Annotated in this window: 59 protein-coding genes, 1 tRNA gene and 4 pseudogenes; 9 read left to right on the forward strand and 55 right to left on the reverse strand. The window is 36.7% G+C overall.

Features of this window, described 5'->3' with window-relative positions; translation table 11 throughout:
- Nucleotides 1–98: 98 nt before the first annotated feature.
- Nucleotides 99–1,408: pseudogene (locus LQ203_RS06045) on the forward strand (IS1182 family transposase).
- 134 nt (nucleotides 1,409–1,542) lie between these two features.
- Here LQ203_RS06045 and LQ203_RS06050 read toward each other — a convergent pair.
- From LQ203_RS06050 to LQ203_RS06075, 6 genes are all read right to left on the reverse strand, one after another.
- Nucleotides 1,543–2,934, reverse strand: coding sequence for a HAMP domain-containing sensor histidine kinase (locus tag LQ203_RS06050; RefSeq protein WP_230156558.1), 1,392 nt, complete (start codon nucleotides 2,932–2,934; stop codon nucleotides 1,543–1,545).
- On the reverse strand, nucleotides 2,918–3,565 hold the full coding sequence (locus tag LQ203_RS06055; RefSeq protein WP_230156562.1) for a response regulator transcription factor: 648 nt from the start codon (nucleotides 3,563–3,565) through the stop codon (nucleotides 2,918–2,920). Before LQ203_RS06055 ends, LQ203_RS06050 begins: the two co-directional genes overlap by 17 nt.
- Nucleotides 3,566–3,655: 90 nt before the next feature.
- The gene (locus LQ203_RS06060) at nucleotides 3,656–4,939 is read right to left on the reverse strand and encodes a cellulase family glycosylhydrolase (RefSeq protein ID WP_230156564.1); all 1,284 of its coding nucleotides are present in this window, start codon (nucleotides 4,937–4,939) and stop codon (nucleotides 3,656–3,658) included.
- Between the two features lie 265 nt (nucleotides 4,940–5,204).
- The gene (locus LQ203_RS06065; protein ID WP_230156566.1) at nucleotides 5,205–5,507 is read right to left on the reverse strand and encodes a hypothetical protein; all 303 of its coding nucleotides are present in this window, start codon (nucleotides 5,505–5,507) and stop codon (nucleotides 5,205–5,207) included.
- 199 nt (nucleotides 5,508–5,706) lie between these two features.
- Entirely contained in the window at nucleotides 5,707–6,957 is a 1,251-nt protein-coding gene (locus LQ203_RS06070) for an ABC transporter permease (RefSeq protein WP_230156567.1), read from the reverse strand.
- The gene (locus LQ203_RS06075; protein WP_230156568.1) at nucleotides 6,950–7,849 is read right to left on the reverse strand and encodes an ABC transporter ATP-binding protein; all 900 of its coding nucleotides are present in this window, start codon (nucleotides 7,847–7,849) and stop codon (nucleotides 6,950–6,952) included. The genes LQ203_RS06070 and LQ203_RS06075 overlap by 8 nt, the downstream gene beginning before the upstream one ends.
- Nucleotides 7,850–8,330: 481 nt before the next feature.
- Between LQ203_RS06075 and LQ203_RS06080 the strand changes: the two genes are divergently transcribed.
- Both LQ203_RS06080 and LQ203_RS06085 read left to right on the forward strand, forming a co-directional pair.
- Nucleotides 8,331–9,089, forward strand: a complete 759-nt coding sequence (locus tag LQ203_RS06080) for a GTP cyclohydrolase II (RefSeq protein WP_230156569.1) — start codon at nucleotides 8,331–8,333, stop codon at nucleotides 9,087–9,089.
- An 859-nt stretch (nucleotides 9,090–9,948) separates the two neighbouring features.
- Nucleotides 9,949–10,431, forward strand: a complete 483-nt coding sequence (locus tag LQ203_RS06085) for a DUF456 family protein (protein ID WP_230156570.1) — start codon at nucleotides 9,949–9,951, stop codon at nucleotides 10,429–10,431.
- A 995-nt stretch (nucleotides 10,432–11,426) separates the two neighbouring features.
- Here LQ203_RS06085 and LQ203_RS06090 read toward each other — a convergent pair.
- The 6 genes and pseudogenes from LQ203_RS06090 to LQ203_RS06115 form a co-directional block, all read right to left on the reverse strand.
- On the reverse strand, nucleotides 11,427–11,843 hold the full coding sequence (locus LQ203_RS06090) for a hypothetical protein (protein WP_230156571.1): 417 nt from the start codon (nucleotides 11,841–11,843) through the stop codon (nucleotides 11,427–11,429).
- Between the two features lie 232 nt (nucleotides 11,844–12,075).
- Nucleotides 12,076–12,315: a hypothetical protein gene (locus LQ203_RS06095; protein WP_230156573.1), complete on the reverse strand. Its 240-nt coding sequence runs from the start codon at nucleotides 12,313–12,315 to the stop codon at nucleotides 12,076–12,078.
- Nucleotides 12,316–13,220: 905 nt separating this feature from the next.
- Nucleotides 13,221–13,658: an HNH endonuclease gene (locus LQ203_RS27655; protein ID WP_356714003.1), complete on the reverse strand. Its 438-nt coding sequence runs from the start codon at nucleotides 13,656–13,658 to the stop codon at nucleotides 13,221–13,223.
- Nucleotides 13,655–13,879 (reverse strand): annotated as a pseudogene (locus LQ203_RS06105) (helix-turn-helix transcriptional regulator). Before LQ203_RS06105 ends, LQ203_RS27655 begins: the two are co-directional and overlap by 4 nt.
- A gap of 10 nt (nucleotides 13,880–13,889) precedes the next feature.
- Nucleotides 13,890–14,370, reverse strand: a pseudogene (locus LQ203_RS06110) (DUF2975 domain-containing protein).
- A gap of 35 nt (nucleotides 14,371–14,405) precedes the next feature.
- Nucleotides 14,406–14,891, reverse strand: coding sequence for a DUF2975 domain-containing protein (locus tag LQ203_RS06115; protein ID WP_230156574.1), 486 nt, complete (start codon nucleotides 14,889–14,891; stop codon nucleotides 14,406–14,408).
- A gap of 387 nt (nucleotides 14,892–15,278) precedes the next feature.
- Between LQ203_RS06115 and LQ203_RS06120 the strand changes: the two genes are divergently transcribed.
- The gene (locus LQ203_RS06120; RefSeq protein ID WP_230156575.1) at nucleotides 15,279–15,929 is read left to right on the forward strand and encodes a site-specific integrase; all 651 of its coding nucleotides are present in this window, start codon (nucleotides 15,279–15,281) and stop codon (nucleotides 15,927–15,929) included.
- A 344-nt stretch (nucleotides 15,930–16,273) separates the two neighbouring features.
- Here the strand turns inward: LQ203_RS06120 and LQ203_RS06125 are convergent, their stop codons facing one another.
- Nucleotides 16,274–17,101, reverse strand: coding sequence for a hypothetical protein (locus tag LQ203_RS06125; RefSeq protein WP_230156576.1), 828 nt, complete (start codon nucleotides 17,099–17,101; stop codon nucleotides 16,274–16,276).
- 47 nt (nucleotides 17,102–17,148) lie between these two features.
- Here LQ203_RS06125 and LQ203_RS06130 point away from each other — a divergent pair, with 47 nt between their 5' ends.
- On the forward strand, nucleotides 17,149–17,304 hold the full coding sequence (locus tag LQ203_RS06130) for a hypothetical protein (protein ID WP_230156577.1): 156 nt from the start codon (nucleotides 17,149–17,151) through the stop codon (nucleotides 17,302–17,304).
- Between the two features lie 138 nt (nucleotides 17,305–17,442).
- Here the strand turns inward: LQ203_RS06130 and LQ203_RS06135 are convergent, their stop codons facing one another.
- The 10 genes from LQ203_RS06135 to LQ203_RS06180 form a co-directional block, all read right to left on the reverse strand.
- Nucleotides 17,443–17,985, reverse strand: a complete 543-nt coding sequence (locus tag LQ203_RS06135) for an SMI1/KNR4 family protein (RefSeq protein WP_230156578.1) — start codon at nucleotides 17,983–17,985, stop codon at nucleotides 17,443–17,445.
- A 449-nt stretch (nucleotides 17,986–18,434) separates the two neighbouring features.
- Nucleotides 18,435–18,516 (reverse strand) — tRNA-Val (locus LQ203_RS06140).
- Nucleotides 18,483–19,262 carry a sulfite exporter TauE/SafE family protein gene (locus LQ203_RS06145; RefSeq protein WP_230156579.1) on the reverse strand — a complete coding sequence of 260 codons (780 nt, stop codon included), beginning with the start codon at nucleotides 19,260–19,262 and terminating at the stop codon, nucleotides 18,483–18,485. The genes LQ203_RS06140 and LQ203_RS06145 overlap by 34 nt, the downstream gene beginning before the upstream one ends.
- A 51-nt stretch (nucleotides 19,263–19,313) precedes the next feature.
- Nucleotides 19,314–19,541, reverse strand: coding sequence for a sulfurtransferase TusA family protein (locus LQ203_RS06150; RefSeq protein ID WP_230156581.1), 228 nt, complete (start codon nucleotides 19,539–19,541; stop codon nucleotides 19,314–19,316).
- Nucleotides 19,542–19,584: 43 nt separating this feature from the next.
- On the reverse strand, nucleotides 19,585–20,712 hold the full coding sequence (locus LQ203_RS06155) for an MBL fold metallo-hydrolase (RefSeq protein ID WP_230156583.1): 1,128 nt from the start codon (nucleotides 20,710–20,712) through the stop codon (nucleotides 19,585–19,587).
- Nucleotides 20,713–20,753: 41 nt separating this feature from the next.
- A complete protein-coding gene (locus LQ203_RS06160; protein ID WP_230156585.1) occupies nucleotides 20,754–21,326 on the reverse strand; it encodes a sulfurtransferase TusA family protein in 573 nt (190 codons plus the stop codon).
- 53 nt (nucleotides 21,327–21,379) lie between these two features.
- Nucleotides 21,380–21,676 (reverse strand): rhodanese-like domain-containing protein, encoded by a 297-nt coding sequence (locus LQ203_RS06165; RefSeq protein WP_230156587.1) that lies wholly within the window; start codon nucleotides 21,674–21,676, stop codon nucleotides 21,380–21,382.
- 19 nt (nucleotides 21,677–21,695) lie between these two features.
- Nucleotides 21,696–22,064 (reverse strand): rhodanese-like domain-containing protein, encoded by a 369-nt coding sequence (locus tag LQ203_RS06170; RefSeq protein ID WP_230156590.1) that lies wholly within the window; start codon nucleotides 22,062–22,064, stop codon nucleotides 21,696–21,698.
- A gap of 27 nt (nucleotides 22,065–22,091) precedes the next feature.
- The gene (locus tag LQ203_RS06175; protein WP_230156592.1) at nucleotides 22,092–22,571 is read right to left on the reverse strand and encodes a DsrE/DsrF/DrsH-like family protein; all 480 of its coding nucleotides are present in this window, start codon (nucleotides 22,569–22,571) and stop codon (nucleotides 22,092–22,094) included.
- 160 nt (nucleotides 22,572–22,731) lie between these two features.
- A complete protein-coding gene (locus tag LQ203_RS06180; RefSeq protein ID WP_230156594.1) occupies nucleotides 22,732–22,992 on the reverse strand; it encodes a metal-sensitive transcriptional regulator in 261 nt (86 codons plus the stop codon).
- Nucleotides 22,993–23,268: 276 nt separating this feature from the next.
- Between LQ203_RS06180 and LQ203_RS06185 the strand changes: the two genes are divergently transcribed.
- Both LQ203_RS06185 and LQ203_RS06190 read left to right on the forward strand, forming a co-directional pair.
- Nucleotides 23,269–23,613, forward strand: a complete 345-nt coding sequence (locus LQ203_RS06185; RefSeq protein ID WP_230156595.1) for a hypothetical protein — start codon at nucleotides 23,269–23,271, stop codon at nucleotides 23,611–23,613.
- The gene (locus LQ203_RS06190; RefSeq protein ID WP_230156597.1) at nucleotides 23,591–23,836 is read left to right on the forward strand and encodes a hypothetical protein; all 246 of its coding nucleotides are present in this window, start codon (nucleotides 23,591–23,593) and stop codon (nucleotides 23,834–23,836) included. Before LQ203_RS06185 ends, LQ203_RS06190 begins: the two co-directional genes overlap by 23 nt.
- A gap of 345 nt (nucleotides 23,837–24,181) precedes the next feature.
- On the opposite strand, the gene LQ203_RS06195 is transcribed toward LQ203_RS06190, so the two are convergent.
- The 11 genes from LQ203_RS06195 to LQ203_RS06240 all read right to left on the reverse strand — a co-directional run bounded on the left by LQ203_RS06195 (nucleotide 24,182) and on the right by LQ203_RS06240 (nucleotide 37,629).
- Nucleotides 24,182–24,796, reverse strand: a complete 615-nt coding sequence (locus LQ203_RS06195) for a HutD family protein (RefSeq protein ID WP_230156599.1) — start codon at nucleotides 24,794–24,796, stop codon at nucleotides 24,182–24,184.
- Nucleotides 24,797–24,953: 157 nt separating this feature from the next.
- Entirely contained in the window at nucleotides 24,954–25,049 is a 96-nt protein-coding gene (locus LQ203_RS27660; RefSeq protein ID WP_356713975.1) for an IS3 family transposase, read from the reverse strand.
- Between the two features lie 336 nt (nucleotides 25,050–25,385).
- The gene (gltS, locus tag LQ203_RS06200; RefSeq protein ID WP_230156601.1) at nucleotides 25,386–26,579 is read right to left on the reverse strand and encodes a sodium/glutamate symporter; all 1,194 of its coding nucleotides are present in this window, start codon (nucleotides 26,577–26,579) and stop codon (nucleotides 25,386–25,388) included.
- Nucleotides 26,580–26,583: 4 nt separating this feature from the next.
- Entirely contained in the window at nucleotides 26,584–27,528 is a 945-nt protein-coding gene (gene hutG / locus LQ203_RS06205) for a formimidoylglutamase (RefSeq protein ID WP_230156603.1), read from the reverse strand.
- A gap of 365 nt (nucleotides 27,529–27,893) precedes the next feature.
- Nucleotides 27,894–29,249: a sigma-54 dependent transcriptional regulator gene (locus LQ203_RS06210; protein WP_230156606.1), complete on the reverse strand. Its 1,356-nt coding sequence runs from the start codon at nucleotides 29,247–29,249 to the stop codon at nucleotides 27,894–27,896.
- A gap of 19 nt (nucleotides 29,250–29,268) precedes the next feature.
- Nucleotides 29,269–31,242 carry a transporter substrate-binding domain-containing protein gene (locus LQ203_RS06215; RefSeq protein ID WP_230156607.1) on the reverse strand — a complete coding sequence of 658 codons (1,974 nt, stop codon included), beginning with the start codon at nucleotides 31,240–31,242 and terminating at the stop codon, nucleotides 29,269–29,271.
- Nucleotides 31,243–31,875: 633 nt separating this feature from the next.
- Nucleotides 31,876–32,991: an o-succinylbenzoate synthase gene (menC, locus tag LQ203_RS06220; protein ID WP_230156608.1), complete on the reverse strand. Its 1,116-nt coding sequence runs from the start codon at nucleotides 32,989–32,991 to the stop codon at nucleotides 31,876–31,878.
- 105 nt (nucleotides 32,992–33,096) lie between these two features.
- Entirely contained in the window at nucleotides 33,097–33,927 is an 831-nt protein-coding gene (locus LQ203_RS06225; RefSeq protein WP_230156609.1) for a GNAT family N-acetyltransferase, read from the reverse strand.
- A gap of 151 nt (nucleotides 33,928–34,078) precedes the next feature.
- Complete coding sequence (locus LQ203_RS06230) at nucleotides 34,079–35,563, reverse strand: amino acid permease (RefSeq protein ID WP_290370535.1); 1,485 nt, start codon at nucleotides 35,561–35,563, stop codon at nucleotides 34,079–34,081.
- Between the two features lie 22 nt (nucleotides 35,564–35,585).
- Nucleotides 35,586–36,731, reverse strand: a complete 1,146-nt coding sequence (locus LQ203_RS06235) for an amidohydrolase (protein WP_230156610.1) — start codon at nucleotides 36,729–36,731, stop codon at nucleotides 35,586–35,588.
- 43 nt (nucleotides 36,732–36,774) lie between these two features.
- Nucleotides 36,775–37,629: a MurR/RpiR family transcriptional regulator gene (locus LQ203_RS06240; protein WP_230156611.1), complete on the reverse strand. Its 855-nt coding sequence runs from the start codon at nucleotides 37,627–37,629 to the stop codon at nucleotides 36,775–36,777.
- A gap of 687 nt (nucleotides 37,630–38,316) precedes the next feature.
- Here LQ203_RS06240 and LQ203_RS06245 point away from each other — a divergent pair.
- The gene (locus LQ203_RS06245; protein WP_230156612.1) at nucleotides 38,317–38,733 is read left to right on the forward strand and encodes a PaaI family thioesterase; all 417 of its coding nucleotides are present in this window, start codon (nucleotides 38,317–38,319) and stop codon (nucleotides 38,731–38,733) included.
- 233 nt (nucleotides 38,734–38,966) lie between these two features.
- Here LQ203_RS06245 and LQ203_RS06250 read toward each other — a convergent pair whose 3' ends face one another.
- Together LQ203_RS06250 and LQ203_RS06255 are read right to left on the reverse strand one after the other, a co-directional pair.
- Nucleotides 38,967–39,368, reverse strand: coding sequence for an SgcJ/EcaC family oxidoreductase (locus LQ203_RS06250; protein ID WP_230156614.1), 402 nt, complete (start codon nucleotides 39,366–39,368; stop codon nucleotides 38,967–38,969).
- 357 nt (nucleotides 39,369–39,725) lie between these two features.
- Nucleotides 39,726–39,830, reverse strand: a pseudogene (locus LQ203_RS06255) (IS1595 family transposase); the annotation flags it as partial.
- A 180-nt stretch (nucleotides 39,831–40,010) separates the two neighbouring features.
- Here LQ203_RS06255 and LQ203_RS06260 point away from each other — a divergent pair.
- On the forward strand, nucleotides 40,011–40,181 hold the full coding sequence (locus tag LQ203_RS06260; protein WP_230156616.1) for a hypothetical protein: 171 nt from the start codon (nucleotides 40,011–40,013) through the stop codon (nucleotides 40,179–40,181).
- Between the two features lie 194 nt (nucleotides 40,182–40,375).
- Here the strand turns inward: LQ203_RS06260 and LQ203_RS06265 are convergent, their stop codons facing one another.
- From LQ203_RS06265 to LQ203_RS06355, 19 genes are all read right to left on the reverse strand, one after another.
- A complete protein-coding gene (locus tag LQ203_RS06265; RefSeq protein ID WP_230156618.1) occupies nucleotides 40,376–41,182 on the reverse strand; it encodes a sugar phosphate isomerase/epimerase family protein in 807 nt (268 codons plus the stop codon).
- A gap of 29 nt (nucleotides 41,183–41,211) precedes the next feature.
- Nucleotides 41,212–42,552 carry an MFS transporter gene (locus LQ203_RS06270; RefSeq protein ID WP_230156620.1) on the reverse strand — a complete coding sequence of 447 codons (1,341 nt, stop codon included), beginning with the start codon at nucleotides 42,550–42,552 and terminating at the stop codon, nucleotides 41,212–41,214.
- Nucleotides 42,553–42,703: 151 nt separating this feature from the next.
- Nucleotides 42,704–42,844 carry a hypothetical protein gene (locus LQ203_RS06275; protein WP_230156622.1) on the reverse strand — a complete coding sequence of 47 codons (141 nt, stop codon included), beginning with the start codon at nucleotides 42,842–42,844 and terminating at the stop codon, nucleotides 42,704–42,706.
- Nucleotides 42,845–42,919: 75 nt separating this feature from the next.
- Complete coding sequence (locus LQ203_RS06280) at nucleotides 42,920–43,078, reverse strand: hypothetical protein (protein ID WP_230156624.1); 159 nt, start codon at nucleotides 43,076–43,078, stop codon at nucleotides 42,920–42,922.
- A 225-nt stretch (nucleotides 43,079–43,303) separates the two neighbouring features.
- A complete protein-coding gene (locus tag LQ203_RS06285) occupies nucleotides 43,304–44,116 on the reverse strand; it encodes a dioxygenase (protein WP_230156626.1) in 813 nt (270 codons plus the stop codon).
- 44 nt (nucleotides 44,117–44,160) lie between these two features.
- Entirely contained in the window at nucleotides 44,161–45,354 is a 1,194-nt protein-coding gene (locus tag LQ203_RS06290) for a thiolase family protein (RefSeq protein ID WP_230156628.1), read from the reverse strand.
- The gene (locus LQ203_RS06295) at nucleotides 45,351–45,698 is read right to left on the reverse strand and encodes a DUF3870 domain-containing protein (protein WP_230156630.1); all 348 of its coding nucleotides are present in this window, start codon (nucleotides 45,696–45,698) and stop codon (nucleotides 45,351–45,353) included. Before LQ203_RS06295 ends, LQ203_RS06290 begins: the two co-directional genes overlap by 4 nt.
- Before the next feature lie 65 nt (nucleotides 45,699–45,763).
- Nucleotides 45,764–46,888, reverse strand: coding sequence for a muconate cycloisomerase family protein (locus LQ203_RS06300; RefSeq protein ID WP_230156631.1), 1,125 nt, complete (start codon nucleotides 46,886–46,888; stop codon nucleotides 45,764–45,766).
- Nucleotides 46,889–46,907: 19 nt separating this feature from the next.
- Nucleotides 46,908–47,540: a 3-oxoacid CoA-transferase subunit B gene (locus tag LQ203_RS06305; RefSeq protein WP_230156632.1), complete on the reverse strand. Its 633-nt coding sequence runs from the start codon at nucleotides 47,538–47,540 to the stop codon at nucleotides 46,908–46,910.
- Nucleotides 47,533–48,222, reverse strand: a complete 690-nt coding sequence (locus LQ203_RS06310; RefSeq protein WP_230156633.1) for a CoA transferase subunit A — start codon at nucleotides 48,220–48,222, stop codon at nucleotides 47,533–47,535. Before LQ203_RS06310 ends, LQ203_RS06305 begins: the two co-directional genes overlap by 8 nt.
- Before the next feature lie 20 nt (nucleotides 48,223–48,242).
- The gene (locus tag LQ203_RS06315) at nucleotides 48,243–48,962 is read right to left on the reverse strand and encodes a carboxymuconolactone decarboxylase family protein (protein ID WP_230156634.1); all 720 of its coding nucleotides are present in this window, start codon (nucleotides 48,960–48,962) and stop codon (nucleotides 48,243–48,245) included.
- 14 nt (nucleotides 48,963–48,976) lie between these two features.
- A complete protein-coding gene (locus tag LQ203_RS06320; protein WP_230156635.1) occupies nucleotides 48,977–49,660 on the reverse strand; it encodes a cyclase family protein in 684 nt (227 codons plus the stop codon).
- 240 nt (nucleotides 49,661–49,900) lie between these two features.
- The gene (locus LQ203_RS06325) at nucleotides 49,901–50,734 is read right to left on the reverse strand and encodes an alpha/beta hydrolase (protein WP_230156636.1); all 834 of its coding nucleotides are present in this window, start codon (nucleotides 50,732–50,734) and stop codon (nucleotides 49,901–49,903) included.
- 542 nt (nucleotides 50,735–51,276) lie between these two features.
- Complete coding sequence (locus tag LQ203_RS06330) at nucleotides 51,277–51,534, reverse strand: ferredoxin (RefSeq protein ID WP_230156638.1); 258 nt, start codon at nucleotides 51,532–51,534, stop codon at nucleotides 51,277–51,279.
- A 384-nt stretch (nucleotides 51,535–51,918) separates the two neighbouring features.
- Nucleotides 51,919–52,380, reverse strand: a complete 462-nt coding sequence (locus LQ203_RS06335) for a pyridoxamine 5'-phosphate oxidase family protein (RefSeq protein ID WP_230156640.1) — start codon at nucleotides 52,378–52,380, stop codon at nucleotides 51,919–51,921.
- A gap of 52 nt (nucleotides 52,381–52,432) precedes the next feature.
- Nucleotides 52,433–53,008 carry a UbiX family flavin prenyltransferase gene (locus LQ203_RS06340; protein WP_230156642.1) on the reverse strand — a complete coding sequence of 192 codons (576 nt, stop codon included), beginning with the start codon at nucleotides 53,006–53,008 and terminating at the stop codon, nucleotides 52,433–52,435.
- Nucleotides 53,009–53,063: 55 nt separating this feature from the next.
- Nucleotides 53,064–54,551: a UbiD family decarboxylase gene (locus tag LQ203_RS06345; protein ID WP_230156644.1), complete on the reverse strand. Its 1,488-nt coding sequence runs from the start codon at nucleotides 54,549–54,551 to the stop codon at nucleotides 53,064–53,066.
- 131 nt (nucleotides 54,552–54,682) lie between these two features.
- The gene (locus tag LQ203_RS06350) at nucleotides 54,683–55,510 is read right to left on the reverse strand and encodes a MerR family transcriptional regulator (RefSeq protein ID WP_230156646.1); all 828 of its coding nucleotides are present in this window, start codon (nucleotides 55,508–55,510) and stop codon (nucleotides 54,683–54,685) included.
- Between the two features lie 1,180 nt (nucleotides 55,511–56,690).
- Nucleotides 56,691–57,299: an ATP-dependent Clp protease proteolytic subunit gene (locus tag LQ203_RS06355; RefSeq protein WP_230156648.1), complete on the reverse strand. Its 609-nt coding sequence runs from the start codon at nucleotides 57,297–57,299 to the stop codon at nucleotides 56,691–56,693.
- Nucleotides 57,300–57,671: the final 372 nt, after the last annotated feature.

The following is a 57,671-nucleotide window of genomic DNA, read 5'->3' on the forward strand; positions in this document are numbered from 1 at the left end:
CCGTTCCAATCAACTTTGTTTTAACTTTTAGATAGAACCCTTTTGCCTAGATTCTTTTTTGTTTTAAAATAGAAGTATTAAAACTTGAGGTGATGAGGATGCTTTCTAAACATGATTCTATTCAGCGAGATCAACTGGAAATGATTACTTTAGATCAACTGGTGCCACCGAACCATTTGGTTCGGAAAATGGAGGCTGCCATTGATTTCACTTTCATTTATGACTTGGTGAAAGATATGTATTCAGAGGTAGGACGCCCAAGTATTGATCCAGTTATTTTAGTGAAACTGACATTCATCCAATATACCTTCGGTATTCGTTCCATGCGTAAAACGATTGAAGAAGTTGAAACAAATATGGCGTACCGTTGGTTCTTAGGCTACGGTTTCCATGATAAAGCACCTCATTTCTCTACGTTCAGGAAAAATTATGAGCGACGCTTTAAAGATACAGACCTGTTTGAACAGATTTTCTATGGCATTTTAATGACAGCTGCTGATAGTAAGTTGATAAGTGCAGAGCACATATTCGTCGATTCCACACATGTGAAAGCCAGTGCGAACAAGAGGAAATTTGAAAAGAAAATCGTTCGCAAAGAAACACGAGCGTATCAAGGACGCCTTCAAGATGAAATAAATCAAGATCGTGAAAATCATGGAAAGAAGCCTTTTCCACCAGATAAATTTGTTAAGGAAGAAACCAAAGGAATAAAAGAAAGTACAACTGATTCTGAGAGTGGCTACTATGTGAAAGATGAACGAACAAAACAGTTTGCCTATTCATTCCACGCGGCCGCAGACCTCAACGGTTTTGTATTAGGAACGATTGTAACACCTGGAAATACACATGATAGTCATATCTTAGAGCCACTTGTTGAACAAGTGATTGAGAAAGTTGTAAAACCGGAAGCCGTTGCCGCAGATGCAGCTTATAAAACACCGGCGATTACAAACTACCTATTTAACAAAAAAATCATACCGGCTTTACCCTATACACGTCCTCGAACAATTGTTACCTTTGCCCTTCGGGCGAGTTATAAACGTACTCAACAACAAATAAAGAGGGCTATCGCGAGTACAAATCGCCCAAACACATCTGTACAATATGCTCATCTTTATCACAGTGTACAGAAAGCAAAGTTTATCAAAAAGTGGTGACACGGCATATCTGGCAAACGCATGTGGAAGAAGCAGATCATCTGCGTCATCATCAAGATGTAAGACCTATATATGCGAAACGTAAAGAAACGATTGAGCTTGTATTCGTAGATGCAAAAGAAAAGCATGGTATGCGTTGGACTACTTTAAGGGGACTTAAAAAATTATCGATGCAGACGATGCTTACTTTCGCTGCCATTAATTTAAAGAAGATGGCCAATTGGACATGGCAAGATCCAAAAATGGCCTAACATAGTGGGCTCGTAGAGCCCCAATCTCTTAACTTTAGGCGAAAATTCAAAAGGGGTTTCAAAAGGGGTTCGGAATTTTTTAATTCCGAACCCCTTTTGTCTACAAACTGAAGCATCACCAATGTGGTGATGCCCTACTGTGTTTCAAACCATATCGTAAAATGAATATTCATCCCGTTTAAAGTAACTTCATATCTTAAATCATTTTTAGCCAATATATTGGCTACTATTGCCAAGCCCAATCCCGTTCCAGAAATTTCTTTATTTCTCGATTCTTCTATCACATAAAAAGAATCCCATATATTTTGCAAATGTTCTTCTTTTACTATTGTTGTTTTATTTTTTATTTCGAATTTCAAACTGCCGTCAAGATCATTCTCCAATGTTATGACAAAAAAGTCTTCTTCCCCATACTTAATGGCGTTGCTAATAAGGTTGTTAAATACAATATCCATTTGTCTTTTATCTGCTTTTACCATGCATTTCTCAGCTGAATCTAAGTGATCGCGAACTTCTATGCCATCGTTATTCAATAGAGCTTTATAATGTAAAATTAACTTTTGGAGAAACACTCTTAAATCAAACATTTCTTTGCTAACATCCAAGGCTTGAACTTTAGCAAGCATAATTAAATGATCTACCATATCGGATGTATTTCTCACTTGTTCCAAGATAACATTCGTATATGTGCCATCATCAAAGCCATCCTTTATGCCTATTGTATAGGCTTGTATTAATGATAATGGTGTTTTTACTTCATGGGATATGTTTGATACCAATGTATTTAAATTTTGATTTTTCATTTCTAATTGGAAATGGGCATTTTTTAAGCGAGTGCTCATATCATTGATACTGTGAGATAATTCCTCTATTTCATCTCCCGACTTTATATTTACTTGTTTAAAGTTCAAATTGGCAATATCCTTTGCCACACTTTGTAGCTTTTCTAATGGAGTAATGATTTTTTTAGAATAATAAGCGACTAACAATAAGATAATGATGATTCCGAAAACAATGGAGTAAAAATTTAATTGATTGATAATTTTCATTGCATCGGTATTATGAACGACAACTGTACCGATTAAAACAAGATGACCCTCCTGTTCATACAATAAAGTCAGAAAGCTTGACTTTATTTTCCCTTGATTATATAACTGTTTAACTGTCTTACCCTCGTTAACCTTTTTTATTGTATCTTCCGTTATCCAAAACTTATTCAATGGAATTTTTTCTTTGTATAGGCTAAATTGCATTAGCTCATTCAGTTCATCGATATTACCAGTGCTTTCAATGATAACGATTGTTACATTATTAACACTTTCGGCGGAATTTTCGATTTCCATTAACTTATTAATACTCAAATCATTTATTTCATCATATGTTGAAGTGAGTTTTTGCTTCATTTTATACAAATAATAATCAGACAAGAAATAGTTGTTCAATAAATAAGATACACCGAAAACGATTACCATTATTATACTGACCATGGATAATAATTTATTGCTTATTTTATTGCTCTTTATCATGGAAGCTATACCCCAATCCCCTATGAGTGAGAATGTTGTGCGCACCAATCTTATCCCGCAATCTATTAATATGTGTGTCGACTGTTCTTTCTTCACCGATATAACTCATACCCCATACCATTGATAACAAGGTATCTCTGGACAATATTTGTCCTTTATTTTTATACAAAAACGCCAACAACTCAAATTCTTTTTTGTAAAGGCTAATTTCATTACCATTTCTATATACTTTCATTCTAAGTAAATCGATTTTCAAGTCCCTGATTCCAACTATTTTTTCCATACCAAGCATCTTTTTCACCCTAAGAATCAAGATTCGTGGGTCAAATGGTTTTCGGATATACTCATCGGCTCCAATATCAAGTGCACTGAATTCATCATCATTAGAAGACCTTGCTGTCAACATCACTATTTTCACCATGCTCATTTTCTTTATTTGGGAACAAACTTCCAAACCGTTTAATTTCGGCATCATCCAATCCAACACAACCAAATCGATTTTATTAGAAAAGAAGAGATCCAAAGCCTCTTCACCATCAAAGGCAACATACACATTAAATCCTTCTTTCTCGAAATAAGTCTTCAATATGGCTGTCAATCGTTTTTCATCATCAGCTATCAAAATATTCATTGGAAAATACTCTCCTTATACATCCTAAAAAAGTGAAACCTTATTATAAGACTTCACTTTCTTTTTATGTTTTATTACAAATCAAATTTATTACCTCATAAGTTCCTTTTTCAACACATTCCAAATCGGATTATTTACTTCTATTTCTTCTCTGTTTGGCTTTTCACCATTCTCTACCGCCTCCCAGTATTCCCATTTAGGTGCCTGATTCCCGAGTTGATAATCCATCCCTTCCCAAGTATCTTCACGGAATGCATAAAAGGACCAATGCCATCCATATTCATTGAAAACTGATATTAGGTCGGCTATATACCTGTCGGAGCCTTCGACGCTACGATTAATACCAAATTCTTCGGCTATGATCCGATTAGCTGGTATATTATTTTCTTTTGCCCACTTCCTAACAGGTTCTAAAAATTCCTTTAACGCACTTCTATCAAATGTTTTCTCTGTTTTTCCTTCTCCAACTCTCACTGGGCCAGGGTATTTGTATTTAAATCCTTTTCTTTTATTTTGACTTGTCATCTCATATGGCTCATACATATGGAACGCATATAGAACTTTATCATCCTTAATTGGTTTTAAATATTTAAATGCCCATGGTGTGGCATAAAGACCAGAATTCAGGATAATAGGTGTATCTTTATCCACAGTTCGAACGGAATGTACAATGGTTTTATACAATTCATTTAAATCTGCTGCTGAATTTTCTACTTTGTTATACCACCTACTATAATCCTCTGACCAAAAATCATTGAATCCTGATGCCGTTTCGGGATGTGGTTCATTAATCAAGTTATATCCTATCACAGCAGGATGATCCTTCAATCTCAGCGCTAGATCCCTCCAGAATAAAGCGGATTGTTGATGATACCTAAAATCTTTCCATATGCGATCATCATTTTCATAATTATTAAACTGGCGCCATCGATTTCCTGGAAGACTTAGTACTGTCAATACAACCTTAGATCCATGTTCATACGCAGAATCCAGATCTGACTTCAATTCTGCAAAATCTTCCTCATCGATACCTTTGTATTCATCTGCATTTCCCATTAAAAAATCTTTTTTAGGCTGATCATCAGGCTGGTCATTAAACAAGAAATCATGGTCTTTTGCCCATTTATCTGGAGCCAAACGAATATATTCAATATTAACCTCATTAGCAGCTTTATAGTTTTCAGGTAAGGATTTCGAATTCATAAAATTCGTCCCCTTTTTCTGTTCAGCCCAAAACCCAACCTTACCATTAGAAGTGTCGTCAGCTATTAGTTCTAGCTCTTTTTCCTCCTTCGGATTAATCGTACTGCATCCAGATACGAATAGTACCATCATTGTCAATATAAAGGAAATCAAAATTTTAATAATTTTCATGTAGTTCTCCTAACCTATATTTTTTTCAAGTTCACCACTCATATGTATTGTAGAAAATGTTTGTTACAGAAATGTCACAATGATTTCTCTGGCCTACAAACCATCCTTTACGTAAGGTTCCTATATAGTAAGAAACAATCTTGCTTGACTCACGGAAACAACCAGAACAATGAGTTAAATCTGTAATACGAAAACAAAAAAACGCTGAAACATGTATCCTCAGCGTTTTTTTGTCTATTTGATTTAAGATCCCTAAATTTGATGATCACTGTCCGTTTGAAATATTATGATTCCTTTTCTTTTTCACTAAAAGAATGATGGCAATGATAAAAGCTACTACGCTATAGATCCAGGTAAACATAAAGGCCAGGCCCAATCCGATATTCGCATCCATATAATCGCTTTTCACATGATCTATGGCTAAATATAGAAGCGGTGCACCTCCAATGATGAGTAGGATGACCAAGAGAACATTCAATTTCGGATTCCTTGTTGATAAAATAATAATGATAAAGGATAGCAAGAGAAACGCTTCCGATACTATCGTCAAAGTTACCAGATTGCTCATCATAATTCACTCCTAATCGTGGTTGCATTAATGGAATATTTTAGTTGTGTTCACTTATATCTATGTTCCTTTTCAATCCTTTTTCATAAATCCCATAATATTTATTTATCATTAACTGTGTGTACTGCTGACTATAGGGCACAACTTATTAAAAAAACCTGAATACCTCCAAAAGGCAATGAAGGATCCAGGTTTCATGTTAATGTTTCTTTGATAATTGCAATGCATTCATGATGCTTTTCAATGATTTTGAGCTTCCATACATCAAGACTCCACCACGATAGATTTTTGCTCCGATTATTCCAAGTAAAACAATGGTTAAGATCAATACTGCAATGCTGATGGCGATTTCCCAAAATGGGACATCGAGCATGCCTACGCGAAGGAACATGATCATTGGCGTGAAAAATGGAATGAAAGAGGTAATCGTAATATAACTGGCTGAAGGATTACCCAATCCAAACATTGCAATCATAAAGGCAATGACCACCAACATGGTCATCGGTGAAATCATTTGCTGGACATCTTCAATTTTGCTGACAACGGACCCAAGACATGCCGCAAGAGTCGCGTACAGAAGATAGCCAAGTAAAGCGAAAATGATCGCATAAATGATCGTTGAGATATTGATGTTGCCGAAACCAAAAAATGAAAAGAATCCTTCATTCATACCTGTCAGGTTTTGTTTAATCGAGAAATAGCCCACTCCAAAAAATAAAATCATTTGAGTAAGACTAAGCAAAGCTACCCCTATTATTTTGGCAAACATCTGCGTGACTGGCGGGACACTTGAAATCAGGATTTCCATGACTCGTGATGTTTTTTCAGTGGCTACTTCCATTGCAATCATCGTTGCATACATCAATACACCGAAGTAAATGACGAATAAGAGCACATACACGAGACCGCGTGCTTGATTCAGGTCTTCTTCCGTTTTGGCATTTTTCTGAAGCGCAATCGTTTCAAAGGCTGGCGGCGTATTCAATTGAGCGATTTGCTGCTCCGTCAATTTCAGTTCCTTCGTCGTTATTTGACTTTTCAATTGGGTAAGTGCGAGAAGCAAATCATTGCTTACCATGGAATCTGAAATTTGATTCGCTTTATACGTTCCTTTGAAGCCGACGCTGTCATCGTTTTCGATTAACAGATACCCAACGATTTCTTCAGCGCTAACCATTTCCTCCGCTTCCTTTTCATCCTTGGCGGATAGTACTGAGAGATCTTCGTTCACACCTGCTACCGCACTTTTGTAAGGAGCAAATAAACGATTTTCAGTTTGATCGATAACGGCAACCTTTTCCTGATCATCACTATCGAATGTATCAATAAGCTTCGAAATATTCGTAAGAACAAGAATCAAGGCCATCATAATGATTGTAGAAATGATAAAGGATTTCGTTTTTAATTTTGATAGATATGTATGGGAAAGAACAATCCAAAATTTATTCATAGACTGCACCTACTTTTTCAATGAAAATATCAGTCAGCGAAGGTTCTTCCAATTCGAATTTTCGAACGAACCCTTTTGGAACAAGATCACGAATCATGGTCTCGGCTACATCTTCACCAGTGACTTGAAGGATTTTCCCTTCCATCGTATTCTTAACTTTTGTTACACCAGGATACGTATCCAAGAAAGATAAATCAAAATCAGCTTTAATTGACACATTCTTTTTACCAAAAGAACGCTTAATTTCTTTTAATTTCCCAGCCACAACCGGGGAACCTTTATGCATGATGCATAGATGCTCACACATCTCCTCAACATGTTCCATGCGATGGCTCGAGAAAACGATCGTCGTCCCGCCGTCCCTTAAATCGATGACCGCTTTCTTCAGTATTTCCACATTAACTGGATCCAGCCCGCTAAAAGGTTCGTCGAGAATAAGTAATTCAGGTTTATGAATCATGGAAGCGATCAGCTGGATTTTTTGCTGATTTCCCTTTGAAAGCTCTTCAACTCGCTTGTCGATGTACTCGGGTACCATAAAGCGGTCTAACCAATACTCCAGCTCTTTTAAAGCATCCCTTTTATTCATCCCTCTTAATCTAGCCAAATACACTATTTGATCGCGCACCTTCAGTTTAGGATATAGTCCCCTTTCCTCCGGAAGATAACCAATCAATGAGCTGTTCGTATAATCGATTTTCTTACCCTCCCAACTTATTTCTCCTTCAGTTGGGTCAAGCAGGCCGAGTACCATCCTAAATGTGGTCGTTTTCCCCGCTCCGTTCCCACCTAAAAACCCAAACATTTCTTTCTCTGGGATCGTTAAATCAAGCTGATTGACAGCTGTGAAATCCCCAAATTTTTTCGTGACTTCCTTGATTTGTAAAGCCAATGGACAACCTCCTATTATATGATTCTTTTACTATATTATCGGAAATGTTTTCCAATTTCAACTATCACCAAGAAAGAAATGACTCCTTTTCTCCTACGATTATATGCAAATTTCAAGAAAAAATTTCTACTTCCTAGCCTCTTGAAAAGAATTGCAATAAGACCGCTTTTAAGGTTTTCCGTTTGCTCAGTACTCAAATAGTTTTTTCTGCCAACCTTAGGAAAACTTCCCCTCCTCTTATCGCTTACAATTGACCTATTCATATACCTTAGCGTCTCCAACATACCCTGTCACGAAAAAAACTGAATGGCCTTATGTACCATTTCCCTATAGTAATTTGGAGCTTTTGCTTTTTTTAAAACAAAAGATTCACAAAAGAGTGATTGGGTACAATATGAACAGAACTATAAAGAATAAATGGTCCAAAATAATATTTTGCCAAACAGTAAACTAAATATTTTGTAGCATCAGGAGGAAGTATATGATTAATGAAAAAGTGGCGATGATATTAGAAGATAAAATTAACGTGATTAAAAATGGTGAAAAATCCATTTATTTAGTCGGCCCCATAAAATTACCCGTTAACTTAGATGGCGAAACAACTGTATTCCAATGGTATTGCTGGTTACCATGTGAGAATATGGCAGGTCATTTTTGTAATGATGGCTCTTATAATATGGAAAAGATCATTGAAACTTTAGCCTCTTCCAATTTAGCGGAAATGCAGCAATCAAGTGTGTTACTGTATGGAGATTTTCAACATTCCGCCGATGCACTTATCCGTATGCATAGTATTTGTCATACTGGCGATATATTTGGCAGCAAACGCTGTGATTGTGGCTTTCAATTAAAGCAGGCTATGAAAATGATTGCGAATCAAGGAACCGGTGCTTTATTTTATTTAGCCAATCACGAAGGAAGAGGGATCGGATTATTTAGTAAAGCCATGGCTTATGTACTGCAAGAAAAAGGATTGGATACGGTGGAAGCGAATTTGGAGCTTGGATTTGTGGATGATGCACGTAACTATGATGACGCCATTCGAGTGTTAAAAAACCTGCGCTCTAATCCAGTGACTCTTATCACCAACAATCCGAGAAAATTAGAAGCCCTTCAAAAGTCAGGTGCCAATGTTGCAGGCAGAGTTCCGTTATGGGGAGATATTTCCGAGTTTAATGAAAAATATTTAAAAACTAAAGTGGTACGTTCAGGTCATTTAAAAGATAATAAAAATGAATGACTGATTTGTTTTATATGAAATTGGCTATACGAATGTTTCCGAATTTGGAATAACCGAGGGGTTTTTCTAAAGAACGAAGTTTAAAATAAAATGCCCAATCATCACAATGATCATTGACCCATCATTTTGTTTGGCAACCTGGTTAATCTCATTATTTCTAAATTAGGGATCTAATTTAGAAATAATGGTAAGTACGCATCCCCCTTCCCTAAGAGTTTGCCGAATATGAATAAGATGTACAAGCTTGCACCCAACGAAAGAAATAAAAATCCAGTATAAAATTGCAATGTTCACATAAGGACTGATCTCGCTTCAAAATACGCGACAAAAAAAGCTGAAACCTTTGTATTAACAAGATTCCAACCTTTAAAAATATGAATACTTGAAAAAACTCTAGCCCAAGAGCCCTTCCCCTGTCCATTTTGTTTTATGAAATCAGTCTAGTTTAACTTCGTTAAATATTTCTGAAATAGATTGATTTAATAATGTTTCTATAGACCTTACAATCATTTCAGTAAAATAAGGTAAGCGCGAAAAATTAATTATGTGAGCAAATGTGCATAATCATCATCAGGTTCGGCTCTCCAATTAATAGCAATCAAAGAGAAACAGAATACCAAATTACCCAACAAATGGATTTTATAAGAGAAATGGTCATCTGAAAAGTATACTAGTCGTTTTGAGCATTTAATGAAATTGAAATTATACCATTTATCATTTAGTGCTTTTGTTTAAAAAAAGGTGAAGTCTTAAGTCTCCTTCTTTTTATATATAAAAAAAGAATAAATGGTTTTTGTCCCTAAATAGAAATATAATTTAGTAGATTAATGATACGTAAGTATGAAAAGGTGGAGTTTTATTGGATATTTTATGGTGGGGATTAACGATCGTCTTATTTGCTTTAAGTTTTATAGGAATTGTCTATCCTATTATTCCCTCGGTTGTTGCCCTTTGGGGAGGATTTGCAGTTTATCAATTCCTCATTAATTCTGATGAGTTATCCTTATGGTTCTGGATCAGTATGGTTGTGTTGAGCGGTGTTTTAATCGCGGCCGACATTATCGCAAATAGTTATTTTGTTAAAAAGTATGGTGGATCGAAAACATCCGAGACAATAGCAGCTATTGCCACGATTGTTGGTTCATTTGTCTTACCTCCTTTTGGAATTATTCTTGTACCGTTTGTATCAGTCCTCGTTACGGAATTAATCATTCAAAAAGATATAATGAAGGCTACTAAAGTTGGGTTTGCAACTATCATCGGTTTTTTAGGCGGCAGTTTAGCCAAAGTATTAATTCAATTATTGATGATTGTTTGGTTTATTTTAGCGGTAATTTTTTAATTATTTGTCAACGGCCACAATAAGAAAAAGCTGACTTTCAACAGTCAGCTTTTTCTATTCAATTTAAGTTTAAGCCATTAGCTCTTGTTCCAAGTTTATCTTTTTGTATTTGCCTTCTTCTCTAAGAACTTCATTTTGGGTTAGTGTCCTTGGTAAAGTCTGAAGTATCGTATATTTGATTGTATGTATTCGTTGCTCATTTTTTTTTATTATTTCCGTGACCATTAATTGAGTATTCTTTCCACCTTCCGAGCAAACCCTCTTTTCCGAAGTCGGACAGTTTAGTTCACGGGATCAAATCCCACGCACCCGTACGTCAGCAACTCTCTTATTGAAGTAAAGCACCTGTTAATTGAAGAAAGATCAAGTATTATCTAAAACTTAAACACTAAATATCACTGTTCCTAAAATCATATATAAAAGGAAATATTAATAAAACCGAATTTACAATGATAGCACTAAGCGTCCAAATCTATGCACATTACATTGACGGTTTCTGTTAATGCATCATATATAGCAAGAAATTGTTCTCGATTAAACTGCTTCAAGTTTGGTTGGATAAAAACATCGTAATTATGGTTTGCTGTATCGAAATTACTGCTATGAACAAATTGTTGGATGAGCAGGTCATAATACTTAGCTACGCAATCGTTCTCTTTAGCCTACTTCAACAATAATTCTCTTTCCTCTTTATCTAGTATATGTTGTTCATTAAAACCTTTCTTCAGAAGTATGTTCAGTCCAGTGTATTTCTTTAGACAAGTAATCGATATGCTATTCCATGTTTTCTCTTAAAAATTGAGCACGAACTTTGAACTTCATTTTCTAATTGTTTATTTATCAAGCTTTCTAAGACAACTCCTCTTTTTCTGGGTCTTGTCTTATTGGATATCAGTTTAATTTCTCACTCAAAAGTCAGCTCCAGAGAGATTCTCCAAGAAGGCTTCTTTTTCTTGTTTTAGTTTAAAGTCGGGTCTCCATTTTCTTAGAGTACATTAATTTATTAGCATTTTATCTAATTCACGAACTTTATCATATGACTCCAATAGTTGTTCAGGTATTAATGTTCTCCCATAATCCCAAGCATTCGTTTCTATTTCAGATTTTAGCTTTTCTTTTTCTTCTTCGTGACCATACATTAAAATCCTTAAATCATGTTTGTTTTTCTTAAAATCTAAATAATAACCAAGCATACGATAAAGAATAATTTTAACAAAGTCTTCCTCTGTCTCTTTAATTCTAATTTTCCCTTTATAACCGCTAACTTGAAGGTAATTGAATTTTATAGTATTGGTCGATACGTTATAACTCATAGGTGCACTTAGATTATTGTCAAATTCATAAATAATATCCAATTTGTGCTCATTTAATGTGTTATTAATTATCTTTTCGATATCGCTTATATAAAGCATTTAACTATCACTTCCCTTTTAAAGACTTACTTCATTATAGTGTTAGATTAAGTTATTCTTCCTTTATCAATATAATAAACTGTTGAGATATTAAAATCACACAGTTAAAAATAAAGGAAATATTTACTATATAATACTGAAGTGGAGTGTAAGTCCTACGAAAAGTGTGATTAATCCCCTAAAAGGAAAGAAATTTGCTTTTAATTACTCTTCCATACTTTCCTCCTACTATTTATTTCACTTTAAAACTTTCTATCATTGGTTGTAATTCTTCATGATATTGTTCTACCATCATATCAAGTGAAGGCATTGTATTATACTTTTCAAGCCAAGAAACGTAATGAAGTGCTACATTATACGCAAAATCAAAGTAGGGGACAGGTTCGTTGTAACCACTCTCTCTGTGAGCTGAAAATTTATCTCTGAAGTCTTTCATCGTTTGCCAATATTTTGCATAGTCTTTATGCGTCATGTTCAGAGCTTCCAAGAAGTATTCCCGTGCATAGTATTTGGTAGTAAAGGTAACCCAACACATTATAGTAAAGTGTATTTTACCGAAGAATATGATTATGTACCTTTTAAAGAAAAGCCAAAAAGATGGTATTCTTTTTAACCTCCATCTATAGCTGAATAAGCAAGAGGCTTAACCCACAGTTCTTTGAAATATTAATTATTTCAAATTATTGTCCTGTAATACGTTTTACTCCTTTTCTCTATCCGCCAGTAAATAAAACAAAACGAACTATAACTTTAAAAGCAAAAAAAGACCCAAACCCCTGTTATATCAAGGATTTGAGTCTTTGGTAGTTGATGACCTGTGAGGGATTCGAACCCACGACCCCTTCCTTGTCAAGGAGGAAGAGCGAATCGGATTATAACAGATCTAGTTGGAAAACGTTGATTTAATAGGCTAATATTTTTTCTATGTAGGATTTAAACAGATGTAATTGGTGGCAAAATGATTGGTTTTGCCACCAGGCTGCCACCAACTTGCCACCATTATTATATTTATCAAACCCTTGATTTTTAAGTGTTTAACAGTCCTTTCATAAATCAAATATCTTTCAATGAATTAGACTTTAGGTAGATATGTATTAACACTTTCAGCAACTCTTTTCCACACTAAACATTTTTATTTAGTGATTCTTGAACATTTATTTCATATTCACTTTTAAATCGAAATGATGGGGGCAGTGATGTGAACGTTTTTTTAGAAATCTTCTTCCTTCAATCTGAACCTAGCTGAAACCTAAACGAAAGTTGAAACTTAGGTTTTATTTACACTATAATAAGACAGCTTCTTACTTTAGATTAGTATATAAATTTACTTATTATATAGGAAAAGCCATGGACCCTATGAAATCCATGGCCTTTTGTTTACCGTTGCATATGTAGTAGTTGCTTTAGTTCACTTGTTGATAACCACGGTCGTTTACGGTGTAGCATACGGTGGCAGTTAGCACATACTAGGGCGATATCCTCTACCTTTGTTTCTTGGTTATCGTCCATTTCCGATACAGGTTTCGTATGATGACCTTCTATATAACCATGTCCTAGTTCACCGTAATATTGTTGGAAATCAAACTCGCATACTTCGCAAAATAACTTACCGTGCTGTTGTAAGAATCGTTCCTTTGCAAGTTTAATAACAAGGGGGTTTCTTTCACGTACTAGATGCTGCTTTAATTTAACCTTTCCTTCTGGAAAACCTTCGTCATCTTCCGTAAACCCTATACGATCAATTTCGTTAAGTTTACGTAGTACATTACCTATGGAACTAAAACCGTACTCTAAAATTGCGTTTATTGATGTTATTTACTCAGAGAATTCCATTGAGAATTTAACTCCAAAATATCACCCGGCTGACAATCCAAAGTCTTACATATCGCTTCTAATGTTGAAAAACGAACCGCTTTTGCTTTCCCATTTTTCAGAATGGAAAGATTCGCCATAGTAATACCAACCCTCTCAGAAAGCTACGTTACGCTCATTTTTCGTTTTGCTAACATCACATCAATATTAATAATAATTGCCATATCCTCCACCTCAGACCGTCAAATCATTTTCTGATTTTATGTTAATCGCTTCTTGTAGAAGCCGTTGGAGGATAGCTGCAAAAACGGCGATAACCAACGAAGCAAAAATGATGATGAGTCCCATTAATACAATAGGACGGGTCAACTTTCTTCGCTATAAAATGAAAGAGTGGCAAACCTAATACATACAAACCACTGATTGTAATCGCACAGCACTTTATGTTCTTTAACGCCTTTACAGATAATTCCGAGAACGCTGTGTGCTCGTCAATGTACCGTAAAAGATTGAAAGCCTGATAGAGAGCAAAGTAAAAAGGCACAGCCGCTCCATACATCACGATGAAAACGAGATATTTCATTGGGGCAATATTTGTATACAATTTTGCTGCGAAATTCGCCATATGGGGCACTAAAAATATGCACAATGCAAGAACTGGGATTCCCATAAAAATAACAGCTAGCTTTAAAAAGAGTGTCGTAACTTGTTTCATAAAAAGTACCTCGTTAATTAAATTTTCTCAAACCATTAATCATTTTTTGACTTAATATCTGGGACATTTTTTAATGGCTTTTGAAGTGCATCCACAATGGCTGCGATGATACTTGTTGCTAAAACACCCATTAGACTTAGTGATATAGGACCTGCTGGGTCGTCTCCTGTGATTTTAGCAAGCACCTTTAAGCTTACTATTCCTAACAGAATGAGGAAAATGACTGTAAAAGCACATTTTTTTATAACCTTCAAAGATTTAAGGGATAATTCAGAGAAAGCATTGTTTTTTTCGATATAGGTTAGTAGTTTAAATGCTTGATACAACGCAACAGAAAACGTAATACAGAATCCATATGCACATACTAAAAAGGGGATTAGGAAATAAGCCGTATCTGGATGTACCTTTGCATCTTTAATGGCTATCTCAGGCAACCAATAGATACATAAAGCAAGCATCGCAATTCCAATCAGAAAAATAATTACCTTTAAGAAAGTGGTTGAACCTTGTTTAACATTCATTTAAAGCACCTCACTGATTTAATAATAAAATGACTCTAACACATAATTTATTGTTTTACAATAAACTCATATCGTTTTTAATTATATTATTATTGTTATTATTATATCCTTTTAATTTTCACAAAAATAAAAAGCATTTCTCATTACAAAGAAATGCTCTTATTTTAAAATGTTAAATTTACAACTTGTTAAACAAAACTTCCCAATAGTTTAATAAAGTAAATCAACAACGAAAGATAACAGAACCTACTTAAAATAAATAATATCCTTCATCGTAAATTGTTTATCGGCAATTCCCAATCTTTGAGCTGGTATAGCCTTCACTTTATCCCATGAATTGTATGGCAAACAGAAGTTGTAGAAAGTACGAAGGATGGTTAAAGCATATTGGGCAACCCTGCTAGTAAGATTAAAAAACCACCTGAAATTCTTAAAACTACCATTGAATGGACAGAAGATGATATCAGGAGATTTTTAGATGTCGCAAAAGGTACAGTATACTACCCCGCATATCTTTTAGGAATTTTTTGTGGTCTTAGGCGTGGTGAGATTTTTGGTATAACTTGGAATGAAATTGACTTTACCAAAAAGAAACTAGTCGTTCTGAAAGTTTTAAGTACGGATGGAAAAACAATCATTATGAAACCTAAGACAAAAGGCTCTCGAAGGAATGTTGATATTCCTACTGAAATCTTAATGGAACTTAATAGAATAAAAAATGAGCAAGAGAAAAAAGACCATATATCCAGAGAACATAACTTGGTTGTACCTAACGAAATTGGTATAACGGTAAATCCTAGAAACCTTCTACGTAATATGAAAATATTAATAAAAAAAGCAGAAGTACCTAATATAACATTTCATGACTTGCGTCATATTCATGCTTCTCTTCTTCTTCAACAAAACATTCACATGAAAGTTGTTTCTGAAAGATTAGGACATACAAAAATATCAACTACTATGGATAGATATTCTCACTTAATTCCTTCACTACAATCGGAAGCAGCGGAATCATTAAATTATTTATGGGGTAAATAGACAGCAGATTGCTGTCTATTTTATTGTAATTATTGGTATGAAACTTCATATCTTTTTTGATAAGCTTTCCACATACCCTATTGTCTTTAAGTCATTTTCAAATTGTTCTTAAAATATAGAAAGGAAGTTTTCAATGTGGTAAGGTTCCCAGACACCTAGAGTTTCCGGCAGTATACCTGTGTTGATATATGGGAAATTTTTGGTTTATGCAGAAACTTAGAGTTTTTCCCCACTACATTCTTGCCAAGGAGCTTATTCGCTCCGTTTAGAGCCCCTTGATGTAAATAAATGCATTTGGATAATACCCAAATACTATGGTGTTAATTAGGCAAGAAAAAGAGGATCTAAAACACGTATAATCTACCTACTTCATCATTTAAACCTAATTTAATCATTTCATGAATGACCAATTCTTTTAACTCTATCTCATCTGAAATTAAGTAAGTAAATTGAGCATCTCTGATGAAAGCCATTTTACTTTCTGTTGTTGCAGAATTAAAAAAGGCTTTCACTTCTTCCAAATTAATCGTCATATCTTTTTCAAGTTTGTATGGGATAAAATTGCTAGTAATGTTCTCTACAGGTATTATGCCTAACCCATCAAGAGTTGGTAAAATGGTTTGTTGCTCTCTTTCTGTCCTTACTTTTCTTTCCACATAATGATAGACATCTTCTATTCGTTCGCTTTCGAATGTGGCTATTATCTTTTCCACTACATAGTTTGCGTTCTCTTCAAATTCCTCATCTTCAGGTTCTACTTGTTTTAGTTCTTTGAGCAAACGAATATACTGTCCCTCATCTTCCAGGATATTAAAGTTAGAAATAGTTAAGGCACCTTTCATCGTACAAACCAAGTTAAGAAACTCCCTTATATTCCTCGCTACAATCTTTATATGTGAATCAAAATCCATTGGACTAATACATACAACAAAAGCATTCTCTAAATCAGATACTGTTCCGAAGTCAGTTAGAAATCCGAAATGTATACCGTCAACGCCTGTACTAGCAAAAGTAATGACATCATAGGGAGTATTTTCATAAGGGGAGAAATCAAATTCTAAATAAAGGGATAATTCACTTAAGGAGTAGCCTTCTTTTTCAATTTCCTTATCTAATTTATGGAGCTTTTCAATTGTTGGTGGCATTTTCAAATACTTTCCGAGATAACTCACTATTTTCTCCTTTAATATTGTGCCTTGTTAGGTGATTTAAGAATAACTTGTGTGTTAAATTATTACAATATTTAACCATCGTAAGTATTGTCGACCCCCATTCGGCTGGTTTTCATCAAAAATTAATCTCACTTGGTACAGCTGATAATATCGAACGAATAGACATAGGCTGGTTCGATAGGAATCCTAATGTGACAACATAGGTAAGGTAAATCAGTGTAATTCTCTTTTGATTTTTTGCCTGAAGCTTTTTAACGTTGGTTGTTTTCTTTGGCTATGTTAAAGGTTAAGGTTGATTAAATAATGCACAAAAAAATGAGCTGGAAAATGTATCTCCAAGCTCATTTTTTACTAAAGCACCAGTTAGTTGAAGAACGGAATAATTTTTTTAAAAATTCATCGAAGCTATCTGTTATTTTGATATATTCCCATTCTGTTGTTTCATTAGTTGAAGCTAAAAAGTTTTCTGCAATATACATAACAGAAGGATTATCTTTTGTATTTCGATAATCTAACACAACCCAATAATGGAAATCGGTCCACAATACAATAAACCCTTTAGGGAGGTCGACTTCTTTTAATAGTTCTTCGGACGACAAAATGCTCATATCATCATTCTCGAAATGTATGGGTTCTATGGAAGGAAGTTTTACTCGTTCCTCGCAAGGAATGCCTTCAGTATCTACAGCAGATAAAATGAAATAAGGGTAATTTAATTCTCCTCCATTTTGTATCTTCATTAAATCTATAAAAGAATGAGGAAATTTAATGTTTAATAAGTTTTCAGCTTTTTTAACTATTTCATCATTTATCGGATATTCAATACGTTTATATTTTGGTCCTTCCTGCCAAAAATCCAGTCCATTATAATAAACCTTTTTCAATGACAGCACCTCCTACATTTATTTATCAGCTTAATTTAAATACATACCCTTATTAAACTATCCTGCTGCGTTAGTTTAAGTGTAACATTTTACAAACAATACCACCTTACGAAAAATCAACCCTTACCTTTAACATAGCCTTTTCTTTTTGGCTATGTTATTGTTCTTGGTTAATTTTGAATAAATCGTAATCACATGTGGTATCCTGATTGTAATTTTTGACAAAAGGGGTAACTCAATTGACTGTAGCGACCATATTAGCTGAATAAGCAAGAGGCTTAACCCACAGTTCTTTGAAATATTAATTATTACAAATTGTTTTCCTGTAATACGTTTTACTCCTTTTCACTATCCGCCAGTAAATAAAACAAAACGAACTATAACTTTAAAAACAAAAAAAGACCCAAACCCCTGTTATATCAAGGATTTGAGCCTTTGGTAGTTGATGATCTGTGAGGGACTCGAACCCACGACCCCTTCCTTGTCAAAGAAGTGCCTCAAGACATGATCCCTACCCAAGTTTTCACGGCAGTCGCTAAAATCAGTATGGCGAGTATGACTTGCAGGACTTTTACATTCATTTTTTTTCCGGCCATCACCCCAAGCGGGGATGCTATTAAACTAGCAATAATCATGATCAATGCCGGGTAGTAATCAACTTGTCCTGTTGAGATTTTTCCTACTGTTGCGCCAATCGATGAAATGAAAGTGATTGCTAGTGAAGATGCGATCGTCACTCTGGTTGGAATTCTTAAAACGATAAGCATGATGGGAACTAATAAAAAGCTCCCTCCGGCTCCAACAATACCAGCGCCTATTCCAACGATCAAGGCTAGGATGGCCGCAAGCCATTTGTTAAAGGTCACTAATTCCAATGGAATGTCATCTATTCCTTTCTTCGGAATGAACATCATGACAGCCGCGATCAAAGCCAAAATGCCATAGACGATATTGACTCCATTTTCCGTCATCGATTGTGATCCTAAACTTCCGACCACGCTTCCGATTAAAACACTGATTCCCATATAGAGAATGAGCGTTTTATTTAAATGTCCGCTCTTACGATAGCTCCATACACCTCCGATGGAAGCAAATAAAACTTGTACGGCACTTATACCTGTCACATCATGGGCACTAAATGCTACTAGCCCGAAGAGTGGCGGGATAAACAGAAGCATTGGATAATTTATTATCGAGCCGCCGATGCCGAGCATTCCAGAAACGTACGAACCTATAAATCCAATCAAAAAGATGGTAATGATAAAAGTAATATCCATTTTAAGTGTCTCCTTTAAAAGAAGGGCACCCAAATAGGTCCCCTCTCCTTATCAGCCTTTTCTAATCCAAAATTTTAGTATATCATTTTCTACTGTCGTTTCCACTAGTTCGTGGCCGCCGGATTTTGACCAAGCCGCTAAGTCGGCTTTAGCTCCTTTATCCGTTACATGTATTTCCAGCACTTGCCCTGTTTGCAGATCATTCATCGCTTTTTTCGTTTTTACTATCGGCATTGGACAAGCAAGTCCCTTTGCATCTAACACTTTATCTGAATTCATATGACAACTCTCCTATTTTCTTGATTTCATGTTTTTATTAAGCTTAACGAACCGCACAACGATTTGGTCCGATCTCCATTTCGCGCTGTTTTTCAACATCAGGTTCGATTTTCCCCAAATTCGTTTCACGGATTTCTTGATAAGCGTTTGGTTGAGGTGGTAAATTACCTGTTACCAGCTCTCTGAATTCCGCTTCATCCTCAATGTTCAATCCATGATTTTCAACAAACAACGTTCCCAATTTTTTAGCGACACTTCCGTCTTCATTCAATTCAGCAATAATCATGAAATGTGATGGCAATACGATTAACTCATCTGATAATTCTCTATAGCGTGAATAAAGTGTTTCTCTCAAGTCCCCTACCCAATCTTCAGCCAATCCGGCTAAGTCCGGTCTGCCGATGGAATCGATGAATAAAATATCTCCAGAAAGCAAGTATTTACCATCGACCACAAATGATGTGGAACCAATGGTATGGCCTGGGGAGTATAATGAATGGATATCAATCGCTGTATGACCAATGGTTAGCACTTTGCCGCTTGCTAATGGCTGATATTCAAAAGTTACCTCCGTTGCATCTTTTGGCGGCAACCAGTATGTTGCATTCGTTCTTTCCGCTATTCGTCTTCCTCCTGAAATATGGTCCGCATGTAGGTGTGTATCAAGAACATGTATGATTTTCACTCCGATACGATCGGCAAAATCAATGTAGGCATCAATCATCCTTGTTGAGTCAATAACGGCTGCTTCACCATTGGATATGACCATGTAAGACAAACAGCCTTTACCAAGCCGGACAAATTGATAGATTTCGCCGCCATCAGTCAAATCACCGATTTTCACTGGTTCCAAATGCTCGCTCCATGCTTTCATTCCGCCCTTTAAATATGAAACGTCCAGTCCTGCTTCAGATAACATCTCGGCCACCATAACAGATGAACCTTCTTTTGCACATACAACCAAGATTTCTTTATTGGTCGGAATTTGATCGATGATTTCTTCCACGCCATCCAGTAAATTAAAGTAAGGGACATTACGGAATATAAAATTCTCCCCTTCAATTTTCCAATCGGTAAAATCATTTTCATTTCGAACATCTAAAATGAATAAGTCCGTTTTATTGATTACTTTCTTTGATACTTCCGCGGCAGTCATTGAATTAAATGTCACCCTGCATACCCCCTGTAGTATTTTAAAATCCAAATTTTTTTCTATTCATTCACTGATATTTGTGTAGGACCGTTCCACTGGCTCATGCCAGGTACAACATTGATCACCTGTACAAAGCCTGTTGCCGTTAGTTTTCGTGCAGCAAGATCACTCCGGCTGCCAGTACGGCAAATGACAAATATCTCGGACTTTTTATCAAGCTCTCCCATACGTTGTTCCAATTCACCCATTGGAAAGGATTTAGCTGTTGGAATATGAGTAAAAGCATACTCTGCTGCTTCTCGAACATCCAAGATGATCGTGTTTTGATTTTCTTCGATTTTTTGAAGAAGTTCTTCATTTGAAATGACATTTTCATGCTGCTTCTCTTCTTGTTCTTCTCCACCTGCTTTCCGAAGATAATGTTTCAAAACAGAAGCTTCTTCAACTGTACCCAAATATTGATGACCTGTACTTTCTGCCCACGCTTTCATATCGGCGGTTGATCCTTTATCAGTCGCTTGAACTTCCAGCACTTCCCCTGCTTCCAGACCGTTCATGGCCTTTTTCGTTTTTACGATTGGCATTGGACAAGCTAAACCTTTGGCATCCAAAACGGAATTTGTCTTAATCATGTTATATCCTCCTTGTTTTTGAATAGGACTGGGGGTATTTTTGGATTTAAAAATTATTCTGTTGGACCTTCCCATTCATTCATTCCGCCCATCATGTTCATCACTTTATACCCATGTTCCTCAAGTAACTGGGCTGCTTTTGAACTTCTGCCCCCTGAACGGCAGACCATGATATATTCCTTTGATTTATCTAGATCCTGCATTTTAAATTCCATTAATCCCAATGGGATATGCATTGCATTCGGTATTTTCCCTGCCTTAACTTCATCTACCTCACGCACATCAATAATATGGATTGGGGTGTTTCCCTTCATTAATGCATGCACTTCATTCGGTAAAATTTCTTTCATGATTTTGTGATCCTCCTTTTTAATCGCGCCATGAACTCATGCCGCCTTTTACGTTGGTGACTTCTTTAAATCCGAGTTTTTTCAATGTCTTACTTGCACTGCTGCTCCTCATTCCACTTTGGCAAATTACAACCACTTCTTTATCTTTTGATAGTTCTTGTGCCCTCTTGTTAAGTTCATTTAAAGGAATATTTTTAAAGCCTCTAATGTGGTTGCCCCTATATTCATTAGGAGTGCGGACATCAATGAATTGCTTACTCCCTTTGTTATTCAACTCAGCTTTTAACTCGGTTGCAGTTATATTGCTTATACCCTTTGCCGGGAAAAAACGCTGATATAAAAACCAAACGATTACACCTAGTATGAAGATATTCACTATAGTTCCCATCTTGCTTCATCCCACCCTAACTTATATTTAAATAAATAAGTTTACATTTCCATCTTCTGCTTCCGCTAAATAAGCTGCGACACCTGCATACTCAATTCCATCCAATAATTCCTCTTGTTGCAAGCCCAATAAATCCATCGTCATTGTACAGGCAATCAGTTTCACTTCTTGTTCTTGAGCCAACTCGATTAAATTTGGCAGTGACATGGCGTTATGTTTTTTCATCACATGTTTGATCATTTTAGGTCCCATTCCAGCAAAGTTCATGTTGGATAGACCCATTTTATCAGAACCGCGTGGCATCATTTTTGCAAACATTTTTTCTAAAAATCCTTTTTTTAATGGTAGAGGCTCATCTTTCCTTAAGGCATTCAATCCCCAGAATGTATGGAAGATCGTCACTTCATGGTCATAAGCTGCCGCACCATTAGCAATGATATAAGCAGCCATTGCCTTATCATAATCACCACTAAATAAGATGATCGTTGTTTTTTTCTTTTCAGTCATATATGTTTTCCCTCCTGAATGGTTACCCATACGCCTCTATATACCGAGTGGGGTATATTTCATTTTAAAAAAATATTCTCTTCACATACTTTCCAAGACGGAATTAGTTACCGTAGCTTTATAACGTTTGCTTTCACATTCTTCAGATTCGGCCCATCTTTTACCTACTTTTAATGAGTAACTCAACGGCCTCCTTGACAAGATGTTCAGTGCCTTCGCCTTTCTCGATGCTTTCCCGAACGCATTGTTCAAGGTTGCTACTTACGATAACACCCATGGTCCTATCAATCGCACTACGTGCAGCAGACAACTGAGTGATGATTTCCCTGCAATCTTTTCCCTCTTCCATCATTCCAAGAACTCCCTTGATTTGTCCTTCCATTCGCTTCAATCGATTTATGACACTTTGATCATATTCCATATGCTGCCCTCCCATCTATTTACAAACACAATCACTGATCTCATAACTTGTTACCTTAATTCCTTTTCTCATTAAGAAACGCAGCCCCAAGTTCACTTCCAATTTATCTGAAGCAATTACATGAATGTTTTCATGTGGGATTTCTTCATTAAAACGCTTCAAATAGGCATAAGGGATATTCAAAACTTCTTTATCGCCTTGATCCCGTTTATGATTATAAGCCCTTATATCAATAATATAGAATCCTGTCTTTCATCCTTTTGACAAGGAATGTTCTTGACAGGTACATACCGTTTATACATAAATCGAACCAAAATAACGATAAATATTATAAACAATGAAAAAATCGCATCCACCACCTGTATCAATTCTAGAATTGTGAGCTTTATTCGTGAACTTGGGCATTTTACTCGTGAATTTGGGCATTTTACTCGTGAATTTGGGCATTTTACTCGTGAGTTGCCCACTTTACCCGTGAGTTTGAGCACTACTCGTGAACTTGGGCATTTCACTCGTGAATTTGAGCACTTTATTCGTGAACTTGGGCATTTCACTCGTGAGTTCGAGCACTTTACTCGTGAGTTTGAGCACTTTACTCGTGAATTTGAGCACTACTCGTGAACTTGGGCATTACACTCGTGAGTTTGAGCACTTTACTCGTGAGTTTGGGCATTTCACTCGTGAGTTTGAGCACTTTACTCGTGAGTTTGGGCATTTCACTCGTGAGTTTGAGCACTTTACTCGTGAATTTGAGCACTTTACTCGTGAGTTTGGGCATTTCACTCGTGAGTTTGAGCACTTTACTCGTGAATTTGAGCACTTTACTCGTGAGTTGTGTTCATGAGTTCACTTTATACCTATGGGGGTATATTGTCAAGGCGTTTGTTCTCACTTTTTATAAAAAGAAAAAGCCACCTAGTTTACGGCAGCTTCACTCTTTAATTCTTCAATTTTTTCAGCACGATAAGAGTTGTGGATAAAACCAGATGTTTTATGCCCCAATATCAACTATTGGTACGTATAGTAGATAGCACTTGAATAAGGGTTAACTCATCGATGTTATTTACAATAAGTCATTCAGCATGGCAAAACCAACCCGCAAAAAGTCCAGTAGAATAAAATCGGGTTATATTCGTAAAGCCAGCTTCTTCCGTGCGTATTTTTTTGCATTTGAACCGGAATTTCTCAATCAATAAAAAATACTTACCTTTATAATTGTTGCAGTATAATCGTCATTGTAATTGGATAACTTAATATGTAAATTGTTGCTTGAATGATCCATGTTTAAGATTACTAAGTCACCTTGCTCTAAAACAATAGTCTCTTTTTCATCTATACTCATTCTACTTTTTCCTTTGACACAATAAAAGGCGTCGGATCTTTTCGTAGTTTCCCTAATATCCAACACTTCAGTATGGATTCCTTGATTCATATGAATCGTGCTAAGGTCTCCTTCGCACCCTTCTGCTAACATCAAATTAAAGTCCGTAACCCTTCCAATACTTCGGGTTGTCCAGCCGCCATCAAACCGATCCTGTTCAAATGGCTTTAAATACACATGGTGCTTTCCTTCATGTTGCAGTGACATTTCACCATCAAGGCTCATGATGATTCTCTGAATGCCTGGAAGGTGGGTAAATGCGGATTCTTCTACCTCAATATCTGCGGTGCTTATCCGCCATTTGAAGTCACGCTTCGAGTAATCTCCATCTTCAGGATAAATAGCAAGTTGAGTTGTTTTACCACCTGACCAAAGACTAGTTATTTGTTCACTTTTTCTTATTACTTTTAGTAAATAGGACAATTATTTTCTCCCCTTTTATTATTACATTATTTCAGTTCAATTCAATTTCCACCAGAGTTTAGATCGAAATTGGTGTAATGTCAATAGGTTGGATACGGTAAACAGAGAGGCATAACAGAGGTTAGGTCCACTGGTCTCTGAATATCGTAGTAAACATTCACACGAGGGCTACATTTTCGAGTGGTGAATGTCCTCGCTTCTGGTTGTAAAAATATTGAATATACTCCAAAATCGCTTGCTTCACTTTCGGCATCTATCCATTTTTACTGTGAAACGACACAATACACACATTTTCAAAACCGTTGCAGAGGTGGATCATACCTCCTTGAAATTGAAGGGTTACGTTGTATTAAGAATCAGACAGAAAAACCATTGTGAATTACCTATGGAAAATTTTTAATTGGAATAAAAAAATCAATACCGAATTTTCTTGGTATAACAACCAAGATATTCGGTATTAACACTGTATTTTATTTTGACCATTTCGGGCTTTTGCACCAAACCACTTTTTTCATACCTTAATAACCCCGATAAACAAAGGCTAGTATTTATGAAATTCATTCCATAAATACTAGTGAAGAACAAATTATCATTTAAATAGATTAATACTTATAATGATAATTGGCATGGCAAAAACATCAATAAGAAATGCACCCACAATTGGAACGATTAAATACGCTTTACTTGAAGGTCCATATTTAGCGGTAATCGTTGACATATTGGCCATAGCATTTGGTGTAGCCCCTATACCGTGTCCGATAAACCCACCAACCATAACAGCCGCATCGTAGTTTTTGCCAAGGAAACGAAACATTATGAATATACTTAAAAGTATAATGAATATTACTTGTATCACCACAATTAAAATAATAGGTAAAGCAAGGTCAGCAACTTCCCATAGTTTTATACTCATTAAAGCCATTGATAAGAAAATCCCTAAAGTAATATCTCCAATAAAATTTATACTAGGCATTTCGATAATTTTTCCATTTATTTTATCTAAAATATTCCGAACTATTACAGCCACGATCATTGCTCCAACATAATTCGGTAAAACGTAACCTGTCTTCGCCGAAAATAACTCTCCTAAATATGAACCTAAAGCCATACAAAATGTTAGTATCAATACTTGTTTCATGAATGAAGCTACATTTATTTCTATTTTGTCTTCCATTTCTTTCTTTTCTTGAATTTCAATATCTTCTTTGCTTGGTGTTAATTTGTGTTTATTAATTAGGTACTTTACAGTGGGACCTCCAACTAATCCACCAAATACTAACCCTAAAGTAGCTGCTGCTATTCCAATTGCTTGGGCAGATTGAATTCCTAGCGATTCAATGGTTCCACCAAAAGCTGTAGCTGCACCAATACCCCCTTCCATTGAAATTGCTCCTGCCATCATACCAATCAACGGATCAATGCCGAAAACGGGCGCTAAAGAAATGCCAATTAAATTTTGAGCAAAGGCCAAAAACCCACATAATAACCAATATATTAATAATATTTTACCGCCTACTTTTACTAATTGAAAACTAGCACCTAATCCGACGGTGGTGAAAAATGTCAACATGAACAATCCCTGTAGTGTTGTATCCAATGAAATCGTTACGTTTAGAAAGGTTTTAAGACTTGTAGCGACTATTGCAAAAAGTAATCCTCCAACAACAGGAGCAGGGATACAAAAATGTTTAAATAATTTTACTTTCTTAACGATAATCCCACCTAGTGCTAAAAGCATTATCGCTAAAAAAATAGTTATTGTTTGATTAATCTCGATGGTCATATTATTATCTCCTGTCTACGCACATGAATACTTCATTTATTAGGTTTGCAGCTAGTTTTACAGTGCGATTATCATAATCTAATGATGGATTTACTTCACAGATATCAAATGAAATAGTTTTCTCATGTGAAATGATTTTGCGAATTAATTGTCTAACCATTTTTCCAGAGAGACCAAAGGAGGAAGGTGCACTAACACCAGGTGCTTCAGAAGCGCTGATAACATCCATACAAAGTGTTAATATAATAACATCATTTTGATTCATAAAATTTAGAATTTTCTCTTCGTTTTCATGAGAAATCTCGTTAACTAATTCTTCTTCCAATATCCAAGAACAACCAAGTGAAGTTGCAGTGTTAAATAATTTTTTTGTATTTCCATAACGTTGAATACCAATCGGCAAATAACTAGCATGATGATCATGATCTAATATTTGTTTAAACATCGTTCCAGAAGAGGTGATTTCCTCATAAGATCGTAAGTCAAAATGAGCATCAATGTTAAGAATGCCTATTTTAACATTGGGTCCAACACTCGACCTAATTCCAAGATAATGACCATAAAAGGTTTCATGTCCGCCCCCAAAAATAATAGGAAACATATTTTTGGTTAATATTTTTTCTACGTGACTTCCTAATTCAGCTTGTGCTGCTTCTAACTGTTGATTTTCACAAATGATATTTCCGAAATCAACTAGACCATCTGCTGATTGGCCGTGCCAAGATAAAGAAGATAAGGATTTACGTATTTCATTGGGAGCTTCTTTGCTTCCAAGTCTTCCTTTATTCCTCCGTACTCCTTCTTCAGAAGAGAACCCTATTATTCCACATGTATTTTTTGTTGATGTTATTTGATGATCCTTAACTATTTGATGAATTCTAAATTCATCTTTATCTATTAAACTATCTGTTCTGCCTTTCCATAAATCCATATTTGGTAACGTATACATTTCTTTTCCCTCCACATAAATAAAAATATTTCATATTTGCAATCGCCAATCAATTTCGGGCTGTACTATTTTAAAAGATCTGGTGCAATGGCTTGTCCTTTTTGCTTTCGTTAAACGTGGATAGGCTATTGACTTTTACGACCTGATGCATTTTGCACATCCCCGCTTTCGCTGCACTGTAACCCCCAGTCCAGCAATGTATCCCATTATGATGTATATCTATATTCCCTCCTGTCTGTCTAATGGTTTTACTATAATTTTAATTAAGCAAGTTTCATGCCAGGTTCATCTCCATAAAAACAGTGGGAAATTAAGATATTTTCAAAATAAAAAGTAGGCGAAAATTGCCGCTCGGCAATTTCCGCCTACTTTTCTTCCCGATATTTCTTCAACTTGTCTCGCAATGTCCTCTCCCCGATGCCAATTGTTTGGGCTGTCCTCCTTTGATGACCGTTAAAAGCGGCAAGATTATGAAGAATCACTCTTTTTTCGATTTCTTCAAGCGGTTCGCCGACATAAACTGGGATTAAGGTGTTACCAAAAAATGCGCGCGAGCTTTTTTGGATATCGGAGGGTAAATCAGCTTTCTGTATATAAGACTCATTCGTAAGCGCAATGGCTCTTTCAATCAAATTCTGCAATTCACGAATATTTCCTGGGAAGTCATATTGCTGTAAAAGCTGCAACGCTTCATGGGAAATTCCTTCAACAGGTTTTCCCATTCGATCACCGATTTTTGCAATGAAAAATTCCAACAACAAAGGAATGTCTTCTTTTCGTTCACGTAAAGACGGAAGGTGAATCGGAATCACATTCAATCTGTAATATAAATCTTCACGAAATCGATTTTCTTTTACTTCTTTAACCAAGTCTCTGTTTGTCGCAGCAATAATACGGACATCGATGCTGACTTCTTCTACCCCTCCAACGGGCATTACCTTTCTCTCTTGTAGAACACGCAAAATTTTCCCCTGCAGCGCCAAATCCATCTCACCGATTTCGTCAAGAAAGATTGTCCCTCCTTCCGCCAACACAAAAAGTCCATATTTCCGCTGTGACGCACCTGTAAATGCGCCCTTTTCGTATCCAAATAATTCTGATTCCAACAGGTGAGTCGGAATGGCCGCACAATTAATAGCCTGAAACTTTTTGTTTCTGCGCTTGCTTTGATTATGGATTGTTCTGGCGACGACTTCTTTACCGGTTCCACTTTCCCCTTCTATGAGAATGTTAGAATCGATATCCTTCACTTTATCGATTAAGGAGAATATATTGCGCATTGCCAAACTTTCACCGATAAGGCCATTCACACCTGCCACCTTATCCAATTCTTCACTCAGCCATTTCACTTTGGATTGAAGCGTATATACTTCTTCTGCTTTTTGCATCAGCACTTCCAATTCATCAATATGAAGTGGCTTTGTCGCATATGTAAATGCTCCCTTACGCATGGCTTCTACGGAAGATGGAATGGTACCGTATGCTGTCATCATAATGACAACCGTCGAGGGGGAGAGGCGTTTGATTTCTTCTAACACTTCCATCCCATTGTATTCCCCGATTTTTAAATCCAGCAAAACGATGGCGATTTCAGCCCTTTCGAGAAGAGGGAGCGCTTCGCGTGGGTCTGTAAACGAATAAACGTGATACTGGTCTTCCAATGCAAACGTTAGTGACTGACAAATGGTTGGCTCATCATCAATAATCATGATATGGTGCATCGTATTCACCCTTTCTGTTTTAATGCTGTAAACAAATGGTCACTACAGTTCCCTTTCCTTCTTCACTTCTTGTCTCAATAGTACCATCGTTTTCTTTGACAAGTTTATACGAAATTGAAAGCCCAAGCCCGACCCCGTTTGGTTTTCTGGTGTAAAACGGTTCAAAGATCTTATCAATGTCTTCTTCCGAAATGCCGATTCCTTCATCCTCGATTTCAACCACAGTGAATATGTCCCGATAATATGTCCGAAATATAAGGGTTCCCCCTTGATTGGACGCTTGAATGGCATTGAGAATGACGTTCACCAGCACTTGTTTGATCTGCTGTGTATCTGCAGTTGTCAGAATGTCACCAGCGAACTCATGAACAATACGCAGGTTTTTTTCTTTGATTTTCGGCTTAAGCAATAGCTCTATCCCTTTCATGGTGTCATTCACAGAAAAAGTGACAGGCTCTGATTTTTTAGGGCGAGAATAATCGAGCAAATCGTTAATTAATGTATTAAGTCGGGTAATTTCACTTGTAACCTGTTCGGAAAAGAACGTACGGAAATCTGCGCTTGCAAATTTTTTCGGCAGCAATTGGGTATAGGTAAGGATGGACATTAACGGGTTTCGTATTTCATGAGCGATACCTGCCACGAGTTGTCCCAATGAACGCAATCGGTCATCCTGAGCCACTTTTCTCTCAAGCTGTTTTTGTTCCGTAATATCGAAAAAGTTCAACACCGCACCTACACTTTCTCCCCCAATAGTCTGAATTGGATACACGCTGTAAGTAATATGCCTTTTTTTGCTCGCAAACTGAGACCACACCGTTTCCTTTTGTAAGAAGACCCTCTTTTTCTCTAACGCAGCTCTAATCTCCTTTTCTGGGATGAAAGAGACAATGGGCAGATCCTGAAAAGGTTTTCTAACAACACTGCTATCCAACTCCAAATATTCCATGGCCCTAACATTAATCATTGATACAAGACCTTGCTGATTCAGTGTAATAAGCGAACTGTAGGCACTGTTTAATACTTGTTGCTGAAAATGGATATTTTCCTCAAGGAGCAGCATCTTCTCTTCCAAGTCTTTATTCACGTACTCAATTTGCTCGGTTCGCTTAGCGACTTCTCGTTTAAGACTGAGATTCCACCATAAGATGAGAGTAATCACAATGAAGGTTAGAAAAAGACCAATTTCCAAATACAACATGGTTTTGCGTAATCGTTGAGTATTCGGCAGGATATACTCCCCGAACCACTTTTTCTCTATCTTTTCATACGTTCCATCTTTCTTGATTTGAGAAATTCCCTGATCGAATAATTTCAGCAAATCTTTGTTTTTCGGCATCACAGCTACAGCATAATTTGTGGTGTCAAGTGACTCACCGACAATCTTAATAAGTGATTGCTGCTCATTTTTCTGTAGAAAATATTGACCCGTAATCCGATTTCCAATGAAAGCATCCACTTTTCCGTCGATCAACGACTGAACGGCTTCTTGTTGATTGTTCGTTTCCACCAATTGCAAACGATCGACTTTGCTTAATAAACCGCGTGCAACATCACCTTTTTGTACGGCTACTTTCCGGCCTTTTAGATCTTCGATTTTTCGGATATACATGTTATCTTTCAACACAAAAATTCCTTGTGAACTTGTGAAATACGGATCAGAAAAATCATAAATCTCTTCACGTTCCTGATTGTACTTCATACCTTGAATCGCATCCACTCTTCCCGAGCGCATAGCTTGTACTGCCTCGTTCCACGGCATAGGATAGTATTCGAATCTAATGCCAGTCTCGATAGAAATGGCGTTCATGATATCCACATTAAAACCAGTATAAACGCCCGAATCGCTCAAGTATTCGAAAGGTGGAAAGTTATTATCCCCTGCAACCCGTATCACTTTTTGGGCTTCCGAACTCACTGCTAAAGGAAAGAAACAGCCAAAAAAGAAAAGGAAGACGGTTATAACGGCACAGATAATATGTAATTTTCGCATCGCCTCACCCCTTTTTTCTATACATACAGTTTCGTATCATAAATGTGTATATATACCATGTACAAAGACTCTATTATGATAACTTTTTAAAGTATATAAGAAAAGCTTAAGTGTATCTAATAACCCTTGATCCAAATCACTTCATACGAAGCTTGGATAAAGGAAATTAAAAAATGGTAGCAAATCTAATTAATATTAATTTTTTGATTGGTAAATGGATTGTAGATAATGTTCAATTAATCGTGGGAATAGGAGGGAAAATCCCTTATTTTTTTGTTTAAGGAAATGTATGTTCGTAAACGTTCGCATACTCTTTTCTCACATGAATGAACGTTGAAACTGACTTTTTTGCATCATTATTTTGATGTTAAGGGGTTCCATCACATTTAATCTCAATCTATGACTCAAAATTTTTGGAATAGCAGTCTTTACTTAGTTTTTTTCGCCAGCCATTCTATTTCTAGTAGTTGGGTTGGCAGATTGGCCGCAGACTCTACCTTTGTCATAGCATTTCCAGTACTTCATGCTTGTGTTCAAAAAAGACATGCTCCTTTTTTTAGGAATCATGCCTTTATGTAAGGAAAATAGATATTGAAACAAGGAACTACCCTATGCGTTTCTTTCAACTCTATTCTAACTCAAATTATATGTTTGACTGTGTATAGTATATTTATTGATTTTTTCCAAACTTGGTTCATAGCCAATTCCGGGCAATTCTGGAACCATGATCATTCCGTTGTCTACCGTAACTTCAGGTTCAATAATATCTTCTGCCCAGTAGAGGGAGGAAGCTGCGGTATCCCCAGGAAGGGTAAAGTTTGGCAGGGAAGTGATGGCAATATTATGCGCTCTTCCTATTCCTGATTCCAGCATCCCCCCACACCATAGTGGAATTTCATGTTTAAGACATAAATCATGAATTTTCTTAGCTTCAGTCAAGCCCCCGACTCGGCCAATCTTAATATTAATAATTTTACAACTTCCTAATTTAATAGCTTTTCTAGCATCTTCCAATGAGTGAATGCTTTCATCCAGGCAAATAGGTGTTTTTAACCTTGACTGTAAATCTGCATGGTCAATGATATCGTTATAGGCAAGCGGTTGTTCAATCATCATTAAATTAAAATCATCCAAGGCGGATAACCGGTCTATATCTTGTAAGGTATAAGCTGAATTTGCATCTGCCATTAGAGGAATTTCAGGATATACTTTTCGGACCTTGTCTATTAATTCAACATCCCAGCCCGGTTTGATTTTAAGTTTAAACCGTTTATAGCCTTCTCCGAGACAAGTTTCAATCATATCCAGAGTCGAATCAATCGAGTCCTTTATTCCAATGCTCACCCCCACTTCAATTTTCTTTTTTATTCCACCTAACGCACTCGCAAGAGAAGCATTTTGCTTTTTCGCATATAGATCCCAAACTGCACCCTCTATAGCAGCTTTTGCCATGTAATTGCCGCGAATATGCTTGAAATATTTTTCAGAGATTTCATCAGGATGCTGGATTTCGTTTTTTAGGATTATTGGAATTAAATAATCTTCGAGTATATGCCAGTTTGTTTTTAAAGTCTCTTCATTATAAAGAGGGTCGAGCATCGCAACAGATTCTGCCCATCCGGAAATGCCGTCATCGCTTTGGGCTTCTACAAGGATAAAATCCCTATCGTATTCCGTCCCAAAGCTAGTTGTAAAAGGTTCAAGCAAATCAAGCTTCAGATGCCTTAAAATAACTTGTTTAATTTTCACTGGGAGATCTCCTTTGTTGATAAAACTGTTAAAATAGCAGTCCTACCATTTTTTTATTACATGCAAACAGCATCCTGATATTACTTTATAAAAACTCTTACAGGATTATTTCCTTGAGAGCACATAAAATTGAATGGGAATTTCCGTCATGGGATTCTTTATAAAATCTATTACCTGCCATCCTTGCTGAAATAAATCGGTAAAAATGTCCCTGGTTTTCATTCGCCATTCATTGGCCGCTTGAATATTTGTGTCTCGTATTGTTCGGAAATCTTTTGGAATGGCCACAAAAGCTATATCACATTCTTGTTCAGGCAGCGGAAGAGTGACAGTAGGAACCGGCAAGCCCTTTTCAATGGTATCCCATTGAATCAGCGAGTTCTCTATCATATAGTCCTGCGCGATTCCCCGTCCTCTAGAATCCGTTGTCTCCTTCTTGCCAATATGCCATTCGACAAGAAAGCGGTCAGAAGGAATTCCACTGTTTAATAGATCTTCCATTTCACCATAGCAGTTTGGGATATATGTAGAACAGACCCCACCAAGCTTGCCTATATTTAAATACCCATTAATACTTTCTAAGGGATCGTATGTCCAGGTAATAAGGGAATAGCCGAGCTTTATCGCTTCTTCACGTTGTGCTAGTTTTAGCTTCTCCCCTATTCCTTTGTTGCGAAATTGCCCATCTATGCCTAGAATATGTGAACAAAGATAGGCTGATTTACCATTGAAACCCGGAAAGCTGTATTGAAATCCAATCAGCTGATCCTCGCAATAAGCTCCTAAAACCAAACCACCGTTTTTCACTGCTGTTATAGTTTGGTGTGAGGGGATTGAATCAGTATCCCCCCAAATGTTAGATTCTAGCTTTCTTACGTCCTCAAGTTCTTCCATTCGATGAAGGGAACGAATTACAATTTCCTGTGTTTTCGTCATGGTCAACCTCCTAAGAAAATCCTAAGCGCCTTGATTGCCAACAACCATAAGCTGGTCAAGTTAGTTAAACGGCTGTTCGCTTGTCGGGCTAGGCACTTTACCCCTTATTTAATATAAAATGTCGGACTTCCCTATCTTTTTGACAAAGAAATCATTCCTGATTACTGAAATCAGCTTCTTGCAATGGAATCATTTTTGTTCTCTTTACGATTTTATAGCCTAGAAAAGCCAGGAGAAATAAAGGAAGCCCGATATAAGAAATTAATATTCCATACCAGTCAATCTCAGGGCCGAAAAAAGCAGAGTAATTTTGTCCCAGGATAGCCGTAGCACATAAAATTGTGGCTAATATCGGACCGAATGGATACCATTTTGATACATAAGGCAAATCTTTCAAATCTCTTCCTTGTGCAATAAACGCCTTCCGGAAACGAAAATGTGTAATCGAAATTCCTAACCAGGATATAAAGCCGGATAATCCTGCAGCATTTAATAACCAGGTATAAATAGTGCCTTCACCGAAAAGAGAGGTTAGAAAAGCTGCCATCCCAACGATGGTAGAAAAATACACAGCGTTCACTGGAATGCCGCCTGCATTCACTTTTTTTAGAAACGAAGGGGCTTTTCCTTCTTTCGCCAGCACCCAAAGGACACGAGAAGCTCCGTACATGGCGGAATTGCCTGCTGAAAGAACAGAAGTAAGAATGACCACATTCATAACGGAGGCAGCGATGGCAAGCCCTGCGTTTTGAAAAACTAGAGTGAAGGGACTTACCGCAATATCTTCAATATCCGAGCTTAACAAACGCGGATCGTTATAGCTGATTAAAAATCCAATCACAATGATCGCTAATACATAAAACAAGAGGAGTCTCCAGAAGATTTGCTTAATAGCCTTGGGAATATTTTTTCTCGGGTTTTCACTCTCCCCGGCTGCAATTCCTACTAACTCGGTGCCTTGAAAAGCAAATCCAACCACCATAAAGACACTAATAATGGATAAAAAGCCACCATTAAACGGCGCTTCCCCTTTGGTGAAATTTTCAAAACCTACAGCATGACCGCCCATTATTCCAAAAATCATTAATAATCCTACTGCAATAAAAATGATAATCGTCAAAACCTTGATAATGGCAAACCAGAATTCTGATTCTCCATACCCTTTTACCGATAAAATATTCAGGCCAAATATGATCGCAAGAAATAATGCGCTCCAAATGATGCCCGGGACAGAAGGCAGCCAAAATTTCATAATCAGGGAGGAAGCTGCTAATTCCAGTGCGACTACGATTGCATTGTTATACCAATAGTTCCATCCGATCGCAAATCCCAAAGCCGGATCGACAAACCTTGATGTATAGGTGCTAAATGAGCCTGTAATAGGAATAAAGGCGGCCATTTCCGCTAAGCTTGTCATCAGAAAGAAAACCATGATCCCGGCAATTATATACGCAGCTATAGCTCCTCCAGGCCCCGCAGTATTTATGATGGAACCGCTCGCTAAAAATAGTCCCGTTCCAATGGTTCCGCCGATTGCAATCATGGAAAGATGCCTTGGTTTGAGCTTGCGCTCCAGTTGTTTTCCATCAGAAGCTGCTTGGACATCTGTTTGTGATGCGAGTGCGGTATTTTTCATGAAACACCTCTTCATTAGATTTTTATAGTGAAAAATTCTCTTCTTCCGCCGCCAGTATTACTGTGTTAATTAATATTTTCGTTCCATAAATAAGGGCTTGTAAATTAAATTTCATATCGGGATGGTGCAGACCAGGAGTTAAATCGCAGCCTAATCCAATCATTGTTGCTGTTATATCAGGATTTTGGGCTGTATAAAAATGAAAATCCTCTCCACCTTGAGAAACACAAACTGGAACGACATTTTCCGTCCCAATGATATCTCCTATTGCGATTTCAGCCAGCTTTATGGCTTTTTCATGCATGGTCGCTGCTGGGACAAATTCTTCCGCAGACCAGGAGATGGATGTACCAGTTTGCACCATTGTCTGGTCAATAGCTTCCTTTGTTAAGCTATTTAGTTCATTCATTACATCATTTGACTGAGCTCTGGCGTCAATTGCAAAGACAGCAGTTTCCGGGATGACGTTTGATGCTTTGTTGTTTGTTTGAATTTGAGTCATTTTGACGGAATACGGAATTTCGGTTTCCAGGTTAAGCTGCTGTATTTTTTGGACAAGCAAAGCTGCTGCCTCAATTGCATTTATTCCATCTTGCGGACGGGATGCATGGGCCTGAATCCCTTTGATTGTTCCCCTTATTGTTACGGCGGAGCCATGGACAATGACGGGGGAAGCTTTCATATAAGGAACCTCCGTACTGGGTCTTACATGTACCCCGAATAAGTATGTAACATTCTCCAATACGCCATCATTGATCATTTGAAGAGCGCCTTCTCCTTTTTCTTCAGCAGGCTGAAATATAAAACGGAGAGTGTGTTTAGGCCGCATTCCGCTGGAGGCAATGGCCAACGCTGTATATAGAACCATTGTGCTATGTGCATCGTGTCCACATGAATGATTGGCCTTTACCACTCCATCTACCTCCTGAACAAGCGCATCCATATCAGCCCTCAATGCCACAACCTTTGTTGAGTGGCCTGGAATCTCAGCGATGATTCCATAATGGCTGTGAAATGTTTTCAGGGTTAAGCCCGCTTTTTTAAGACATTTTACTATGTAGTCAGACGTTCGTTCCTCCTGCCAGCTTGGCTCAGCCAATGAGTGAAGGTCAAGGTAGGACTTTATCAATAATTCTTGATGCTGTTCAATATATTGAATCGGGTTCATGATGATTCACCTCCTTTACATGAATGTTAACGTGATTAAAAAATCATTCATTAAACACTTCATAGTTTGAATATAGCCTTTCTAATTTTTGCTGATGGGTATGAATCCTTTTTGCGTCTTTTTCATGGATGCCTGCAATAACCAAGTCCAATAAGCTAATAACGGAAGCAATCGAATTGGTTCCTGTTTCTGCATTTTCTTCAGTTGTCAGGGCAATATCAGAGATACGGCCAACAGGTGACAGGAGGCGGTCTGTAACCACGATTAAACAAACCCCATGTTCTTTTGCGCACTCTGCAACTTTTAATATTTCATTCGCATATCTTGGAAAGGAAAAAACTACTATTACAGACTTGTTAGTGAGATTACAAAACTTTTCATAGAAGTCACCTGTTGGTGAACATAAACTTACATTTTCCCTTAATGAACTTAACGTATAGGAGAACCAATAAGCGGCGGCATGGGAAATCCGATGCCCGGCAATTAATATTTGATCAGCCTGTATCAGGACATCGACTGCCTTCCATATATCCTGAACATTCGTATGATCTAATAGATGTCTTAAAATATGAACTTCGTTTTCTATCACTTTGGTAAATGGATCTTGCATGTCATCAATAGGGAGAATGGTATCCCCATCAGGTATGTCAAGTTGATTTTGATGCAGGAGCTGTTTTTGAATTCTGTCCTGCATTTTACTAAACCCTTCAAATCCTAATGAATAGGAAAACCGAATGACCGTCGTTTCACTAACCTCTGCTTTCCGCCCAATTTGAAACGCCGTTTTAAAGGCGGCTTCATCCAAATTTTCTATCAAGTAGGCGGCAACTTTTTTTTGACCTGCCGATAAATGGTCGAATTTTTCCTTTACTAATAATTTAAAAGGAAGATGTTCCAAAATATAACCCCTCTCTGATGAATTAAATACTTCTTTATAAGAAAATGGTGAAGGTAATCCTTCTTTAATTTATACACTATCATAATTAAATTAGAAAAAGAAGGATTTTTTTGATTCTTTTGATAATTATTAATTTCAAATTTAAGCAGCAAAAAAAAGACTATAACAAGGTAGACTTTAGACAAATTCGAAGAAAAGCCATTTTGCTACAGTTTTTTATTTTACATTCCAGTTGTATTCAGACTCTCGCTCCCTTTCCGCCGACTGTCTGCCAAGCCAGTTATTCGGCAGGAGTGTCGCAAATTTCTTCAATCCAATGAAGGTTTCATCCATATTAAAAAGTAAAAAAAAGATGAAGGGTAATCTAGTGTTGTTTTAAATCATCGTTCGAGATGAGACCATTCACCCCCTTTTTTAGACAAAAGGGTTTCTGTCTGAATTTTTAAACAATTTTGATTGGAGCGGGTGTTCGAGACTCTCGCGAAAAGCGCGTACCTGGAGCGGATATCAACGGGCATATTTTACAAATCCTCAAAGAACATTCCAGTTGATTTCAGAAATCCCTTCACTCCTTCATTTTTCATTTACTTTTTTTGTAAAGTTAACAACTTCATTGACATGTAAAATAAATATATATGTTAGAATATTTTGTATTATAGTTTCAACTTATTCAAAGGGGGCAATTTAATGGGGAAATCACTTAAAGGACACGAACTTTTACAAGTTATAACGGAGGGGAAACAACCTCCGAATTGTGATCTAACGTTACAGATTGAAGCAAATTATGCAGAGGATGGAATAGCAAGAGGTGTATGGAAAGTAGATGAAAAGTTTATTAACGGTAACGGTGTAGCAATGGGTGGTTTTGTCACTTCGGCCGCAGATATTATAATGGCTTATGCTATATCTTCAAAATTAAGTATCGGACAATCCTTCGCATCAATTGATTTACATACTACCTTTCATCGGCCAGTAGGATTAGGAGACGTACATGTTGAAGCAAAAGTAGATCGAATCGGAAAAAAAACAGCTTATGTACTCGCTGAATTATTTCAAAATGATAAAAAAGTGGCAAGCGTTGTGTCATCAGTTATGGTCCTTTAAAGGATTAAAAGCATGTTGCAGAAAAAAGCCTTCGTAACATGCTTCTTTACCAATTAATCTAGCAAATCCATTTAGATCATTCGATACAATCTCTACACTAGTTTTAACTAGATCAACTTATTTCTTGGAATTAGAGAACTTTGAAGGAAAGGCTTAAAGCTTCCCGCTTCGACACTAATCACTTCCTTGTCATCTCTAAAGAAAAAGCCACCTAATACGGCGGCTTTCACTCATTACTTTAATTCTTCAATTATTTCAGTACCATAAGAGTTGTCGATTATGCAACGCCATGTACCTATGGAATCTTTTTTAAATACATATGTCGCGGTTCTTTCCATGGAGAACTTGGAATCATTCTTTTGATTGGCACTAAGCTGGGCTTTTGCCACAACCAATGCCGTATCACCCGTTTCGATGATTGCCATCTTTTCTTGATTGACGATTAAACTATGATTAAAGTAATCAGCAATAGAAACAAATGCCCGTCGTATTTCTTCTTTGCCTTTTGCGATTGTTCCAGGTTTGACAACTAAAGTTGCATCCTCTGAATAGAAATCCATTAAATGATCAAAGTCCTCGTTATTTATTGCCCTATCTGCATTTTTTATGACTTGTTCCAGCTCATGATTTTGCATAATCACCCTCCTTATCAACCTCGTAAATGTGTCCCCTCTTATACTAATATATTCGACTGCATTTTTGGTATATCTTGCTCTTAAAATGAAAGCCTATATTCTAAAGGCTGTTTTCTAAAAGATTGTTGCTCTCAGGATAAAAACAAATCACTTGCATTTTTATGGTAAAATATAAGTGATTTTAATAAACAAACGAGCCGGATTGTAGAATAAAGTACTTTTTCATTAACGGAGACAATTGCTGCATAACGTAATAGTAAGGGTTTAAAAGGATTAGACCTTGAAGGAGGCTAAAAGTTGAAAAAAGAATATTTTGTGCAATATTCAGACCAAAGTATTATTAATAGATTTGACTTTTCTATTAGTTTCTTCTGGAAACAAAACTTGTTTTAATGCCTCAAATAAACTCATTTGCTGTGACTTAGTTAATTCGTTGAAACCTTCGTATACATTTTCCCACATAACTAAACGCCTCCTATAAAACGGATTATATCAACGGTCAATTAGAATGTGGAAAAAACAACAATCTATACGAAAACAGCCTTTCTAAAACATTGTGGTTTTAGACATATTTTTTAATATCGTCTATCGTTTTATAGGAAGATTAGTAAAAACCAGACATTTATTGAGGTGGGGATATTGGTGGTTAATGTTTTAATCATAATTGTATTAGTTTTGGCTATTTTTGCTTCCATTGCAGCTTGGTTAAATACACAGACCATAATAAGAGATTTATCAGAGATAAAGGCGAAATTAGGAATCAAAGAAGAAAAGAAGCCTTCCTTCCTTGATAAAGACCTTGATAATGACTAATTAAGACCTCAAAATGAGGTCTTATCTTATGCAATTCTTAACTCTTCTACTGTTGAATAGTTTGATTTCCTACAATACCCTAACAACAAAGAAGTTATCTGTTCTTCGTATGGCAATTTCTTATTTAATTGAAGAAATCGGAACCAATACAAGTAATTATCTAACCAACGAGTAGATACCTAAAATACATTGAATCAAAATGTCAGTTGTTGTTTCCATTGTTCCAATGAGGCAAGCAAGTTAGGCATTCCTTCCTGACCAAAATATTCCAAAGAAACAAAGCCTGCATAATTGCTCTTTCTCAATTCTTCCAGTAAGTTCACATTGTCGACATCTCCACTAAAAATGGGTGCTGGTTTGTTTTTATAACGCTCTTTATGATTGTAATGATAATTTTTTAAATGTACATGGCTTATATGGGGGAAAATGGATTCCAATACCTCCTTCGGATTTAATTGATCAACGTATAAGTTAGCACCATCGAAAATCAGTTTTATCCGTGGATGGTTGATATCTTCTAAAAGCTTATGAATGGCTTCGAGGTTATCTGCAAAGGAGTCATAGTGAATTTCTATTGCTACATCCACTCCATAGAGATCAGCCATTTGCCCTAATTTATTTAATTCGGTAGCCGTTTCCGACCATTGCTCTGGTGAGGCATTCCTAGATGCTATATGCCCTGCGAACGTCCGTATTAATGGGCAGTTTAATTGATGAGCCATATCCAACAATTTTCTTGCTTGATTGATTTCGTTTTGATGTTCTTCTTGGTTCCAGAGTTTTGAAAAAGTCGTATATCCACTAATGGAAGGTATTTGTAAATCATTGTTTTCAAGTAATTGGACTAATTTGTCCAGTGGTCCGTGCTTCTCCTGAAAACGTTCGATATGTTTATTCCATAATTCAAGTCCTTTAACATCCGCTTGCAATGGAAGCAGCCAATTTATTATTTCCTCTATATCCCATTCTTTAAATCCTGTAGTACATAAACTCAGTTTCAATGTAATTCCGCCTTTCTCCTTTTATTTTTTCATTCCGTGATTTCTATGCGCTGGACTTTTCCGAGTAGGAAGATATACGCAAAAGCGCCAATCAGGGCCACTACGGATATGAAGGTTAGCGCTGCTGCATAAGAATGTGTCATACTAATGATTAAACCGACGATTAACGGAGATAATGCCCCGCCAATGTTGGCTACAAAATATAGTGAGGAACCCGTTAGGCCTACCATGCCTTTCGGGGCAATATCAGCTAAAAGGGCACCGGTGACAGTTGAGGCCATCCCCTGTCCGAAGAATGCTATTGCCATAAAGGTGATGACTATGTTTGGTGAATTCGTATAATTCCCCCCGAGGATCAAACAAGAAAGTAACAATCCGATAATAATGGGCAGTTTACGTGCCATTCCGGTTGATAACCCGCGTATTATCATCCAATCGGAACATCGGCCGCCAATAAGAGTTCCCAGTATCGCTACAATGTATGGGATACTTGCATAAATTCCGGTCTTTAACATCGTCATTCCCTTTTCATCAATCAAATAGGAGGGAAACCAAGTCATAAAGAAAAACAAAGTAGTTTGAATGGAAAATTGTCCGATGAACATTCCCCAAATTTGACGGTGTTTTAGCAGTTGACCAATTCGTTTCCAAGAAAAAGGATGCTGCTCTTCGGTACCGATCATTCCTCCGCCTTCTCTGATATAATCTAGCTCCTCTTGGGAAATACGCTTATGTTCCCTAGGGTTGCGATAGAATCCATACCAAACCAATCCAATTAGAATCCCTATAATTCCAGCGATATAAAAAAGGTAATTCCACCCAAAGGATATGATAATCCAAGTAAAAACTGGAGTCAGGAAGGCCAACCCTATATATTGGGTTCCCGTATAAATCCCGACTGCAGTAGCCCGTTCTTTTTTCGGAAACCACTCGGATACACACCAGGCATTAGTAGGTATGGAGGGAGATTCAAAGGCACCCAGCCCTATTCGATATGAAATCAGTGACGATATACTTTTCGCGGTTCCTACCAAGAATGTAAACACAGACCAAAATATGAGGGAAACCGCATATACCTTTCTTGGACCAAATCTATCAAGAAAGTAGCCGCTAAATAGCATGGTGAAGGTATAACTCCAGCCGAATACGGAAAATATGATTCCCATCAAAGCCGGATCTATATGTAAATCGGCTTGAATATTCGGAGCCGCAAGCGAAATGATGGCACGGTCGATGTAATTAATACAAGTGACTAAAGCAATTAGAAATAAGATAAACCATCGAACAGTTTTCGTTTTTCCTTTTTTTGATCTGTCCGTTGTCAGTTCCGAAGTGCGATCTTCTATTATTGCCTTTAATTCTGAGCTCAATATTTTTCCCCCTAACCTACTGCTCTCGTTAGTACATCGTTCTAGTACATCGTTCTACTATTTAAATGCTTGTATATTTCCTGCAATATCAGCTCCCCTTGTTGCAAAGTACACATACAAGGGATTGTATTCAGAATTGTGAATCATTTATTTAGATCGTTACAGTCTTCTCTGATTCTACCTCTTCATTATCCTCCTTGACTACCCTGTCAAAAGATCCATGTTTTTCTTGTACCAGAATATAACCGATCGCTGCGATGATACTTGGTAGGGCAAATGTAGCAAAAGCCACCTTAGGATTCATGCCTGTTGACAGAAGAAAGGCAATTATAGTAGGAGCGAGAATTGAGCCAATCCTGCCTATAGTTTAATCCCACTCATCGGTCATCCATGGCAAACCCACACCATACATCGCAATATCATACCCGTCGAAAGCTATGGCATAAAAACACCAAAGAAAAACAAGTAAATGAAAGCGGTTAAATTCACTGACAGCAATAATATCCGTTGCAACTACACTACGCATGTTCCGCCTCCCATCCTTTTTAAAAATATCTGTTTTCAATGTATTTTCCGAGTTCCAATATAGGAGCTCGGAAAATATCGGAAAAATCAGATAGTGAAGAGTGGAGTTGTTTCATTAGCAAACTTCTTTCATTTTCAGTACCCACTTAGGCACTTTCGTTGGATTCATAGGTATATTTACTAACCTTTTTTTCGAGATTCTTTGCCTGCCTATTCTTACGATTGATTAGTTGTTCACGATAGCTTTATTGAAAACAGGTTTGTCTTGTAATCTAAGTTCAAAATCTAAATGAGCCGTAAAATAAGCATTTTTCACTCCTTTTTCTGCACCGGAATGTTTATCTAACTTCGTAATTAAGCTTCCGCGAACACCTTGTGCAACATCATTTTCTAAATATTTATCGCCTTCAAAATAAATTTGTGTTACTAATCTATCACCATTTTCCGGTTGGAATAACAGGTGCAAATGTGCTGGACGATATGAATGGTGATCAATCCACTTTAAGAACTGACCAGAAGGTCCATCTGTTGGAATTGAATAATTACCCGGTACAACCGTTTTAATTTCAAAATTACCATTCGCATCTGTATAAAAAACACCACGTAAATTATTATCTGGAATACCTTCAGCGAAGTATGAGTATTCACCATTTGCATCTGCCTGCCACATATCGATTTTTGTATTTGCCAACGGATTTCCATTTACATCTTTCACAGATCCTGAAAAGTAAAGGGAGTCACCTGGTTCATTTTCACGTTGTGGCAATACTCCTGGATTTTGAACGACTGGCGTATTTTCAATGTAATAAGGCCCTAGAATAGTTGGTTCAGTTCCTTTGACGCTTTTATACATTTCTTGAAGTGCATGAGTTTCAAAGAAAACATCCATAAACAACGGAATTTCCCCTGACCTGCCTAATTGATCCATCCAATCAACAAGAGCTTGATATTCATTATGATCAATTTCATATTCACTAACTAATTCCTTAAATTTAACTACCAATCCATTATAAACATCGATTACTTTTTGATTCTTCATATATACTTCCTCCAATTTTTATAAGTTTTTATATTAATGTTAGTTTATATCTGAGTATTTTGAATGATTGTTGTGATTCCTAGCCCACCTGCGATGCATAAAGTGATGAGCCCATATCTTTTTCCCGTTCGTTCTAACTCGTGTATCGCTTTCGTTGCTAAAATCGCACCTGTGGCACCAATTGGATGCCCCATCGCAATAGCACCACCGTTAGGATTCACCTTATTCATATCAAGCTTCAATTCTTTTATTACTGCCAAAGCTTGAGCAGAAAAGGCTTCGTTCAATTCGATCAAATCAATATCATCCAATTTCAAGCCTGACATTTGAAGCGCTTTCAAGGTAGAGTTCACTGGTCCTATCCCCATGAAATTCGGTGATACACCTGCAGCTGCTTGTGCTACTATTTTTGCTTTTGGTTCTTTCCCAAGTCTCATGGCTTCATCCTCTGACATAAGTAAGAGAGCAGATGCACCATCATTTCTTCCACTGCTATTTCCAGCAGTTACCGTTCCATTTTTTTTGAAAACTGGTTTTAACTGAGCTAATTTTTCTAGACTGGTTTCCCTTGGATGCTCATCCAATTTAAACTCGGTTACACCCTTTTTCGTTTTAAGTTGATAGGGAACGATTTCCTTCGAAAATATTTCATTAGTAATAGCCCGTCTTGCATTTTCTTGACTTCTTAAGGCAAATTCGTCCTGTTCCTTTCTTGAAATAGAATACTTTTCCACTAAATTTTCTGCTGTCATTCCCATTGTTAACATTCCGTAGTCTTCAATAGGTTGTGAACCTGGCTGACTTTCAGTATTTGGGTCTAATAACTGCCCATTACCTGATTTCAATCCAAACCGAATATTTCTCATATAATACGGAGCTGTACTCATTGATTCTGCTCCACCTGCAATGAGTATCTTTCCTAAACCACTTTGAATTTGTTGACTAGCTGAATTTATTGCTTGAATACCAGACCCACATTGTCGATGAACAGTATAACCTGGTACTTCCACCGGAAAACCTGCACGGAGTGAAGCAATTCTCGCTAAATTTGATGCGTCAGAACTTTGTTTCGCTTGGCCCATTATTACTTCATCAATAATCTCTTTTGGAATATCCGCTCTCTTTACAACTTCATCAAGGACAGTTGCTGCTAGAAAATCAGCAGGAACATTTTCTAATGATCCCCCTAATTTTCCAATGGCGGTGCGAACCGAGTCAATAATAACTACATTGGTCAATTTTCTTTCCCCCGAGTATTAGCATTATTTACTTCTAAACTATCTTTATATCTTTGATGTGCTATTTTTAAAGCAACAATCACTGACTGCTGTGATGGCGCTAAAAAGTCGGTTTTTATATTTTCTATTAACGAATCAATATCCTTACTAAAATTGAATCCAACTATCATTCTCTTAAAAAAGTCCTGTGCCAAAGTTGTTAAAAAAGTGAATTCTGCATTAATAATAATGTGACTTTCTTTATGGATTTCAAGTACCATACCAGCGTATTTATAATTTTCGTACATACTCGTATTCTGTGGTGCCTTTGCATACGCCGTAATTAATAGTGTTGGTTGTCCCATAAAACTACATCCTCTCAAGATAACTTGCATTAACTAGTTAGGGTTCCATATTCCCCCTTCCTAGTTTATATTACAAATAACGCTCTTGAAAAATGTTTTACTTTTTCTTTATCTATTTCCATACCAAATCCTGGTCCATCCGGAATGATTATTTCAAAATTCTCATATTCAATTTGGTTTACCGTTATATTATCTTTGAATAGTAACGGTCCAAATAATTCAGTACCGAATTCAAACTTGGGAATGGTTGAATAAAGTTGTGCACAAATAGCTGTTCCTAATGAGGATTCAATCATCGTTCCACCATACAAACCAAAACCAACACCTTCAGCAATTGCAGCCACTTTTTTCGTTTGAGTCATTCCACCATGCTTACATACTTTCAAAGCAAATGAATTACCTGCTCTATGTTTGGCTATTTGGAAAGAATCTTGAACCGTATTTAGGGATTCATCAGCCATGATCGGAACCTTAAAACGATCGGTCAATCTTGACATCCCTTCATTATCCCATGCTGGCAGCGGTTGTTCGACCATGGAGACCCCACCTTCCTGTAAAGCTTCAATGCAATACGTAGCCGTTGTTTCATCCCATGCTTGATTAACATCAACCGTAATGCGTGCTTGATCACCTACGGCTTCCATAATTTTCAATACATGCTCCACATTTTTATATGGATTACCTTTGCCAATTTTCAATTTAAAGATATTATGACGTTTTTGGTGTAAGGATTCTTTCGCTTCTTCGATATCTTTATACGTATCTCCACTTGCTAATGTCCAAGCTACCGGTAATGATTTATGAATCTGCCCTCCGAATAATTCATAGGCAGGGATGTTTCTCCTTCTAGCCACTAAATCTATCATTGCCGATTCAACAACAGCCTTTGCGAAGTTATTTCCTCTAACATGTAAAGAAACTTCATGCATGATTTTGTCATAATGGACTGGATTTTTCCCAATAATAAGGGGTGTAATATATTTATCAATATTCACTTTTATCGCCTCAGGAGTTCCCTCACCATATGAAGCACCACCTATTGTTGCAACTTCTGCCCATCCTTCCGCTCCCTCTTCATCCATGACACGTGCAAGTATGATTGTTTGTTCCACAATCGTATGCATGGCAAGCTGATGAGGACGAATTGTGGGTAAATCAATAATGTATACATCAACTGAACGTATTTTCATTTAATCCACCTTTTAAAATTTAATAGATAAAATCCGCTTCTGTTTTTGCTCTTACTTCTTCGATACTTACACCTGGCATTAATTCAATTAGTTTCAACTGTTTTTCAACAACTTCAAAGACAGCTAACTCCGTGATAATCATGTCAACACTTCTAGTTGATGTAATGGGATAGGTGCATTCTCTTAAAATCTTACTTATCCCTTCCTTATTTGTATGTGTCATTGTCACAATCACTTTTTTGGCACCCACTAACAGGTCCATCGCTCCTCCAACACCCATGATATTTTTCCCAGGTACGGCCCAATTTGCAATTTCCCCGTTCTGACCTACCTGCAAAACACCCAAGATAGCAACATCAATGTGTCCTCCACGGATCATGGCAAACGATTCTGCACTATTAAAGAATGATGCACCAATCGATTCCCCTACTGGCAACTTGCCTGCATTAACTAAATTGGGATCGATTTTATCCTCCTCTACATCAGCAACTCCCAATAATCCATTTTCCGTATGAAAAAAAACATTTTCGTCATCAATATATTTTGAAACCAAGGTAGGAATACCTATTCCAAGGTTCACTATACTTGGACCCGCCAATTCTTTTGCCGCTCGTCTAGCTATCAAATTTTGCATTTGTTCTTTATCACTCATAATCTATGACACCTTCCTTCGTCAGGATTTTCGTTGCTTTAATAATTCCATCGACGAATAGATGCGGTGTTACAATCTCCTCTGGCGGGAGTTCACCAGGTTCAACAATTTCATCCACTTCTACAATTACGACATCCGCGGCTGTTGCCATAACCGGATTAAAATTTCGAGCCGTTTTATAATAAACAAGATTACCAAGCGTATCTGCCTTCCAGGCCCTGATCAAAGCTACATTTGCTCTTATGGCAGGTTCAAAAATATATGTAACCCCATTTATTTCCCTTTCTTCTTTGCCTTTTGCTAAATCGGTCCCGACACTCGTTTTCGTATAATAACCGCCTATGCCGGCACCACCAGCACGCATGGATTCTGCTAATGTCCCCTGTGGTAATAGCTCTAAGTCAATGTCACCTCTTTGATAAAATTCGCCCACTTCACGATTGCTTGTAAAATACGAACCGATTGCTTTTTTTATTTTCTTTTGGCTTAGGAGAATACCCAATCCTTTCCCTTTTTCGCCTAAGTTGTTACTGATGACTGTTAATCCTGCTACATCCTTTTTGGTCAACCCATCAATTAATGTAAGAGGGGCACCAATCAAGCCAAACCCACCCACCATTAAGGTGTGACCATTCTTCACACAAGATAAAGCTGCTTCTATATCTTGATGTACTTTCGTCATGTTTTTCTCCACCAATCCTGTTACTTTTTTTCAATTAATGAATCACTAGCTTCAAACCAAGCAGGGATTCCAGCAGTCAATAAGCAAATAAATCCCACATCCGCTAATTGTTCTTCGGATGCTCCATTTTCTCTTGCCGCTTCCATCCATTCTTCTACTTGTTTCCCTTTTAATTCTGTAATGAAAATCCCTGTCATCAGGATATGTTTTAGCTTTTTTGAAACAACTGAATCACTCAATATATAATTTTTGAGGGAGTTTTGGTCTCCAAATCTAACCAGACTCAAAACATTCGATACGTATTCCGTCTCCTCATCACCTAATAGCTCCATCATATAAAGCAGGATTTCTTCTGCTGTCTCTTGATTACCACTTACTTCGGGATATGGAATGCCTTTAAGTGAAAGGGCATATTCCAAAGACTTTATTCCCATTTTTAATGCCTCAGTTCCATTATATAAATATGGAACAATTAGGTACTCCACAAGTTCCGGTAACGTTGCTCCACCATCCATTGCCCCTTTTGTATGATAAACCATGCTGCGCTCATACAACCTCGCAGCATTCATGCCTACTAGTAATATATCTTTCTCCTTCTTCGTTAAGGCTCCCTCTTCCATAATGTTACTGCGTAAGTTGGTATAGTGGTCAAGTGCATTGGGGCTATAATCGTGCATTTTTTGCACCCAGCCTGGTACCACATCATACACTTCTTTGAAATACGTTAATCCTTCGCTCATTCGTATGCACCTCTTTAAATTAATTGAGAGTCAAGTATCGATAGTGCTCTAATAGGTGAGGCTGTTGCATTTTTTAGTTTTAACGGGATCCCGAAAAAAAGAAAGCGAGAATGCTTAGGCAATTTTTCTAGATTCACTAGATTTTCAACGATATATATGTCATTGTTTAGTAATTTTTGATGAATACCACTTCCTGAACCCTGGAACAAATCGGCATTGGGCAAATCCACCCCTACGATATGTATTTGCTTTTCAATAAACCATTGGGCCACACTATCATCTAAGGCCTGCGCTTCAAAAAAGCCTTCTTCCCCCCATGATTTCCCCCAGGCTCTGATGAGGACAATATCGTCTTTTTCAACATAAACTCCCTGCCTGCGTTCCGCCTCTTCGAGTAAATCTTTCGTAACAGGTTCATGTGCCGCTTTCAACATGCTTACATCAAGTATGAGGGCATCCCCAAACATTTTTTTCAGATTAATGTTTTCAACCGACTCCTCTTTTTCAGAGAAATGTGATGGCACATCGACATGTGTCCCACTATGGTCAGAAAAAGAAATCAACTTAGATCGGAATCCTTTAGGATGTGAATATTTTCCCTTATGTTCAAGGGGTTCATCTTTAATCCCAATTGCAGATAAATCATTATTTGTAACCAGACCATCGTAAAGTTCCAATGTTAAATCAATGATTTTCAACGGTACACCCCCAAAATTTCATTATGCATTTACATTATCACGACAAAAATGGCTACCCCAAACATTACTATCAAAAATTGACAGCAGTTGTTTAAGGTAGCCAGTTGTTCACTAGTTGTTATTAAAAAAGGTTATTTTTTAATAGCTAATGAATAGGCAATAATTAATTTTATATTCTAATTTTACACTATTTTCAGTTAATTTCAAGGTTTTTTTAAAAAAAAAATATCTTCAAAAAAATCAAATTCGTTTTAAGAATGACTTTATCGCTTCATTAATCTCCTCTCTATTTTCAAACACCATTGTATAGTGATTGCACTTTGAAACAATGGTTTCAAGATCCGCAGTATATTTCTTCGTATCTTCATAAGCTTCTTCATAAAATAATGGGGGGAAATCTCCAATTTTGCCACTAGCATAGACTAATAAGGCTTTGCAGTTAATTTGTGTACATACTTCTTTAGGGACAAATGAATAAAAACTATTGAAATCTGCAAGAATACTATATTCAGATGACTTATTCTCCCAGCCACCATTTACTTCATGAACCTCATACTCTACCACACTTTGCAGATGGTCCGTCCATTTAACACCCAACCGATTATAGATTTCCTTAATTTCTGCGACATAACTTTTCTGGGATTCATATTTTTTGCTTAACCTTCCAAGTGATGGTTGTACTATGTCCCTTTGTTGTTGAGTTGAAGTAGCGGCACCATCCAGTATAATTAAGCCTTTTACTTGATTTAATTTACTAGCTACAACCGCTGATATGAAAGCTCCCATTGAATACCCCATTAAAATTGGATTTTCAATGTCTAATTCTTGGATTAACGCAATAATATCTTCTGCATGTTTGAAAAGAGAAGTATGCTCATCTGTTTCTGAACTATTCCCTCTCCCTCTCAAGTCAATGGAAATGACCCGGTACTCTCCTTTTAGCATTTCCGCATAATAATGCATTTGCTTATGATTACCCGTTAAACCATGTATAGCAATGATTGTCCCTTTCGTTCCTGGGTAATCTGCAATTTGGATTCTTCGATTTCCTAGCTCTTTTACATACATTTTCATTGTCACACTCTCCTCATAGTTCCTTTCATGGTTTGTTTATTTACTACCTTATGTGCTTGTAAGCAATGTTTTCCAACTAAATGACCAAAATTTCATAGCTTTCATTAATTTATACAAGGATTTTTCTAACTCTTTCTACAGCGTATTTTCACCCCTTTCTTAAATACGCTTACCATTTTAATAAAAAAAGCTACCTTAACTTCACCATCAAGGTAACTTGATCGAGAAATTAAGATAGCCAGTCACTTCATTAATTTTCATTAAAAAAGGGCTTTTTTTAATGATTAATGAATAGGCAAGATATAAATACATGTAATGATTCCATTTTACATGAAGTTTTAATAATATCAAATATTATTTGATAATTTAGACTTCTTGATTATTTTCTTTTACACTTCAACAAATTCCCGGTCGAATCCCTAATATACATCGATAACTTTTTGATTTTTCATTCTTATCTCCCTCTAATAAATAATCACTTTATAAATTAAAAGTATGATTTTTTATACATAAATTCTTTATTCGAAGTAAGTTCGGAATGTTCAAATTACTTCTTCGTATTTTAATGCATTTCCATTAAACGGCTCTTCAGCCATTTTTATCGACTCAGTCGGACAACCTTCATACGCTTCCTCTAAAGAATCAATCAAATCTTTGGGCACTTGTGCTGTGCCTTCATTTTGATCGAGAGTAACATATGAAATTCCTTCATCATCGTAATCATATATTTCAGGTGCAGCTCCTCCACAAGCACCGCAGGCAATGCATGTGTCCTTGTCAACAATCGTATATTTCATCATATTCTCCTCTCCTTTTTCTCTTAGGACATAATATGTGTTTTAAGATTATCCCTAATCATCAGTCCTTAAAATTGATAACCATTTCATTTCTATAAATCTAATATGACTTTATCTTAGAATGAACAGCCCATTATCTCAATCTACTAATAAGTCTGAAATATATATATATTCAGTATTAAACATATAGAATGTTAAGTTTTCTGTATTCATTTATTATTGACAATTATTCACAAGAAAACCCTGGCATCCACTTGGATGCCAGGGTTTTCTTTTCTTAATTAACGAAATATAGTAATTTCATTGAGCTGTAACAGAAGCGGACGAGGCTCCCTCGACTTCCGTATTTCCCTTGATGTTTGTTCGATTTGTGAAAGTTTCTGAACTTCACTGACGCATATCCTCAATAGTCTGGTCCCATCGTTCAACGACTTCTTTAGAATTTTTCAACTTTATTTTAATACCAGAGGTGATATCTGCATACTTTGCAACATCCTCACGTGCCGAGACAACCTTAGCTAAAAATCGTTCTCTTTGGTATCTTGCAGTTGGCAATTCTTTTAATCTCACTAAAGAAAGTCGAATATAATGCGCTTTCCCTTTCCAAAACAGTACCAATGTAGCTTTATGGGTACGAATGATATTGGCTGTAGTCGAAGTCTCTGGCCATAATCCAATTCGTAGTTCCTTACTGCTTATGGCTACGATTTCTCCAACGCTTATCATCGCGGTATGTGGCCATCCCGCTTCACTTACCGTTAACAGCATCATGGCTTCATGCTGCTTGTCGGCCAATTCTTTGCCATTTAACAAGTCGAATACCTCTTCTGACATCTCCATCCCAATCATTTTTCCACCTTTTTCCCCTAAGTAATTAACACTAAATCCCCTGGCAATTTTGCTATGTTTTGCTGCTATATTTCATCCCGTCCCACCGTTTCGCACCGAAAACATCTATCTCAAATTGATCTAATGCTCTGTAAGCCAGATGGTCAATGATATCGTTAACGTTCTCAGGATGATTATAGAATGCAGGCATAGGAGGGAAAATAATGGTCCCCATTTTGGAAAGTGCCGTCATATTCTCCAAATGAATTGTATTTAGAGGGGTTTCTCTTGTCATTAGTAATAATTTTTTTCTTTCTTTCAACATGACATCAGCAGACCTTGTTAATAAATTATCCGCTAGACCCATGCGAATAGATGCTAGAGTTTTCATACTGCAAGGGGCTACAATCATTCCATCAACCCGGAAAGATCCACTTGATATTCTTGCTGCTTGATCTTTGTATGAATAGGAATGATCAGCTAATCCCTCTACGTCCTTAACAGAATATGAAGTTTCATGTTGAATGGTGGCATGTGCCCAAGGGGACATGATTAAATGGGTCTCAACTCCACTGTTTTTAAGCATTTGAAGAATCCTTATACCGAAAATGGCTCCAGTCGCTCCTGTAATCCCAACAATGATTTTCATTAATTCCCCTCCTTATTCATTAGTCACTGAATTGAAACTTTGAAATTTAGAGAATTTATACATTGGAGAAACCAGGAACAAATCGCCTTGGATCTACCTCTTTAAATTCTGACCTTTTAAATTCATCTTTTAAATGAAAGGGTACAGTACAGTCATAAATGGTCTTACAGGAAACCCCTTTTTCCTGAATAGATGGGCTGTAAGCTGGATCTTGTGAAGGATCTAACGGATGACAACGTACTCCAGGAATGAATACTGTATCAACATCACCTTGGTATCGAGTATTTAATGCCCATAAAACATCATTGCTATCGAATGGATCCACATCTTCATCCACTATGAAGACATGCTTAAGCTCAGAAAAGGCAGCGAACGCCAACAGTGCAGCTTGTCTTTGACGTCCTTCATCGCTTGGCTGACTTTTCATAAATTGTAAAACTGCCATGTATTTACCGCCGCCTGATGTATGGGCATACACATTTAATAATTTGCCTGGCATTGCCTTTTCCACCATTTGAAGTATGCTTGCTTCTGTAGGAATACCAGCCATATTCACATGTTCTTCACTCGGGCCAATAACTGTTTGCATAATTGGATTGATACGATGTGTAACCGCTTTTACTTTGATTAAAGGCAGTTCAGCTACTGCTGAACCCGTATAACCAGGGAATTCCGGCATTGCTTTTCCGGTATTGGTGTTTTGATCTTCTCGAACACGTACTCCAGGAACCAATTCCCCTTCTATCACATATTCAGCATTTGCGATAGCTTTTTCATCAATGGTCAAGCATTGAACTAGTTCAACAGCTTCATTTCTAATCGCTCCTGCAACACTCAATTCATTAAAGCCTAGAGGTGTCGTTGGTGCTTCAAAACAAGCCGCTACTTCAATAGCAGGGTCAACGCCGATACTAATGGAAATAGGTAATGGTTTTCCGGCTTTTTCTGCCTTTTCACGAAAAACTTCTAAATGTCGGCCAGGAACAAAATACATGGACATCTCATCTTTACTTTGTAAACATAAACGATGTATCGTAATATCTGATTCTCCCGTTTCTGAATCAGAGGCATAGCACATGCCAATGGTGATATATGGACCCGCATCTTCCTCTGTATTCGTAGGTGCAGGAATTAATTTTCTAATATCGAAATCTGGATCTTCTGCATAGTGAACCACTTCTTGAGCTTTCGCTTTATCATTTGAAATCGTGATTGGATCAATTGGAGATTTTACAGCCTCATTTAAAAGGAACCCCAGTCGCTCCGGTTTTGTATCAAGCATGAGGCCGACTCTTTCCCGGCTGGCTAATAGTCCGATCACCACGCTTGCATCTTCATGTCCCAATACATGATTGAAAACCATGGCAGGTCCAATTTTTGTTGGGCGCATTACTGTTCCGCCTGCCCCAACATGACGATAAACCCCAGATAGTTCAGCATGTGGATTGACTGGTTCATTTGTTTCAATTAATTGTCCTGGAATGGCTTGTAAAAGTTCTAAAGCAGAACGTAAATCAGTTACTTTTTTCTTTTTTGTAGACATTAAAAATCCCCCTAGCATTCATATAATCAGTGCCCTATGTACTATTCGGTTTCAACGGAACTATATGATAACGGTTACAAGGAATATATTAATGTGTATTTCTACTATACAGTCAATAGGTATTTGAAAAATCAAGTAATTTTTTCTACTGGGATTTGCAGCTGACAAAAATCAACACTATTATCATTCTCGTAAAAAGTCGTATCTAATAGACAAGCGTCTATAACATCCCCTACAATTCTATAATGATTATCACTAATCCATTGAACCAGCTTATTTAAAAACTCAATATTATATGGCATTCCATATTTATACACGCATGCATATTGCCCAGCAGGCAAGGTTATCATATTCTCCATATCAGGATCTATAAAAGGTAAGGAAGTATATATTCCCGCACCCTCGAAAATATCATCCGTGCCAAGCTTATCCTTTAAAATAACCGTGCCAAATCCCTCGGAAGGCAGCATCTCATGTTTACTTAATACATTCCAAGCTTTCATCAGTGTTAAATGTAATTCCTCTCGGCACAATTTATTTTCAAAGGGTATAAACAAGACATCCCTTTCAGGAAATTCTTCTATAATAGGTTTATCCAATTCGCTCTTAATATTTTTGGCTTCTGAATATTTCATTAACCTCTGTTGGATAAATGTGCGTGTATTCATCAAGGTATTTATTTCTTTATCTATGAATTCTTGATGAAATTCCAAAAGTGACATGGCAGTAGTCAAATTCCGATTTCCAATATGGTGCTTAATATCATTCAGTTTGATGCCAATCGACTTCAAAAAACAAATTTCCCTTAGAAATGGAATCTGAACTGCACTATAATAGCGATAACCATGTTCATCTATATGTACAGGTTTAAATAATTCAATCTTATCGTAATAAATGAGTGTTTGCCTTGAGATACTGTGAATGGAAGCCATTTCACTGATTGATAAATAATTCTCCAATTCTGTTCCTCCTCTACCAAGCCTTTTTCAAAAATTCTTCTTTAGTCATAAATAAACTATTACTTCTTGTCATATAGGTGGAAATGATGGGAATCTCTACGTATAAAACAAACAGTATACTATATCAAATCGAGAAAAAGATATTTTGAATATTTAATTCAAGACGTATCATTTATAAAGCCTATTTAATTTAAAGCATCGTACAAATTAAAGTTTTCATCTTCATTAATATCCTGCCTATTCCTTACTAGCTCTTCTCCCCTCACTTTACCATTTTTTCAAAATGAAAGAATGGTATATCCAAGACTAAGTCTATGAATAATAAAGTCCATCATTGGAATAGAAATAATTTGTGGAAAGGCGCTAGTTAAATGCTGCAGCTGCAGAACGTAAAAAGCAGTTAAATATGGTCAAGATCAGATAGGAGCACCGTAAAAATTAATAACCACATTATGGTCAACTGATGATTCGTATCGTTCTAATTTAACAAATGCAAAATGGGATCATCCTTGTTATAATTTGCAATCGAATCTTTTCATATAGATGGTCTTTTGGCAGTAATAACCATTGGTTTTAAAGGGTGCTAACACTCGAGTAAAAAAGAATTGGGGGAACATCACTCCGGGTAAAAATTAAATAAATGAAACTATAGGAGCATTATGAAAAAATACATCCTGTTGATCTTATCACTTTTTGTATGAATTGCATTTTTGATTGTGTTAGTCATTTTTAAGAAAGAAAGTACTTTACGGACTTTTCACGTTACTAGCGAACAAAAGTTGTCCCAAAATACGCCACATATGTAGTATATTTTGGGGCTACTCGACGTTTACTAAATTTTAGCGTTCATAGTATTCTCGAATACTGAATAGTCAGTTATTTCATATTAACAGTTCTTTTCAATCCGAAGTTTTTTAACTGTTATTCTAGTCTTAAACCTTGGTTTGACTCATTGTTCTCAGACGATATTAGATTTCTACTATTGTATATAAGTTACCCATCTCTTTATAATTCTCACGTTCTAAAAAAGATGGTAAATAGCTTTAGAATGTTTATATTTAGTTTTATTGTTTGTTAGCACAGACTCAACACTGTTTTTCTTCAATAAAATAATTGAATAATGTCTTTAGTAACAGGATGAAGGAATTACAACCAACTTCACTTCCCTATTAACTAACTATTAAATTATTTCATGTACTATTCCTAAACTCAATCCTTCGTCATTTGCAAACATGTACCATTCTTCATCTCCCTTTTCATTATACAATTCTTCTGAGATGTTGGTATTTTCCACAATAAAATCCTTAATACGATTATCTAAACGATCATAGAAATTCATTGTATTTTTAGCCTTCTTAGAAGTTGATTGAACAGACATACTTCCATCATGTATGAGAATTATTGTATTGGGATATGCTTTTCTATAATGTCCACTAATCAAAAGTAACGCACCCATAGAAACACAAGATCCTACACCAATGGTTTCAACTTTCGTTTTACTTGATTTAATAGCATCAATGGCAGAAAAACCTGCCACAACATCCCCACCATCAGATGTTATATAAACTTGTATTGTCTTTCTTTTATCTATTGGAATATTCAATTCTTCATCTTCTCGATTCCATTCTTGAATCCAATAAACAATTTTATTGACAATGGTTGTATCCACTTCATAATTAAAATAAATTTTCCGTTCTTTTAGTCCAAGGTAAAACTGATACTCCTCAAGAGAGTCAGGTAAACTTCCTATTATTTCCAAATATTCTTTATTGAATTCAACGTTTTTCATTATAAAATCCTCCTTAATAATATGTGGAGTTACAGTAAGAAAAAGGGGAATTACACAATCATATCTATTTATTAATTTATTCAGCAATCACTATCTCTGCAACAGCATTTATCATCATTTTAAGTCCATTATTTTTTAAAACATAGTTAAGTGAACTAGAAAAAGGGAGGCTTAGCTAATATAGAGAACACCATGAATCAAATGAGCTAGATTTTAGCCTAAACAAGTCCTGGTCGAAGATAAGCCGACTGGACTAAAAAAGGCATCGAGCCAGACCTCTTTTGTATTTTCAAAGGATCTCCGTTTTGGGTTGAGATTCAACATTCGAATCAAATGAAAATAAAGCACATCTGCTTATATGTGCTTCCTACA

It is taken from the genome of Peribacillus sp. Bi96 (genome assembly GCF_918698115.1).
In the GTDB taxonomy this organism is placed as follows: Bacteria; Bacillota; Bacilli; order Bacillales; family DSM-1321; genus Peribacillus.

Bases quoted from the DNA above. Each gene is read 5' to 3' on its own strand.
- LQ203_RS06050 (WP_230156558.1), bottom strand. From the start codon at position 2,934: ATGATAAAGAGCAATAAAATAAGCAATAAATTATTATCCATGGTCAGT.
- LQ203_RS06055 (WP_230156562.1), bottom strand. From the start codon at position 3,565: ATGAATATTTTGATAGCTGATGATGAAAAACGATTGACAGCCATATTG.
- LQ203_RS06060 (WP_230156564.1), bottom strand. From the start codon at position 4,939: ATGAAAATTATTAAAATTTTGATTTCCTTTATATTGACAATGATGGTA.
- LQ203_RS06065 (WP_230156566.1), bottom strand. From the start codon at position 5,507: ATGAGCAATCTGGTAACTTTGACGATAGTATCGGAAGCGTTTCTCTTG.
- LQ203_RS06070 (WP_230156567.1), bottom strand. From the start codon at position 6,957: ATGAATAAATTTTGGATTGTTCTTTCCCATACATATCTATCAAAATTA.
- LQ203_RS06080 (WP_230156569.1), top strand. From the start codon at position 8,331: ATGATTAATGAAAAAGTGGCGATGATATTAGAAGATAAAATTAACGTG.
- LQ203_RS06090 (WP_230156571.1), bottom strand. From the start codon at position 11,843: ATGCTTTATATAAGCGATATCGAAAAGATAATTAATAACACATTAAAT.
- LQ203_RS06095 (WP_230156573.1), bottom strand. From the start codon at position 12,315: ATGACGCATAAAGACTATGCAAAATATTGGCAAACGATGAAAGACTTC.
- LQ203_RS06115 (WP_230156574.1), bottom strand. From the start codon at position 14,891: ATGAATGTTAAACAAGGTTCAACCACTTTCTTAAAGGTAATTATTTTT.
- LQ203_RS06145 (WP_230156579.1), bottom strand. From the start codon at position 19,262: ATGGATATTACTTTTATCATTACCATCTTTTTGATTGGATTTATAGGT.
- LQ203_RS06150 (WP_230156581.1), bottom strand. From the start codon at position 19,541: ATGAATTCAGATAAAGTGTTAGATGCAAAGGGACTTGCTTGTCCAATG.
- LQ203_RS06160 (WP_230156585.1), bottom strand. From the start codon at position 21,326: ATGATTAAGACAAATTCCGTTTTGGATGCCAAAGGTTTAGCTTGTCCA.
- LQ203_RS06165 (WP_230156587.1), bottom strand. From the start codon at position 21,676: ATGAAAGAAATTTTACCGAATGAAGTGCATGCATTAATGAAGGGAAAC.
- LQ203_RS06170 (WP_230156590.1), bottom strand. From the start codon at position 22,064: ATGGGAACTATAGTGAATATCTTCATACTAGGTGTAATCGTTTGGTTT.
- LQ203_RS06175 (WP_230156592.1), bottom strand. From the start codon at position 22,571: ATGACTGAAAAGAAAAAAACAACGATCATCTTATTTAGTGGTGATTAT.
- LQ203_RS06180 (WP_230156594.1), bottom strand. From the start codon at position 22,992: ATGGAATATGATCAAAGTGTCATAAATCGATTGAAGCGAATGGAAGGA.
- LQ203_RS27660 (WP_356713975.1), bottom strand. From the start codon at position 25,049: ATGCCGAAAGTGAAGCAAGCGATTTTGGAGTATATTCAATATTTTTAC.
- gltS (WP_230156601.1), bottom strand. From the start codon at position 26,579: ATGACCATCGAGATTAATCAAACAATAACTATTTTTTTAGCGATAATG.
- hutG (WP_230156603.1), bottom strand. From the start codon at position 27,528: ATGTATACGTTACCAAATATGGATTTATGGAAAGGCAGAACAGATAGT.
- LQ203_RS06210 (WP_230156606.1), bottom strand. From the start codon at position 29,249: ATGCACCATATCATGATTATTGATGATGAGCCAACCATTTGTCAGTCA.
- LQ203_RS06215 (WP_230156607.1), bottom strand. From the start codon at position 31,242: ATGCGAAAATTACATATTATCTGTGCCGTTATAACCGTCTTCCTTTTC.
- LQ203_RS06225 (WP_230156609.1), bottom strand. From the start codon at position 33,927: ATGACGAAAACACAGGAAATTGTAATTCGTTCCCTTCATCGAATGGAA.
- LQ203_RS06230 (WP_290370535.1), bottom strand. From the start codon at position 35,563: ATGAAAAATACCGCACTCGCATCACAAACAGATGTCCAAGCAGCTTCT.
- LQ203_RS06235 (WP_230156610.1), bottom strand. From the start codon at position 36,731: ATGAACCCGATTCAATATATTGAACAGCATCAAGAATTATTGATAAAG.
- LQ203_RS06245 (WP_230156612.1), top strand. From the start codon at position 38,317: ATGGGGAAATCACTTAAAGGACACGAACTTTTACAAGTTATAACGGAG.
- LQ203_RS06250 (WP_230156614.1), bottom strand. From the start codon at position 39,368: ATGCAAAATCATGAGCTGGAACAAGTCATAAAAAATGCAGATAGGGCA.
- LQ203_RS06280 (WP_230156624.1), bottom strand. From the start codon at position 43,078: ATGCGTAGTGTAGTTGCAACGGATATTATTGCTGTCAGTGAATTTAAC.
- LQ203_RS06285 (WP_230156626.1), bottom strand. From the start codon at position 44,116: ATGAAGAATCAAAAAGTAATCGATGTTTATAATGGATTGGTAGTTAAA.
- LQ203_RS06295 (WP_230156630.1), bottom strand. From the start codon at position 45,698: ATGGGACAACCAACACTATTAATTACGGCGTATGCAAAGGCACCACAG.
- LQ203_RS06300 (WP_230156631.1), bottom strand. From the start codon at position 46,888: ATGAAAATACGTTCAGTTGATGTATACATTATTGATTTACCCACAATT.
- LQ203_RS06305 (WP_230156632.1), bottom strand. From the start codon at position 47,540: ATGAGTGATAAAGAACAAATGCAAAATTTGATAGCTAGACGAGCGGCA.
- LQ203_RS06310 (WP_230156633.1), bottom strand. From the start codon at position 48,222: ATGACGAAAGTACATCAAGATATAGAAGCAGCTTTATCTTGTGTGAAG.
- LQ203_RS06315 (WP_230156634.1), bottom strand. From the start codon at position 48,962: ATGAGCGAAGGATTAACGTATTTCAAAGAAGTGTATGATGTGGTACCA.
- LQ203_RS06325 (WP_230156636.1), bottom strand. From the start codon at position 50,734: ATGAAAATGTATGTAAAAGAGCTAGGAAATCGAAGAATCCAAATTGCA.
- LQ203_RS06330 (WP_230156638.1), bottom strand. From the start codon at position 51,534: ATGATGAAATATACGATTGTTGACAAGGACACATGCATTGCCTGCGGT.
- LQ203_RS06335 (WP_230156640.1), bottom strand. From the start codon at position 52,380: ATGATTGGGATGGAGATGTCAGAAGAGGTATTCGACTTGTTAAATGGC.
- LQ203_RS06340 (WP_230156642.1), bottom strand. From the start codon at position 53,008: ATGAAAATCATTGTTGGGATTACAGGAGCGACTGGAGCCATTTTCGGT.
- LQ203_RS06345 (WP_230156644.1), bottom strand. From the start codon at position 54,551: ATGTCTACAAAAAAGAAAAAAGTAACTGATTTACGTTCTGCTTTAGAA.
- LQ203_RS06355 (WP_230156648.1), bottom strand. From the start codon at position 57,299: ATGAAAAACGTTGAATTCAATAAAGAATATTTGGAAATAATAGGAAGT.